This window comes from Leisingera sp. MMG026 (assembly GCF_021654205.1).
Taxonomy (GTDB): Bacteria; Pseudomonadota; Alphaproteobacteria; order Rhodobacterales; family Rhodobacteraceae; genus Leisingera.
This window is the reverse complement of the sequence record NZ_JAKFZM010000014.1, coordinates 1-57,671: the sequence shown is the minus strand read 5'-3', so window position 1 is coordinate 57,671 and position 57,671 is coordinate 1. Positions and strand designations below refer to the sequence as shown.

General features: G+C 63.3%; 48 protein-coding genes and 2 pseudogenes (1 of these 50 running past the window's edge). 29 read left to right on the top strand and 21 right to left on the bottom strand.

Annotated features, from left to right (window positions below):
• On the bottom strand, positions 1-4,805 hold the beginning of the coding sequence (locus tag L1069_RS09735; protein WP_237455537.1) for an NPCBM/NEW2 domain-containing protein. Its footprint begins 6,178 nt before the window's first position; 4,805 of the gene's 10,983 nt are visible here — the first part of the coding sequence; it begins with the start codon at positions 4,803-4,805; its stop codon lies beyond the left edge, outside the window.
• A 578-nt stretch (positions 4,806-5,383) separates the two neighbouring features.
• Positions 5,384-5,539: pseudogene (locus L1069_RS09730) on the bottom strand (integrase core domain-containing protein); the annotation flags it as partial.
• Positions 5,540-5,554: 15 nt separating this feature from the next.
• Here L1069_RS09730 and L1069_RS09725 point away from each other — a divergent pair.
• Genes L1069_RS09725 through L1069_RS09715 form a run of 3 tightly spaced genes read left to right on the top strand, consistent with a single transcriptional unit; the run spans position 5,555 to position 7,842 of the window.
• A complete protein-coding gene (locus tag L1069_RS09725; protein WP_343328054.1) occupies positions 5,555-5,881 on the top strand; it encodes a cation transporting ATPase C-terminal domain-containing protein in 327 nt (108 codons plus the stop codon).
• Positions 5,882-5,925: 44 nt separating this feature from the next.
• Positions 5,926-6,639: a VIT1/CCC1 transporter family protein gene (locus L1069_RS09720; protein WP_237455576.1), complete on the top strand. Its 714-nt coding sequence runs from the start codon at positions 5,926-5,928 to the stop codon at positions 6,637-6,639.
• 57 nt (positions 6,640-6,696) lie between these two features.
• The gene (locus L1069_RS09715) at positions 6,697-7,842 is read left to right on the top strand and encodes a site-2 protease family protein (RefSeq protein WP_237455536.1); all 1,146 of its coding nucleotides are present in this window, start codon (positions 6,697-6,699) and stop codon (positions 7,840-7,842) included.
• Positions 7,843-7,852: 10 nt separating this feature from the next.
• Here L1069_RS09715 and L1069_RS09710 read toward each other — a convergent pair whose 3' ends face one another.
• The 3 genes from L1069_RS09710 to L1069_RS09700 form a co-directional block, all read right to left on the bottom strand.
• Entirely contained in the window at positions 7,853-8,671 is an 819-nt protein-coding gene (locus L1069_RS09710; protein ID WP_237455535.1) for a formate/nitrite transporter family protein, read from the bottom strand.
• Between the two features lie 40 nt (positions 8,672-8,711).
• A complete protein-coding gene (locus tag L1069_RS09705) occupies positions 8,712-9,557 on the bottom strand; it encodes a universal stress protein (RefSeq protein ID WP_237455534.1) in 846 nt (281 codons plus the stop codon).
• A 247-nt stretch (positions 9,558-9,804) separates the two neighbouring features.
• The gene (locus L1069_RS09700; RefSeq protein WP_237455533.1) at positions 9,805-10,203 is read right to left on the bottom strand and encodes a DUF4405 domain-containing protein; all 399 of its coding nucleotides are present in this window, start codon (positions 10,201-10,203) and stop codon (positions 9,805-9,807) included.
• Between the two features lie 159 nt (positions 10,204-10,362).
• On the opposite strand from L1069_RS09700, the gene L1069_RS09695 reads away from it, so the two are divergent.
• Positions 10,363-10,635: a hypothetical protein gene (locus L1069_RS09695; RefSeq protein ID WP_237455532.1), complete on the top strand. Its 273-nt coding sequence runs from the start codon at positions 10,363-10,365 to the stop codon at positions 10,633-10,635.
• 133 nt (positions 10,636-10,768) lie between these two features.
• Positions 10,769-11,176 (top strand): universal stress protein, encoded by a 408-nt coding sequence (locus tag L1069_RS09690; protein WP_237455531.1) that lies wholly within the window; start codon positions 10,769-10,771, stop codon positions 11,174-11,176.
• Here L1069_RS09690 and L1069_RS09685 read toward each other — a convergent pair.
• The 3 genes from L1069_RS09685 to L1069_RS09675 are packed head-to-tail and all read right to left on the bottom strand — an operon-like array spanning position 11,173 to position 15,983.
• Positions 11,173-12,297, bottom strand: a complete 1,125-nt coding sequence (locus L1069_RS09685; protein ID WP_237455530.1) for an ABC transporter permease — start codon at positions 12,295-12,297, stop codon at positions 11,173-11,175. The two genes, L1069_RS09690 and L1069_RS09685, sit on opposite strands and share 4 nt — an antisense overlap.
• The gene (gene rbbA / locus L1069_RS09680; RefSeq protein WP_237455529.1) at positions 12,298-14,991 is read right to left on the bottom strand and encodes a ribosome-associated ATPase/putative transporter RbbA; all 2,694 of its coding nucleotides are present in this window, start codon (positions 14,989-14,991) and stop codon (positions 12,298-12,300) included. It abuts the gene before it with no gap.
• Entirely contained in the window at positions 14,988-15,983 is a 996-nt protein-coding gene (locus L1069_RS09675) for an HlyD family efflux transporter periplasmic adaptor subunit (protein WP_237455528.1), read from the bottom strand. Before L1069_RS09675 ends, rbbA begins: the two co-directional genes overlap by 4 nt.
• A 174-nt stretch (positions 15,984-16,157) precedes the next feature.
• Between L1069_RS09675 and L1069_RS09670 the strand changes: the two genes are divergently transcribed.
• The gene (locus L1069_RS09670; RefSeq protein ID WP_205879980.1) at positions 16,158-16,313 is read left to right on the top strand and encodes a hypothetical protein; all 156 of its coding nucleotides are present in this window, start codon (positions 16,158-16,160) and stop codon (positions 16,311-16,313) included.
• Positions 16,314-16,764: 451 nt separating this feature from the next.
• Here the strand turns inward: L1069_RS09670 and L1069_RS09665 are convergent.
• A pseudogene (locus L1069_RS09665) lies at positions 16,765-16,953 on the bottom strand (IS3 family transposase); the annotation flags it as partial.
• A 649-nt stretch (positions 16,954-17,602) separates the two neighbouring features.
• On the opposite strand from L1069_RS09665, the gene L1069_RS09660 reads away from it, so the two are divergent.
• The 7 genes from L1069_RS09660 (at position 17,603) to L1069_RS09630 (ending at position 25,797) form a co-directional block, all read left to right on the top strand.
• Positions 17,603-18,727 (top strand): hypothetical protein, encoded by a 1,125-nt coding sequence (locus L1069_RS09660; protein ID WP_237455527.1) that lies wholly within the window; start codon positions 17,603-17,605, stop codon positions 18,725-18,727.
• Positions 18,728-18,775: 48 nt separating this feature from the next.
• Entirely contained in the window at positions 18,776-20,197 is a 1,422-nt protein-coding gene (locus tag L1069_RS09655; RefSeq protein ID WP_237455526.1) for an FAD/NAD(P)-binding protein, read from the top strand.
• Positions 20,197-21,279 (top strand): AbrB family transcriptional regulator, encoded by a 1,083-nt coding sequence (locus L1069_RS09650; RefSeq protein WP_237455525.1) that lies wholly within the window; start codon positions 20,197-20,199, stop codon positions 21,277-21,279. Before L1069_RS09655 ends, L1069_RS09650 begins: the two co-directional genes overlap by 1 nt.
• Positions 21,272-22,459, top strand: a complete 1,188-nt coding sequence (locus L1069_RS09645; protein ID WP_237455524.1) for an ATP-grasp domain-containing protein — start codon at positions 21,272-21,274, stop codon at positions 22,457-22,459. Before L1069_RS09650 ends, L1069_RS09645 begins: the two co-directional genes overlap by 8 nt.
• 72 nt (positions 22,460-22,531) lie before the next feature.
• Complete coding sequence (dmpG, locus tag L1069_RS09640) at positions 22,532-23,572, top strand: 4-hydroxy-2-oxovalerate aldolase (protein ID WP_237455523.1); 1,041 nt, start codon at positions 22,532-22,534, stop codon at positions 23,570-23,572.
• Positions 23,569-24,480 (top strand): acetaldehyde dehydrogenase (acetylating), encoded by a 912-nt coding sequence (locus L1069_RS09635; protein WP_237455522.1) that lies wholly within the window; start codon positions 23,569-23,571, stop codon positions 24,478-24,480. Before dmpG ends, L1069_RS09635 begins: the two co-directional genes overlap by 4 nt.
• 57 nt (positions 24,481-24,537) lie before the next feature.
• Entirely contained in the window at positions 24,538-25,797 is a 1,260-nt protein-coding gene (locus L1069_RS09630) for an aminotransferase class I/II-fold pyridoxal phosphate-dependent enzyme (RefSeq protein WP_237455521.1), read from the top strand.
• Between the two features lie 204 nt (positions 25,798-26,001).
• Here L1069_RS09630 and L1069_RS09625 read toward each other — a convergent pair whose 3' ends face one another.
• Entirely contained in the window at positions 26,002-26,871 is an 870-nt protein-coding gene (locus tag L1069_RS09625; RefSeq protein WP_237455520.1) for a LysR substrate-binding domain-containing protein, read from the bottom strand.
• Between the two features lie 117 nt (positions 26,872-26,988).
• Between L1069_RS09625 and L1069_RS09620 the strand changes: the two genes are divergently transcribed.
• Complete coding sequence (locus tag L1069_RS09620; protein WP_237455519.1) at positions 26,989-28,530, top strand: trimethylamine methyltransferase family protein; 1,542 nt, start codon at positions 26,989-26,991, stop codon at positions 28,528-28,530.
• A gap of 14 nt (positions 28,531-28,544) precedes the next feature.
• Positions 28,545-29,636, top strand: a complete 1,092-nt coding sequence (locus tag L1069_RS09615) for an aminomethyltransferase family protein (RefSeq protein ID WP_237455518.1) — start codon at positions 28,545-28,547, stop codon at positions 29,634-29,636.
• A gap of 54 nt (positions 29,637-29,690) precedes the next feature.
• On the opposite strand, the gene L1069_RS09610 is transcribed toward L1069_RS09615, so the two are convergent.
• On the bottom strand, positions 29,691-30,812 hold the full coding sequence (locus L1069_RS09610) for an aminotransferase (protein ID WP_237455517.1): 1,122 nt from the start codon (positions 30,810-30,812) through the stop codon (positions 29,691-29,693).
• Positions 30,813-30,943: 131 nt separating this feature from the next.
• Between L1069_RS09610 and L1069_RS09605 the strand changes: the two genes are divergently transcribed.
• Positions 30,944-31,762: a LuxR C-terminal-related transcriptional regulator gene (locus L1069_RS09605; protein WP_237455516.1), complete on the top strand. Its 819-nt coding sequence runs from the start codon at positions 30,944-30,946 to the stop codon at positions 31,760-31,762.
• Here the strand turns inward: L1069_RS09605 and L1069_RS09600 are convergent.
• From L1069_RS09600 to L1069_RS09580, 5 genes are all read right to left on the bottom strand, one after another.
• Entirely contained in the window at positions 31,759-32,100 is a 342-nt protein-coding gene (locus L1069_RS09600) for a zinc ribbon domain-containing protein YjdM (protein ID WP_129373404.1), read from the bottom strand. The genes L1069_RS09605 and L1069_RS09600 overlap by 4 nt on opposite strands.
• An 89-nt stretch (positions 32,101-32,189) precedes the next feature.
• Entirely contained in the window at positions 32,190-32,966 is a 777-nt protein-coding gene (locus tag L1069_RS09595) for a heme ABC transporter ATP-binding protein (protein WP_237455515.1), read from the bottom strand.
• 10 nt (positions 32,967-32,976) lie between these two features.
• Positions 32,977-34,053, bottom strand: coding sequence for an iron chelate uptake ABC transporter family permease subunit (locus tag L1069_RS09590; RefSeq protein ID WP_237455514.1), 1,077 nt, complete (start codon positions 34,051-34,053; stop codon positions 32,977-32,979).
• Positions 34,037-34,924, bottom strand: coding sequence for an ABC transporter substrate-binding protein (locus L1069_RS09585; RefSeq protein WP_237455513.1), 888 nt, complete (start codon positions 34,922-34,924; stop codon positions 34,037-34,039). Before L1069_RS09585 ends, L1069_RS09590 begins: the two co-directional genes overlap by 17 nt.
• Entirely contained in the window at positions 34,924-35,976 is a 1,053-nt protein-coding gene (locus tag L1069_RS09580) for a ChuX/HutX family heme-like substrate-binding protein (protein ID WP_237455512.1), read from the bottom strand. Before L1069_RS09580 ends, L1069_RS09585 begins: the two co-directional genes overlap by 1 nt.
• Before the next feature lie 299 nt (positions 35,977-36,275).
• Between L1069_RS09580 and L1069_RS09575 the strand changes: the two genes are divergently transcribed.
• Genes L1069_RS09575 through L1069_RS09550 form a run of 6 tightly spaced genes read left to right on the top strand, consistent with a single transcriptional unit; the run spans position 36,276 to position 41,006 of the window.
• On the top strand, positions 36,276-38,306 hold the full coding sequence (locus tag L1069_RS09575; RefSeq protein ID WP_237455511.1) for a TonB-dependent receptor: 2,031 nt from the start codon (positions 36,276-36,278) through the stop codon (positions 38,304-38,306).
• A gap of 26 nt (positions 38,307-38,332) precedes the next feature.
• Positions 38,333-38,761, top strand: a complete 429-nt coding sequence (locus L1069_RS09570; protein WP_237455510.1) for a hypothetical protein — start codon at positions 38,333-38,335, stop codon at positions 38,759-38,761.
• Positions 38,758-39,435, top strand: a complete 678-nt coding sequence (locus L1069_RS09565; RefSeq protein ID WP_237455509.1) for a MotA/TolQ/ExbB proton channel family protein — start codon at positions 38,758-38,760, stop codon at positions 39,433-39,435. Before L1069_RS09570 ends, L1069_RS09565 begins: the two co-directional genes overlap by 4 nt.
• Positions 39,425-39,805: a biopolymer transporter ExbD gene (locus L1069_RS09560; RefSeq protein WP_237455508.1), complete on the top strand. Its 381-nt coding sequence runs from the start codon at positions 39,425-39,427 to the stop codon at positions 39,803-39,805. Before L1069_RS09565 ends, L1069_RS09560 begins: the two co-directional genes overlap by 11 nt.
• A complete protein-coding gene (locus L1069_RS09555) occupies positions 39,805-40,194 on the top strand; it encodes a biopolymer transporter ExbD (protein WP_237455507.1) in 390 nt (129 codons plus the stop codon). Before L1069_RS09560 ends, L1069_RS09555 begins: the two co-directional genes overlap by 1 nt.
• Positions 40,191-41,006 (top strand): TonB family protein, encoded by an 816-nt coding sequence (locus L1069_RS09550; RefSeq protein ID WP_237455506.1) that lies wholly within the window; start codon positions 40,191-40,193, stop codon positions 41,004-41,006. The genes L1069_RS09555 and L1069_RS09550 overlap by 4 nt, the downstream gene beginning before the upstream one ends.
• On the opposite strand, the gene L1069_RS09545 is transcribed toward L1069_RS09550, so the two are convergent.
• Positions 40,993-41,898: a LysR family transcriptional regulator gene (locus L1069_RS09545; RefSeq protein WP_237455505.1), complete on the bottom strand. Its 906-nt coding sequence runs from the start codon at positions 41,896-41,898 to the stop codon at positions 40,993-40,995. The genes L1069_RS09550 and L1069_RS09545 overlap by 14 nt on opposite strands.
• Positions 41,899-42,212: 314 nt before the next feature.
• On the opposite strand from L1069_RS09545, the gene L1069_RS09540 reads away from it, so the two are divergent.
• Complete coding sequence (locus L1069_RS09540; RefSeq protein ID WP_237455504.1) at positions 42,213-45,338, top strand: spondin domain-containing protein; 3,126 nt, start codon at positions 42,213-42,215, stop codon at positions 45,336-45,338.
• Positions 45,339-45,399: 61 nt separating this feature from the next.
• Here L1069_RS09540 and L1069_RS09535 read toward each other — a convergent pair whose 3' ends face one another.
• A complete protein-coding gene (locus L1069_RS09535; RefSeq protein WP_237455503.1) occupies positions 45,400-46,995 on the bottom strand; it encodes an FAD-dependent oxidoreductase in 1,596 nt (531 codons plus the stop codon).
• Positions 46,996-47,103: 108 nt separating this feature from the next.
• Here L1069_RS09535 and L1069_RS09530 point away from each other — a divergent pair, with 108 nt between their 5' ends.
• The 6 genes from L1069_RS09530 to L1069_RS24270 all read left to right on the top strand — a co-directional run bounded on the left by L1069_RS09530 (position 47,104) and on the right by L1069_RS24270 (position 53,967).
• Positions 47,104-48,336, top strand: a complete 1,233-nt coding sequence (locus tag L1069_RS09530) for a TRAP transporter substrate-binding protein (protein ID WP_129373416.1) — start codon at positions 47,104-47,106, stop codon at positions 48,334-48,336.
• A gap of 98 nt (positions 48,337-48,434) precedes the next feature.
• Positions 48,435-49,103 carry a TRAP transporter small permease subunit gene (locus L1069_RS09525; RefSeq protein ID WP_237455502.1) on the top strand — a complete coding sequence of 223 codons (669 nt, stop codon included), beginning with the start codon at positions 48,435-48,437 and terminating at the stop codon, positions 49,101-49,103.
• A complete protein-coding gene (locus L1069_RS09520) occupies positions 49,103-50,461 on the top strand; it encodes a TRAP transporter large permease (protein ID WP_134831655.1) in 1,359 nt (452 codons plus the stop codon). Before L1069_RS09525 ends, L1069_RS09520 begins: the two co-directional genes overlap by 1 nt.
• A 13-nt stretch (positions 50,462-50,474) precedes the next feature.
• Positions 50,475-51,248 (top strand): IclR family transcriptional regulator, encoded by a 774-nt coding sequence (locus L1069_RS09515; protein WP_134831654.1) that lies wholly within the window; start codon positions 50,475-50,477, stop codon positions 51,246-51,248.
• Between the two features lie 312 nt (positions 51,249-51,560).
• The gene (locus L1069_RS09510; protein ID WP_237455501.1) at positions 51,561-52,457 is read left to right on the top strand and encodes a phosphate/phosphite/phosphonate ABC transporter substrate-binding protein; all 897 of its coding nucleotides are present in this window, start codon (positions 51,561-51,563) and stop codon (positions 52,455-52,457) included.
• Positions 52,458-52,464: 7 nt separating this feature from the next.
• Entirely contained in the window at positions 52,465-53,967 is a 1,503-nt protein-coding gene (locus L1069_RS24270) for an ATP-binding protein (protein ID WP_237455500.1), read from the top strand.
• Between the two features lie 56 nt (positions 53,968-54,023).
• Here L1069_RS24270 and repC read toward each other — a convergent pair whose 3' ends face one another.
• The 3 genes from repC to repA all read right to left on the bottom strand — a co-directional run bounded on the left by repC (position 54,024) and on the right by repA (position 57,671).
• Positions 54,024-55,265: a plasmid replication protein RepC gene (gene repC / locus L1069_RS09500; protein ID WP_239032502.1), complete on the bottom strand. Its 1,242-nt coding sequence runs from the start codon at positions 55,263-55,265 to the stop codon at positions 54,024-54,026.
• A gap of 181 nt (positions 55,266-55,446) precedes the next feature.
• Positions 55,447-56,463, bottom strand: coding sequence for a plasmid partitioning protein RepB (gene repB / locus L1069_RS09495; RefSeq protein ID WP_237455498.1), 1,017 nt, complete (start codon positions 56,461-56,463; stop codon positions 55,447-55,449).
• Positions 56,460-57,671: a plasmid partitioning protein RepA gene (gene repA, locus L1069_RS09490; RefSeq protein WP_129373338.1), complete on the bottom strand. Its 1,212-nt coding sequence runs from the start codon at positions 57,669-57,671 to the stop codon at positions 56,460-56,462. The genes repB and repA overlap by 4 nt, the downstream gene beginning before the upstream one ends.

Below are 57,671 nucleotides of genomic sequence, written 5' to 3'. Positions count from 1 at the left end.
AAGGCCGCAGCACCGATGGCCAGGCCGATGGGGCCGGCAGACGAGGCGACTGTCGCCAACAGCGATCCGGCCGCGGCGGCGGCCGCAACTGTCGTGCCCGCAGCGGATGCCGAAACTGCGGCGGCAATGGAGACGCCAGTCAGCGCTACACTGGCTGCCAGGGACACCGTGGTGATCACGGTGCTGGAGACCAGAGATTTGTACTCAATGCTGCCTGTGTCGCCGTTGTTGTTCCAGAAATCCTTCCATTCCAGCCCGATGGAGGTCAGGCTGATCGGCGCCAGCAACAGATCCAGCCCCCCCGCCTTGACCGCTTTGCCAACGGTTCCCAGCGCCTTGCCTGCCAGCTTGAAGCCGGTGCTGATGCCCTTGCTGACCACTGTCGGCAGTGCCACGCCGCCAGCCAGTTCCGTCACGGTCAGGGCTTTCTGGGTGGTGTTCAGGTTGTTCCAGTCAGTAATGACCGAGCGGACCGAATTCAGTGTCGTCAGTGTGGTAAAGCTGATGTTAGCCCCGTTCAGCGCCTTCTGCGCCCGCGACGGGCTGAAGTTGCGGCGCAGGGACTGCCCCAGTTTCTGGGTCTCCAGATCAGTGTCCTGACGCAGCTTTGTTTCGATGCCCCGGTACAGTTCCGGGTCAATCTTGGTGAGAGCGCTGACCAGCTCCAGCCGGTCCCTGTAGGTGCCGCTGTTGACGATCTTGCGGACGGCATTGACATCCAGCGGATCCGCATAAGGCCCGGCCCGGAACACGCCTTTCTCATTAAGATAGCCCATCGCATCGGAACGGGTCCAATCGGCCATGTCCACAATCGCGGTGCCGTCGTCCAGCCCGCGCACGCTGCGCCGCAGCTGATCCGTCGAGGCGATTTCGAGCAGCTGCAGATCGGACGCTCCGCGGTGCTTGTTCCTCAGCTTCTGGAAGTCCTGCTCGCTGTAGCCGTTCAGCTGTTTGGACAGCTCGGCAACCCGCAGCACCGAAGCGGTATCTTCAATCGAAAGACCATACTTCACCTGCAGCTCCTGCGACTTGCGCAGGTTCCGGCTCTGGCCGGTTGCAGTCTCGACCGCCTGATGGAAGTCGGGTGCCGCCTCATAAGCGCCCGTGATCTTGGACGTGACCACATCGGCCAGCGATTGGGCCAGATCTGTTGTTCCGACCTTGCTGTCCTGCAGGGAGTCGGAACTGAAGACTTTGGTCAGATCGCCGCTTTCCGCCTCCAGCCGCTGCTTCAGGATGACAGCGATCTTTACCTTCTCCGCGTCCGCCAGGTCGCTGGACAGAACGCTTTCCAGGCCGCGCACATCAAACCGGAGATCAGACAGCATTGCGCCGCCGCCCGCCAGCTCAGCAAACACATTGCCGGATACCTTGAGCCCGTGAACGGAGGTGGCCGCATCATACAGCGCCAGCGCCGAGACGGATTTGCCGTTCAGGCTGATATCCCCAAGCTTGGACAGGCGCTGCCGCTCGGTCACGAAACCATCGCCCTCCAGCAGGCCGTCAAGCGCCGTGAAGGCCTCCTTGCCGGAAACTTTGGATGGATCGAACTGGTAGGTGTCAAACACCAGGCTGCCCGAGGAGTTCTTCTTTGTGTCATAATAGGAGGCAAGGCTGCCCTCCCAGTGCCCGCCGCTGCTTTTCTGCGCCAAGTGGCTTTCGATGACCGACTTCAGGGCCCCTGCTGTTCCGGCCTCGGAGGATGACGACAGCTTCACTTCAGCTGCATTGGTTTCGTAGAAGTGATAGCTGGCGGTGCCGCCGGAAACTTTCTTGGCCACGGCAAAGGCGTGGTTGCCGGTATGCAGTTCGTAAAATGCATCGCCGGACGCCGCTTGCAGCCGCGACATCACCTGATCCAGCGTGAGGTTCCCCTGCCCGTTCAGCACCGATTGCGCCGCGTCGCCGGAATTGCCAAAGGCGCTCAGGCGGCGGATCAGGCTTTGGAAGCCGACACTTTCCACATCTTCGCGCACTGAACTGCTGCTGTTGTCCACGATTCTGGAGTGGGTAAACACGCCGTCCAGAAACTTTTGCTTGGTGCTGTCGGACTGCGACAGGCTGTAGAGATAGCCCAGCGACAGGCCAACACACTGGCCGCAAGGCTTGCCGTCCTTACCGACCCCGACATAGAGCGATTGCGGTGCGTGACGGACTTCGGTTGTGAACTGGCCCGCCGGCGCCTTGCTGTCCACCATCCGGGTGAACCCGGCTGAAACTTCGCCCGACAGCGCATCCCAGCTCAGCAGGCGCTCGATATCGCTGCCGTCGTCGCCCAGGAGATACAGCTGGTCATCCCCTGCCCCGGCCCGCACGCGGCTGGTCCCCGCCTGGTTCGGCGGCGCCTTGTAAAAGGTCAGGTTCTTCTGGATTTCCAGCGTCTGGCCCACGGTATAGCCAGCCGAACCGCCTGCTTTGACGACAAAACCGCCAGAAGTCACAGCCTTATCGGTGAACCCGGACTTGACTGACACACTAAAGGTCAGCTGATTTGCGTTCTTAGTCTTGGTTGGATTTTTCAGGATTTTCTGAATATCCTTCTGAAACCCAGTGTCGTCGAACCCTGCCTGGTGTCCGGAGCTGTCACGAACGATATGCTTCTTATAGAGCGCTTCGGCAGCGTCATCGCGGATTTTGAAGTCCACCACAAAGCTTTTTGATTTGTCATTCCCAAAGGCTTCGCCCGCCGTGCTGGACAGCCTTCGTGCTTCCTGCCGCCAATTGTCAAAAACGTCCTTTCCGAACAGTTTTTGCAGCCCGTTTTTGAAACCCAGCAATTCCTTGCCGATCCCGGCAATTGTATTCTTGTGCAAGGAGAACGGGATCGTGAATTGGCCTTTCTCTGCGATTTTGGCCTGGCCCAGCCGAGCCTCGGCTGTGGCGTAGCTTTGCGCGGCAGACCCGGAGACATTGTCCGGACGGGCGTCTTCAGCCCGCAATCCGGCGCCGCCGGAAATTGGTGTCCAACCCAATGTGATGCCACCGTCTGTCTTCGCTTTCCGTTTTGCCACTGCTGCCGGATCGTTCTGAAGCAGCTTGTCAATATCAATCTTGGTGATTTCCTTGTTGCCCGGCGTGGATATTGTGATTGAACCGGATGAGGTTCCATCTGCTGCTGCTGCATCTCCGGAACTTCCCGCAACACCGCTTGACAGTCCTGCCGCCACCTCGCCCTTCTTTTTGATTTCACGGGTATAGTTCTGGAAATCAATCGCTTCCAGTTCCCCTGTGTACAGCTGCTCAATCAGGTACTGGACTGCAACCAGGTCCAGGTTGGAGGATGACCAAGTGGCGGTCTTTTGGTAGTTTATCAGCTTCACATCCAGGGTAGGCTGGGTATATGCGGCATCGACACCTGCTGCATAGTCGCCCCGGACTTTGAAAGAGCGGCCGCTGGCAATGACCAAATCAACAGAATAGACACCATCCTTGGCGTTGATGGTAAAAGCAGAAGTCGTGTCCGAATCAAAGCCGACACCTGCCTTGAACCCCTCACCAGTAACAGCTTTGACACCAATTCCATGGTTGCGCTCCGACTGGAAAGCAAACGTGGTCGTCCCGATGTCACCCGTCATTGTGGTCGGAATATCCTTCAGAATATCCAGTTTCTGCGCATCCGTCAGTTCGCCAAGCGCCGGATTCCTGTTGGGTTTAACGACCTGATCAAAGAAATAGTCGAAGGGTTTGGTGCGCGTTTCGCTGCTGTTGAATTGAGCAATCCGGCTCTTCAGTCCTGCCAGATCTTCGATGTCGCCATCGGTGTCTTCCAGCAACGGTGTTTCGCCGCTTGTTCCTGCACGTGCCTCAACAATCCGGGTTTTGACCGCATTGACACGCTTTTTAACCAGCGAGCCGGTGCTGGAGGCGCCTTGCTTTAACCGCTTCGCTGCCCCAAGGAAACTGGATTTCAAGCTGGGGCGGGCATCGGGATCAACGGATGTGCCAGTGGTACCGGATTGAACCAGCGGGGTTGCAGATTTGAGAAATGCTGCCCTGGAGGATTCAGGCTTGCGCAGACGGATCAGATTCAAAAAGTCGAACCCATCCGCACTGATTTCTGTGGCATCGCCCTGGTTTGCATCCAGAAGTCCCGCTGCGTCCTGGCTGGCCGTCCGCCGCAGCCGTGAAACGAATTCACCGGGTGTGAACAGATCGTTCCGGATTTCGTTCAAGCCGTCCGCAAGGCTTTTGCTTTTATTTTTTTTCAAAGCCCCGCTGCTGGTGCCTTCTGCACCTGCAAACTCGATGTCAAACCCTTCGCCGCCCATCTCAATGACGGCGGCATCTTCGTCCGCTGCTTCCGCCGCTGTATCGATCTCAAAAGCTTCGGCAATATCCGGATAGAGTGCAGCCGCGAATTTCGCCCCTTCATCGCCACTGCTGTCGCCCTCGCCCAGCAGAGCGTCAAAGTGATGTCCCAGCTCCTCAGCCAGAAGGTATTTCAGATAGGCGCGCCCCTGTGTGATCGCATCGTAGGTCAGCACGATAGTGCCGCCCGCATTTGCCGAATACGCCGCATGCGCCCCGTCCAGGCTGTGTTCCGGCAGGATTGCCAGGCCTTCCGGCATCAAGTCGTCGTCGATATTGGCAAACTTGTTGAACAGGGTATTTTCAGCTGTCTGGTCGCCGGTCAGCTTACTGAAGCTTGCACGCAGGATCTCCCGTAATCCGGCTGCATCTTCCGACACCGCCAGATTGAGATCCGCCAGCACCTCGGCCATGACATCGGCGATATGATCGTATTCCGCCGCCAGTAGGTTTTCATCACCGCTTTCAGCGTAGAGAAGGTCTTCTGTCGTTGTCATGCCGTTCAGCCCTTAATCCTGGTTGCCGCTTCTGTACACGCCTGTGCACTTGACGGGCTTGGTAGGAAAGCTGGGAGAAACGCTCAAATTCCTATCGCAAATACATCATTCACGGCACGAATAAGGTCGCCATGCCTGACCTAAATAACGTCACAGTTGTTGAGGCCTGAAATTTGTGCAACCTAACGGACACAGGCTAGCAACGCCTTATGCCGCAACACTTTAGTTCAACACACCTGTTCAGTACCCGGCAGAGGTACTTATAAAAATGAATTTGAGAATGAATTGATTTCCGACAACCGGGCCAGCGAGGATGACGTTACGTAAGCCTTGAGTTTTGCCGCAATTCTTGAAGCGAATGTCAATGGATTTGAGGGCAATTGCCGCAGCCTGGGCCCGTCAGGACCAGATTTCAGCTGCACGGCAGCCTGCGTGGCCTCCAAGCTTTGCCGGATTCGCTGCATCTTTGTACGCCTGAATCGCTCAACTGAAGACCTGGCAAGTGGTCATGCGCCCTAAGACTCGTCCGGTCCATGCCGGTGCCGGGATTGGAGCTCACCCCATTTTTGGCCCGCGCTTCATGCGACCTTTCGGGTTTCGTTCAGTCGGGCCGCAAATTCGCCCGGCGTCAAGTTCCCCAGCGAGGAATGCGGCCTGGCTTCATTGTAATCGGCTTTCCATTCGTTGATCCGCTTTCGGGCGTCGTCCATCGACAGGAACCATGAGGCGTTCAATCTGTTCGTCGCTGAATCGTTTCTTCGGCATCGGTACACTCCCTCTCTTGCCAGAAATGCACCCAAAAGCCCGCTCTCACTCCGGACCAGTTTCAGGGATCAGGACCAGTAGCGCAGGGGCTTTACACTGGGCTGGCCAGCCTGTGGCTGTTCCTGCATCTGCTGGACGGCAACGAGGATTTGACCCGCACCGCAGCCTTTACCGCCATGGTGGTCTTTGAAAAGGCCAGCGTCTTTGCCTTCCGCTCCTTGCATCCGTCGAGCTGGCGGATCGGATTCTTCAGCAATCCGCTGCTGCTGGCGGCGCTGACGTTGACCATCGGGGCGCAGGTGGCGGCTTGACCTCCCTCAATGCGGGTTTTGCCGTTCCGGGCCATCCTGCGGGCATGAAGGGCGATCACGGGCACAGCAAGGAAGACATCGCACGGCGGCTTGCGGGCAGCAACGGCACCGGGCGGCTGCGCGACGCGGTATACGGCGGCATCGACGGCGCGGTCACCACTTTTGCGATTGCCGCGGGCGTCGAGGGCGCCGGGTTTTCGCAAGGCGTGATCATCGCTCTGGGCATTGCCAATGTGCTGGCGGACGGGTTTTCCATGGCGGCGGCCAACTACCTGGGCACCAAGGCGGATCTGGACGACCGGCGGCGGCTCTACAAGGTGGAGAAGCGCCATATCCGCCAGTATCCCGAGGGTGAGCGCGAGGAGCTGCGCCAAATATTTCAGGAGCTGGGGCTGAGCGGCGCCGTGCTGGAAGGCGCGGTACAGTCCGTTGCCGCCAAGCCGGAGAAATGGGTGTCACTGATGCTGACCAGCGAATACGGGTTGGCCCCTGCGGAACCCAATCCGGTTGCGGCGGCGCTGACAACCTTTGCCGCCTTCATGGTGGCGGGCATCGTGCCGCTCTTGCCGTTCATGCTGGGGCTGCCGGATCCGTTTCTGACGGCGGCGCTGGCCACCGCGGCAGTGTTTTTCGGCATCGGCGCCAGCAAAAGCGTCTGGTCGCTGGCGCCCTGGTGGAAATCCGGGCTGGAGACACTGCTGATCGGCTCCTGTGCTGCTGCCGTGGCCTATCTGGCGGGCAGTCTGTTCCGGGTTTGAGCCGGATCAAGGGAGGCGGGCCGGTTTGCCCCTAAGCTGAGGACCGGAGGGGAGCCCATGTTTTCCAATGCCATCAAGATCGCCACCCTGCAGGGGTTTGACATCCGTATCGACCCAAGCTGGGCGCTGATTGCTGCGCTGATTACCTGGAGCCTGTCAACGCAGTTTTTCCCTACGGTTTATCCCGGTGCCGGCGGCAGCGTCTATTTCACCCTGGCGCTGCTGGCGATGCTGGGTTTTTTCGGCTCGCTGGTCCTGCATGAGATGTCCCATTCGGTGGTGGCCCGCCGGTACGGGGTCGAGATCAAGGGGATCACCCTGTTTATCTTCGGCGGGGTTGCAGAGCTGGGATCGGAGCCGAAGACTGCCGCCAGCGAATTCTGGATTGCCATTGCAGGCCCCTTGATGAGCTTTGCTCTGGCTTTTGCCTTCTGGCTGCTGGCCCAGGCGGGCGGGCTGCTGGCGCCGGGGACGGCGCTGATCCCTGTGCTGGACTATCTGGCGCTGATCAACCTGGTGCTGGCGGTGTTCAACCTGCTGCCGGCTTTTCCATTGGATGGCGGGCGGATCTTCCGGGCGTATCTGTGGAGCCGCAGCCGCGATCTTCTGCAGGCGACAGCCACCGCCACAAGGATCAGCAGCTTTTTTGCGTATGCGCTGATTGTCTTTGGCGTCATCGGGCTGTTTTCCGGCAATCCGGTTGCGTCGCTCTGGCAGGTGCTGATCGGGGTGTTTGTGCTGGCTGCGGCCAAGGGCACCTATGCCCGCCAGCTGCAGGAGGCGGCATTCAAGGGCAAGACGGTGGCTGCTCTGATGACGCGCGATGCGGTCACCGTGCTGCCGGAGGTGAGCCTGCAATACCTCGCGGATCAGGTGATGCTGGCGGAACGCAAGAGCTTTGTGCCGGTGGTGCTGGGCGATGTGCTGCTGGGTTTTGCCGATACCGGCCTGCTGACGCAGACCCCGCGCGCGGAATGGGCGGCAACCCGCGTGGGCGACGTCTATGCGGCGGCGGATGCAGATAATATGGTCGGCCCGGAGATGCCGGCCGCGGAGCTGATGGCGAAGATCTCGTCTACCGGGCGGCGCAAGTTTCTGGTGGCAGAGGGGCGCCAGCTGCTGGGGGTGGTCACCCTGTCCGACTTGATGGGCTATCTGGCGGTGCTGCAGGAAATCCGCCTGCCGGACCGAAAAACAGAGTAAGGCGGCGGCGTCAGCGGCTTTGCTCAGGCGCGTGTTCAGTCTGCCGCTGCGCGGAGCCGCCGAGAAAAGCGAACCAATAGGCCAAGGCAACGCCGCCCGCACCGCCGGCGATGTTGCCGAGGGTGACCCAGAACAGGTTGGCGGCAGCCGCGGTAAAGGGGGTCCCCGCTCCGGCTGCCCAAGCCTGCGGGAAGAAATACATGTTGGCAATCGAGTGCTCGAGCCCCAGGAGCACAAAGGCAGTGACCGGCCAGAGGATGGCCAGAACCTTGCCGGCCGCGGTGCGGGCGGCGAAAGACAGCCAGACGGCGAGGCAGACCAGGGCGTTGCACAGCGCGCCGCGCATGAAAGCCTCAAGCGGGGCGAGGCCGGCCTTGGCCTCTGCGATCCCGGCGGCGGTTGCGCCCATCGGGCCGTCCAGCAAACCAGTCAGCGCAAAGGCGGCGGCCAGGCCGGCGGCGCCTGCCAGATTGCCGGCATAGACAATGCCCCAGCTGCGCAGCAGCAGGCGCAGCGGGATCTTGCGGTCCACCGCGGCGATCACCATCAGCACATTGCCGGTGAACAGCTCTGCCCCGGCAATCACCACCAGGATCAGGCCGAGCGAGAACACCGCGCCGCCCAGCACCCGGACCGGTCCTGCGACGGGGGATGCGCCGGTCAGGGTCATGGTATAGGCCGCTGCGCCGAAACCGATGAAGGCGCCCGCCAGCATTGCCAGCACGAACATCTGCGGCAGCGGCAGATGGGCCTTGGCGGTTCCGGCATTTTCTACACGTGCCGCGATTTCGGCGGGTTTGTAGGCATCAAAGGGGGCCTGGCTGGTCATGTTCCGGCTCCTGGTGTCATGGGCGCAAGGGCAGCGGGCGTCAGTGGGCAAAAAGCACCGGCAGCTCCGTCTGATCGATCATCGTGCGGGTGGTGCCGCCGAAGACAGCCTCGCGCAGGCGGGAATGGCCATAGGCCCCCATCACCACCAGACCGGCCCCGGCCTCGCGGGCGCGCCGCTGAATTCCGTGGCCGACGTCCTGGCCGCCGCCGGGGAACTGCGACACGGTCACCTTGCAGCCCTGGTGGCTGAGCCAGGCTGCGGCATCGGTGCCCGGATCCTCGCCGTCGCGCTGATCGGAGGCGCCGGATTCAAAGCAGCCGATCACGACCTCCTCGGCGCGGCACAGCCAGGGCAGCGCCAGATGGGCGGCGCGGGAGGCGGCAAGGCTGCTGTCCCAGGCCAGGAACACGCGGTTGCAGCTGGCAAAGGGCGCGCCGTTCACAATGACCGGAACCGGCGACTGGAAGAGCAGGCCGTGCAGCGCCTCGCGGAAGACAGCCCCGTGGTCCCTGAGGCCCTCGGCAAACTGCGCGATGTCGCAGGTCTTGGCCCGCTGGGCGCACAGCAGCCGGATATCCGCACCGGCGCAGACCGCATATTGCACATCGCCGGTGCAGCTGTTGCGGGTGAGGAGATCGTTGACCTCTGCGGCGCGGATCTCTGCTGCCTGCCGGGCGTCGCGCAGGCCGTCCACCCAGTCAGCGGGCATCGCAGCCGAGCCGAAGGCCGTTGTGCCGGAGACAAAGTAGGGGCTGCCGGGCAGGTTATCGAGCAGCAGGCAAGCCAGGTAGGCGTCCTGGCCCTGCGCCGCCTCGGCGGCGGCAGTGATGGTTGCGTCGCTGGTGTCAGTGGCAAGAACGAAGAGAGAGGTTTTGCGTTGCATGGCGGGCCTCCGAGCTGGATCGCGGCAGGCGGAGTGCGCACCGCGTTGATCAGTAGATCAGGGTTGCCGCGGGATGCCATGATCCTGATCAATCCGGTGTGAAAGGCAGCCTCCCCTTGGCCGCCAGCATGGAATTTACCGGGCTGCCCCTGCAAACCATACCTATAGCAAAGGCCGGCCTTTCGGCGGCATCCGGTCGCCGGGATCACGTTTCAGCGGGTCCAGTAGTCATGTGTGAACAGCTCGCTCAGCTCAAGTAGCCAGCTGCCCGGCGGAAGCTGAAGAAGGCCAGAACGGTAAGGCCGGCAACCGCCGCAAACGCAATCAGCGCCTCGGCCCGGTGGCCGCGTGAAGACATCTTGCTGCCGAAGAAAAGAGTTTTGAACACATGCAAATGATGCGCTGCATGCCACAGGGAAAAGGCAATAAACAGCGCCGCCAGGACAATATGGAGATCGCTCCAGTCCTGCCTGCCCAGTCCCAGCGCATCCCAACCCATCTCTTTGGAAATCTTACCTTTGGGTGCAAAGAAAAGGATACCGCCGCTGAGAAGAATGGCTGCAAATGAGAAGGTTACGCCAAAAACGGCCAAGGCCCTGCTTGTCAGCCCGGCTTTTGATCTGGTTCGGGCATCGGTGTTGGTCATTTTGCTGCCTCCAGTCAGGATTGGTTGAGTCTATCCGGCTGCAAGCCCACCTGCATTGATCCAGACATGGGTTTGGCGCGCAAGCGCAGCGCTGGCTGGTTTGACTTCACTCAAGGCGGATGCAAAGCGCCTCTGGTACGCTGCGCCAGGGGAAAAACAATGCATCCGGATGAAAACCAGCAGGTTGAAGTGGTGGCCTTTCTGAGCGCCCCGTCAGCCTATGGCATTGGCGCACCGGTCGAGGTGATCACGACCCATTCCGCGCATGTGTTCCTGACCGGCGGTCTGGCGTTCAGGATCAAGCGGGCGGTGCGCTACAGTTACCTGGACCTCTCCACGCTGCAGGCCCGCAAAGACGTGCTGGCGCGAATGCTGCGGATTGGACCCGGATCAACTGCGCCGGCACCGAGGATGAGGTTGCCGGGCGGGTGAAAGCCGCTCTGCGGAAGGCGTGACCAGCCCCGGCCTGGCGCGGCGGCAGGCACACCGCAGAGCTGGACAACCTCAATAAATGCAGGCCGGCGGCCACGGGCGTAACGTTGAACAACACCAAAGGAGGATCACGATGTACAAACATATTCTGGTTCCGATTGCCCCGGATCACGGTGCCGATACGGCCCGGTCGCTGGAGGCTGCCCGCCTGCTGGCCGACGGCGATGCCAGGATCACCGCGCTGACTGTGGCTGACGAGATCCCCGGCTATGTGGTTCAGCAGCTGCCCAAGGGTCTGCTGGAAAACACCCGCGCCGAGATGCTGGCGTCGCTGAAGGCGGATCTGGGCGGGGTGGCAGGCATCAAGGCGGATGTGGTCACCGGCCATGCCGGGCGCACGATCACCGATTACGCCGACGCGCATGGCACCGACTGCATCGTCATCGCCTCGCACCGGCCGGGCCTGCAGGATTATTTCCTCGGCTCGACAGCGGCGCGGGTTGTGCGCCATGCCAAATGCACCGTGGTTGTGATCCGCTAGCGATCCTGCGCCACTGAGCGGCGGAACAGCACCAGGCTGGTTGCCAACAGGGCCGCGCCCAGCAGTGCCATCCACAGGAATTCCGGCCAGACGGTCTCAACCCCTGCGCCCTTGAAGACGATGGCCTGGCTGGCGGCCATGTAGTGACGCGAGGGCAGGAAAGTGGTGATGGCCTGCAGCCAGGCGGGCTGGCTCTCCACCGGGGTTTCGCCGCCTGACAGCATCAGCATCGGCAGGATGGTCAGCATCACCAGCAGCGCAAATTGCGCCATCGAGCGCGCCACAGTTGCCAGAAACACCCCAAGCGCGGTTGCGGTGAACAGAAACAGCGCGGTGCCGCAGAGGAACAGCAGCGTGGAGCCTGCAATGGTGATGTCCAGCACCCCCTGCATCACAAAAGCCAGCGACAGCGCCGCCGCAACCAGCACCACCGCGGCATTTGCCCAGATCTTGGCCACGGCAATGTCAAAGGGCGAGAGCGGCATCGCCAGCAGGTGCTCAATGGTGCCGTGCTCGCGCTCGCGGATCATCGCGGCGCCGGTGAGGATCGTGGTCAGCCACATGATCTGGCCGATCAGCGCGTTGATGCCGGCAAAGCGCACGGTGTCGCGGTTCGGGTTGAAGGCGCTGCGGATGATGATGCCCAGGGTCTGCGGCGCTGAGAGGTCGGCGCCGATGGCAAAACGGCGGATCTCGGTGCTGAGGATGCTGGTGATGTAACTGGCGCCAATACCTGCCTGTTCCATTGCGGTGGCGTCGATCAGCACCTGAATCTCCGGCACGCGGGCGGCGCGCAGATCCTTTTCAAACCCCGGCGGCACCGCGACGACAAACAGGAAATCGCCCGCATCCATCCGGGCGGCGCCGGTGCCGGGCTCGACCTGCACCACCGGCTGAAATTCGGGTGGAAAGAAGGCCCCGGCCAGGGTGCGCGACAGGGGGGAGTTGTCCTCGTCCGCAAAGGCGATCGAGGCGTTGTTGACCGAGGTGGCGACCCCTGTCGCCTCCATCACCGGTGCCAGGGTGAAGGACCAGACCAGCAGCGCCATCATCACCCAGTCGCGGCGCAGGCTCATCATCTCCTTGAGACCGAGCCAGAATATGCGGGACAGACGCTGCATCTACTTCTCCTGCGCGCGCAGCGTCAGCGCGGCCAGCAGTGTGAACACCGGCCCGAAGCAGGCGAGCGCCAGAATGTCAGGGCCAAGCGCCTCCCAGCCCAGGCCCTTGGTGAAGGCGCCGACGTTCAGATGCAGAAAGTAGGAGGACGGCCACAGCGAACCGACGGTCCGGGCGCCGCCTTCCAGTGTCGAGACCGGCTGGAGCAAACCGGAGAATTGGATCGTCGGCACCACCGAAGCGATGGCGGTTGCAAAGGTTGCCGCCACCTGGCTGGAGGTCATGGTGGCAATCAGCAGCCCGTAGGAGGTCGCGGCCCAGACATACAGGAGCGCGCCAAGGGCCAGCGGCAGCAGGTCCCCCTTGAGCGGCACCCCGAAGACCGCGATGGTCATCGCCGTGAGCAGCAGGAAGTTCAAAAAGGCGATCACGATATAGGGGATCTGCTTGCCGATCAGAAACTCCAGCCGGGTGGTTGGCGTCACGTAGAAATTGGTGACCGATCCCAGCTCCTTTTCCCGCGCGACGCTGACCGCCATCAGCACCGCGGGCAGCATGATCAGCAGGATTGCGGGCATCGCAGGCGCCATTGCGGCGATGCTCTCGAAACTCTGGTTGTAGCGGAAACGCGGCTCTATCCGGGCGGTTTCACCCTGGCTGGCGCCGCTGGCGGCTGCCTGGGCGTTCAGGAAGGTCTGATGCAGACCGGCGGCGTAGCCTTCTACCGTTTCGCCCTTGAAGGGGATGGCGCCATCGACGATCGCCAGCACCTCTGCGGGTTCATCCGCGCGCAGCTTGCGGCCGAAATCCGGGGGCAGCTCGATCACCAGCGAAACCTCGCCGGAGACCAGGCGGCTGCGGCCCTCAGCGGCGCTGGCCAAGGGCGGCGTTGGCCGGAAGTAGCGGGAGCCGGAAATCTCCGCGAGGTAGGCGCGGCTTTCGGGGCTTTGCGACAGGTCGAGTGCGGCATAGTCCAGCTCATCGATATCCAGCGAAACGCCGAAGCAGAACACCAGCATCAGGATCACCGAGCCAAGGAAGGCAAAGGCGAGCCGCACCGGGTCGCGCAGGACCTCAACCGTTTCTCGCCGGGCATAAGCCAGGGCGCGGATAAGGGAGCCGCCTGCCGGCGCGGTGCCAGTATGCACGGCGGCTTCTGGAGCGGAAACCGGGACAGGGGGATCGGCGGCCTTAAGGATGGAGACAAAGGCCTGTTCCAAGGTGTCCGCGGACTGCGATGTCATCAGCGCCTTGGGTGTGCCTTCGGCCAGCACCTTGCCCGCGTGCATGAAGGAGACCCGGTCGCAGCGTTCGGCCTCGCCCATAAAATGGGTGGAGACAAAGATCGTCACGCCCTCGTTGCGCGACAGTTCGAGGAGCAGCGCCCAGAACATGTCCCGCGCCTCCGGGTCGACGCCGGAGGTCGGCTCATCCAGGATCAGCACCCGCGGGCGGTGGATCAGCGCAACCGCCAGCGACAGGCGCTGCTTGATGCCCAGCGGCAGGGCGGCGGCCAAAGAGGTGCTGTGCGACGCCAGGCCGAAGCGCTGCGTCAGTTCGGCGACCCTGGCCTCCCTGTCCTTGATCCCGAATATGCGGGCGTGGAGCTGCAGGTTCTGCTCAACGGTCAGTTCGCCATAAAGCGAAAAAGCCTGGCTCATGTAGCCGGTTTCGCGGCGCATGGCGCGGTTGCGGGCATCCACCGGCTTGCCGAACAGCTGCGCCTCGCCGGAGCTGATGGGCAAGAGGCCGGTCAGCATCTTCATGGTAGTCGACTTGCCGCAGCCGTTGGAGCCGAGAAAGCCGAAGATTTCACCGCGGGCAATGCTGAAGTCGACATGGTCAACCGCAGTGAAATCACCGAAGCGGCGGGTGAGGCCCCGCGCGGTGATGACCGGCTCGCCGCTGTGCGCCGCTGATGCAGAGTGCTGAAGCGGCGTCGGGCTGCCGTTTCCCTGCAGCTGGCGGTAAGCGGTTTCCAGATCGCCGGTCTGGCGCCTCAGGTCGTCCGGCGGCCCCTGGTACAGCACACGGCCTGCATCCATGGCGACGATCCAGTCGAAACTTTGCGCCTCCTCCATATAGGCGGTGGAGACCAGCACGGTGAGGCCGGGGCTTTGCTGCCGGATGGCGCCGATCAGCGCCCAGAACTGGCGGCGCGACAAGGGGTCGACGCCGGTTGTCGGCTCATCCAGCACCAGCAGTTTGGGGTCGTGGATCAGGGCGCAGCAGAGGCCCAGCTTCTGCTTCATGCCGCCGGACAGCCTGCCCATCAGCCGGTCCGCAAAGGGCGCCAGCCCGGTCGCGGTGAGGAGCGATGCGATGCGGGCCTCGCGCTCTGCCGCGCCTTGGCCGAACAGACGCGAGAAGAACCCGAGATTTTCTCGTACGGAGAGTTCGGGGTAGAGATTGCGGCCCAGCCCCTGCGGCATAAAGGCAATGGCGGGGCAGATGCGGTGCCGGTGCGCGGCGTCGCCGATGGGGCCGCCAAGGACATCTATGGTGCCGGACTGCAGCTTTTTGGCGCCGGTGATCAGGCCCAGAAGGGTCGACTTGCCGACCCCGTCCGGGCCGATGAAGCCCACAAGCCGGCCCGGCGGCAGATCCAAGCAGACCGCGTCCAGCGCGGTATGCTTGCGGTAGCGGTGGCTGACCTCCGCGATGCGTATCCCAGGACTGTCAGCCCGGGAAGTCATTCGAACAGCTCAGGCGGGATGCGCCGCTCCAGCGCTTCGGGCCATTCCTTGGCGGTGTCGAGCCGGATCACGGCGATGCCGCGCAGGCCCGTCTTCACATGTTCGATCCGCGCCGCCACCAGATCCTGCGGGATGCGGACGCGGACGCGGAACACCAGCTGCTCGCGCTCGCTGAGGGTCTCGACCTGTTTGGGGGTGAACTGGGCCTCTGGCGAGACAAATGTGACGGTTGCGGGAATGGCGTAATCGGGCAGGGCATCCAGCACGATGCGGGCCTCGGCCCCGATCGGCAGAAGCCCGGCCTCGCGGGCGGGCAGGAACACCTCCATATAGATGTTTTCCAGGCTCAGGAGCGTTAGGATCGGTGCCCCGGCGCCGACCACCTCACCCGGCTCCGCCAGCCGGTACAGGACCCGGCCCGGCACCGGCGCGGTGAGGGTGCTGTCCTCGATCTGCGCGGCAATCCGGCGGACCTCTGCCTCTGCCGCTGCGATGCCGGCGTCCGCGGTGGCGACCCGCGCCTTTGCGGCGCCCAGCACTGCCTCGGCGACCTGATGGGCGGTGTCGCGCTCCTCAAACACGGTTTCGGAGATGTTATGCCCGGCCAAGAGGGCAGTGGCACGGTCCAGCTCATGTTTTGCCCGGCGGTGCTCGCTCTGGCGCTGGACAACCAGCGCTTCCGCCTCGGCCTTGGTCTGGCGCGCCAGGGCAGCCTCGGCCTTGGCCCGGTCATGCGCCGCCGACAGCTCATCGGTGTCCATTTCGACCAGAATGCCGCCGGCCGCCACCAGGCTGCCCTCGCCGGCCATCACCTTGGCCACCCGGCCCGCCCGTGCGGGGGCGATCTCGACCTGTTCGGCCTCGATCCGGCCGTTGCCCTGAACGAAGCCATCCGGCAAGTCCGCGCCGTTTTCTGCAACGAGCAGATAGACGGCAGCGGCCGTGAGCAGAACAGCCGCAGCGGCAAAAAGTGCACCGGCAGTTTTTGTCATGGCAAAGCACCCCGTCCCGTTGCTGCACATGCGGAGCCTATCCGGGTTCCGCGCATGCTGCCTTGCTCTGTGTCAATCCTGCGCTGCCGGATTGCCGCTATCATTGGATCATGTGCGGCGGGTACCTGGTTCGGGCCGGGCGGCGCAGAGGTTCCGGAGCAAAGGGGAACGGCGATGATGATGCGGCTGGCAGTAACACTTGCAATTGCGGCAGGCCCGGTCTGGGCGCAGGGCAATGGCCTGGAGGAAGGGCGTGACCTGTTCCTGTACTTCTGCGCTGAATGCCACGGCAAGGATGCGGCCTGCCATGACATTCATCGACTAGCATAGCTCTGTGCCCCGCAAGGCTTTTCAGCCCTGCGATATCTGAGGTCTCCGGGCTGCTAAGCCTTGCTAACGTCAGCGCCCGAGTGTGACATTTCTACTTTGCAGAACCGGTGACATTTCTACTTGGTTGCAACAGAGTTCACGTTGAACCTCTTCAAAATATGGCGGACGCGGGCCCAAAAGGGCCAACTTGTCAAAGATCCGATTTTGCCAATTAAATCTGCTCCTTGAGGAGATCTGCAGCTTTCTGCGTTATGTGTGGTGCAAATCTGAGGCCCCCGGGCCGATACCGGCGTTCCAAGGCACTCGGTAAGCCATTCAACAGACTGGCTTTCCCGCTTGCGGAACGCGCCGCGTCAGCGGTTTTCCTTCCTGAACTATGCTGCTTCCCCGCTTTTCCTGGCCGCTTCCCGGGAAACTGCGTGGAAATTTTCCTAAAGCAGAGAAGGAAGACAGCCACGCGTAAACCCTCCCGCTGCAATTGCCGCCGGATCTTCCGCACGCCATAGACCCGCCAGTTCTCTTCGAAAACACGCAGGACCTCGGGCCGCAATGCCGCGTCACGCCGGGCACGGTCCGGCAACCGCGCCGGATCGGCCCGCTTCGCCAGATGCTCGTAATACGTAGAAGGGGCAATCGGCAAGAATGAGCCATGTCGCGCCATTGGTCCGAGGACAATGGCGCCTTCAATGGCTCACTTGTCCAGCACCAGACGCACCGCACGCTCGCGAACCTCGAGAGAATACTTGTTTGGTGTCTTGCTCATTGTGGCTTCAACCTGCTCAGGAGTTGAAGTCTCCGGCAAACCCGGCGCGGTTCAGCTGCCATGATCCTGATAAAGCGGCGGGTTGCCGCTGATACCAACCGTGATTGCGCCGCCAGAGGCAGGCGCGCGCTGCGTCAGCTGCGATTGTGCAGTTGCGGCATCAGGTCGCGTTGCCGTTGTATACGATGGGATGCCGCTGTGGTTTCCGACCGGGGACCTGCCTGGAAGGCGATGAATCCGGCAGGCTAAGCAGCAAAAAATCGCTCACCTTAACGTTGTGTAAACTTCACAAAACTGCCGCTTGACGGATATCAACCATCCTGTAGGTTGCGCAAAACACGTAATGGGCGTGTTAAACTTTACGCCAACATTTTTCTTGAATCTCTGCCGAAGGCTCCGTCGCGTCATGGATATTATCCTATTTGCACCGCCAAAAATCCTTTTTCAGCATAGTGTTACAGAGTGGATAGATGCGATCGGCCCGAATAGTGTTGTCCTGACCTGCGCCAGTGCCAAAGAGGCGCTGATGCGCAGTTTCCCTGAAGGGCTGGATATCCGCTTCTTTCAAAATTTCAATGACAGCCCGGCAGTCGAACTGGCGGCGATTGATATCGCGCAATCGCTGGCCGAGCCCCTGTGCGTGGCTCTGGCCGAGATCGACGTGCTGCGGGCAGCGCGGGTGAATGACTACCTTGGACTGTCTGAAAATGCTGCAGTGCAGCTGGAGATGTTTCGCGACAAATACGCGATGAAGACACGGGCGCAAGAGGCGGGCCTGCCGGGCAGCGAGATGGCGGTGGTCCGCAGCGCGATGGATATCCGCCGTTTTGTTGACAGGCTGGGCTACCCGGTTGTTCTGAAGCCACGGGACGGGCGCGGCTCTAACGGTGTCTGTGTGATCCGGGGTGACGCGGATCTGGCGGCATGGCTGGCGACGCAATCCGCCTCGACCTTCTACAACACCATGATCGAGCGCTTTGTTGCCGGAGATCATTACATCGTCAACGGGCTCTACGTGGCGGGGCGGCCGATCATGATTTCGCCGGTGCGGGTGCTGACCTCTGCGCTGGATTTCCTGGGCGGGCAGTCACATGATCTGCATATGCTGGAGCCGGCAACGCCCTTGCGTGACCGGCTGGTGGCCTACTCCCGCCGCCTGGTCGAAGAGGTGATGCCATCGCCGCCGACACTGCTGTTTCACCTTGAGGTGTTTGTCAGCCCGGACGGGACCATCATTCTGGGGGAGATCGCCTCGCGGCTGGGGGGTGTGTTCTTCAATCAGGAAATGGCCGAGGCCTGGAGCGTCGATCCGCGCATGACCTACCTGCGGGCGATGCAGGATCCGGCGTTTGAAAGGTCGCCGATGCCACCGATGATGGCAGAGCCGCAACGGCTGGTTGGTCAGCTCTGCGTGCCGCCACGCGAGGGCGTTCTGCAGAGCGTGCCGCAGAATTGCCCGTTTGACTTTGTGCGGGCCTACCGGATGAGCGGCGTGGCCGGGCGGCACTATGGTCAGATGGCCTTTACCAATGCGGAAATCCTGAACGCGATTGTCGAAGGAGAGAGTGAAGCCGAGTTGCGCGCCCGTCTGCGGCAGCTGGAGGACTGGTTTCACAGCGCCTGCCAGTGGGAAACCAGCGCCGCCGCCTGATCCGTTGCAACCGTTCAATACCCTGGGGCTCAAATAAGGATGTACCACATGAAGATCGCCGTTCTTGGCGCGGGCTATGCCGGTGTCTCGGTCCTGGAAAATCTGGTTTCCACTCTGCCCGATCTGTCGGCGCTTTCGGTGGATGTCTTTGACAAGAGCCGCAGTTTTGGACCCGGTGTTGCCTATCAGGAGGATTCGGAGACCAACCTTCTCAACCGGCCTCTTAAGCTGATGTATCTGTCTCGCCGCAATGATTTCCGCGACTGGCTGGTTCAGTTCGGCGCAAGGGACGCGGCAGCGGATGAGGACGGGTTTTTGCAGCGCGCGCAGTTCGGGCGGTTCCTGCAAAGCCGGTTTGATGATCTGTGCGGCGCTGTGCGCGCTGCCGGCGGGCGGATCCGTATCATCGGGGCCGAGGTGGAGGCGATTGCCCCCAGTCGCCGCCCCGACGCACTTTATCAGCTGTCCTGGGCGGGCAGCGGGTCCGACTATGACATGGTCTATCTGTGCCTGGGCACCAATTTGGAAGCGGACCCCTACGGTTTGAACGGCACGCCGGGCTATTTCCGTTCGCCCTATCCGGCGGCGCGTCTTCAGGCGTTGCAGCACCTGCGGGTGGGCATACTGGGCTGCCGTTTGACCGCCTATGATGTCGCGCTTGGCGTGAATGGGCGTCAGATGCTGATGACCTCGCGCCGGGCAGGGCTGCCCAAGGCGGTCACCGCCTATCGCCCGGTGGCGCTGCGCCATCTGACGGCAGAGGGGCTGGCGGCATTGCGTGACGGCTGTGACAGCGGACGGATCTCGCTCTCTGCAGTGATGGACCTGTTTGAAGCCGAGATGCAGCACCAGGGTGTCGATGTCAGTTTTGCCGAACTGCTGCGCGGAGCCGACAGCGCCGACAATGATCTGGTGTCGAGCATTCTGGCCGAGACAAACATGCTGATCCCGCAGCTTTGGGCCAGCCTGAGTGATCGTGCCAAGGCGGCGTTCCTGCGCCATTTCCATCGGCTCTGGTCGAATATGCGGGTGCCGATCTCGCGCACCAATGCGGACCGGATTGCGGGCTTGCAGGCCAGCGGCGCGCTGAACCATCGCAGCGGCCTGCGCGATGTCACCTTCCGCAAGGGCTGTTATCGCATGGCGTTTGCCGATGGCACTGTTGAGGTCGATGCCGTGATCAATGCAACAGGTCTGCAACGGGGGCTGGATGAGGCCAATCCGCTGATCCGCAGCCTGCTGGAGCAAGGGTTTGCCGAGCGGGATGCAACCGGCGGCATCAAGGTACAGCTGGAGGACTGCCGGGTCACCACTCGCGACGGGCGCCCGTCGCAGGGATTGTTTGCACTGGGTCAGCTGACCTGTGGAACCTTCTACATGGTCAACAATATTGACGTGATCCACCATCAGGCCCGGATTGCCACCCTCTCTGCGCTGGCGCCGGTTGAGACCCTGCGGAGCGTGGGCTGATGCTGCGGAATTTTGCGATCACCCTGCTGCTGGCCTGTGCCGGATCGGCCCTCGGCTATCTGAGCGGGCTGCCATTGGGGCAGCTTCTGGGGGCGGCGGGGCTGGTTCTGATTGCCTGCCGCTTTGGCCTCGTGCTGGCCACGCCGCCTGCGGCCATCGTGGTGATCCAGCTTATTCTGGGGGCCAGCGTCGGGGCGCTGCTCAATGCCGAGATGCTAAAGGGGATGGCGGATCTGACCATCCTTGCAGGGCTGCTGATCTGCATGTCGGCGCAGCTGGCGGCCGGATTTACATGGCTCTACCGGGTCGAGAAATGGTCCCCAGCCGAGAGCCTCTTGGGGGCGGTGCCCGGCGCCATGGCAGCGGTGATGACCCTGACCGGAGAAGAGGGCAGGACATCGGCCAAGATGGTCTTTGCCCATATGGTGCGGATGATCGCGCTGCTGGTTGCGGTGTTCCTGATTGCCGGCCCGCAAGAAGCACCGCAGGAGATTGCCGCGCTGCCCGATGGGCCTGATGGCACCGGCGTATGGGCCGGATATGCCTCCTTTTTGCTGCTGGCGGCCGGGGCCTATGCCGCGGGGCGTGTGCTGGAGCGCTTTGCCATGCCGGCACCTTACATGGTCACCGGGCTGATCCTGGCGGCGGGGGCCAACCTTTGGCTTGGCAGTGAGCCGATTGTGGTGCCGGAACCGCTGGTGCTGTTTGCCATGGCGCTGCTTGGGGGGCTGATCGGGATCCGGCTGAAGGACATCACCCGCACCGATATTGCCAGCTATCTGCGGGCCGGGCTGATTGTCACCTCGATTACCTTTGGCATCACCGTGGCCATGGCGTTTGGCTTCAGCCTGCTGACCAGCCAGCCGTTTCTGGTGCTGTTCATGTCCTGGGTGCCGGGCGGTGTTGAAGTCATGGTGGCGACCGCGCTGGCGCTGGGGTTGGAGCCTGCCTTTGTGATGCTGAATCACGTGCTGCGGATGTCGGTGCTGCATATTGCACCGATGTTTATGAGCCGCGACTTCTTCCGGCCCGAACCGCAGGACACCGAAACGACCACACTTAAGGGGGGACGCCATGTCTGAGCCCAAGCACAATATCCTGATGATCGGCGGGCGCGACCACACCTTTGTCCGCATTGATGAAATGGGGCTGCGCTATAGCGCGCTTCAGATCCGCGCCCATCTGACTGATCACCTGCTTGATCATGCCGAAACCGTTGTGGTGACGGACTATGAGGATATCGAAAACAGCGTGGCGCTGGCCCGGGCGCTGCATCGCAACACGCCGTTTGATGCGGTGTTCTCGTTTGCTGAGTATGGCTTCCTCACTGCCGCGCATATCGCCGAGGCGCTGGATCTGCCCAGCAATTGCCAAATACCGGCAGTGCGGCTGACCCGCAACAAGCGGCGGATGCGGGAGGCGCTGCGCGGATGCGGGATTGAGGATGTGCCCTTTGCCCGGGTGCGCTCTGCGGATGAGATTGCCGGTTTTGCGGCGCGCCACGGCGACTCCATTATCAAACCGGCAGAGGGCGGCGGAAGCGAGGGGGTCCATTTCATTGATGCCACGACGGATATCAGCACCGCGCTGTCACGCGCTCTGCAGGCGGGCCGCGAGGAGCTGATCGCGGAGGCTTTCATTCCCGGCCCGGAGTACAGCGTCGAAACCATGTCGGTGGAGGGCGCGCACAGGGTGCTGGCCATCACCGAAAAAACCACCAGCGGGGCGCCGTATTTCATTGAAAGCGGCCATGTCCAGCCGGCCGCATTAGGCGCTGATGACGCGGTTCGCATTGGTGAGCGGGTCCGCGTGCTGCTGAATGCGGTCGGCTACCGGACCGGACCGGCCCATACCGAAGTAAAACTGCACAACGGGGCGGTCTATGTGATCGAGACCCAGACCCGCAATGGCGGCGATCAAATCTGGGAACTGACCTTGGAAACCACCGGCGTGGATGTTTTCAAGGAGACTTTTGCCGCGATCTTGGGGCTGGAGTATAGCGCGCCGCCCCCCGCCGCGCGGGCAATGGCGATCCGCTATATGCTGGCGCAGGACCGGGTGCTGGACGCAATCACCGGCCTGGACTGCGCCGCCAGTGCCGAGGGCGTGACGCGGGTGCATTCCTCGGCCAAGCCCGGCACCCGCTATGATACCGTATTGTCGGCTGCGTCGCGGGTGGCCTATGTGCTGGCGCGCGGCGACAACCGGGAACAGGCGCTGGCCCATGCCAAGGCAGCCGTTGCCCGGATTGAGCTGAGGTGATCCGGCAGGATCACGCGGCGCTCCTCCTCCATTTCCATCTTCAATCCCTGATCCATGACAAGGAGCCAGACCATGGCCATTGCCATTCACGACCCGACTCTGCGCGACGGTAACCACGCCATTGCCCACACACTCAGCCTTGATGATATCGCCGCCTATTGCCGGACCGTTGATGGCTGCGGGCTGGATGTGGTCGAGGTTGGACATGGCAACGGGCTGGGGGCGTCCTCCCTGCAGCTGGGCATGGCGCGCCATGCGGACCGCGAGATGCTGGAAACGGCCCGCGCCAATCTGACCTGCACCAAGCTGGGCATTCATGCGATCCCCGGTTTTGCGAAGATTTCCGACATCAGATCGGCCATTGATGCCGGTGTTGATGTGTTCCGCATTGCCTCGCATTGTACCGAGGGCGATCTGACCCAAAGCTATATCGAATTTGCCCGCAGCCAGGACAAATATGTGCAGGGCGTGCTGATGATGACCCATATGGCGCCTGCGGAGGTGCTGCTGGCGCAGGCGCAGCGTCAGGTCTCCTATGGCGCAAACGCCATTGTCCTGATGGATTCCGCGGGCAACTACGACCCGCGCGACACAAGCGAGAAGATTGGCCTGCTGGCCGCTGAACTGGATGTGCCGGTCGGCTTTCACGCCCATAACAATCTGGGTCTCGCAATTGCCAACTCCGTTGCTGCAGCCGAAGCGGGGGCGACCATATTGGATGGCACTATGCGCGGGTTTGGGGCCGGTGCCGGCAATACCCAGCTGGAGGTGCTCTGCGCGGTGCTGGAACGCTACGGCTTTGAGACCGGCACCGATGTTTTTGCGCTCTGCGAGGCGGTCGAGGCGCTGCCGGAGCTGCCGCCGGTGCAGCGGCGCACGATCGTGGGGACCTCCAACCTGATCAGCGGCATCTATGGCGTCTGCGCGGGGTTCGAAAAACATGTGACCCGTGCGGCGCAGGATTTCGGTGTCGCGCCCCGCTACATCTACGAGGAACTGTCGCGCTGCAACGCCGTTGCCGGGCAGGAGGATCTGATCATCTCAGCTGCGGCGCACCTGTCCAAAACGGCACCCGAAACATCGGCGCAACCGCGTAAAGGAGTGACAGCATGACCCTGAGAACCGCCATCATCGGCAGCGGAAACATCGGCTGTGACGTGCTGTGCAAGGTACAGCGTTCGGCGCTGCTGGATTGCACATTGTTTGCCGGGCGCAACGCATCCTCGCCCGGGCTGGCACTGGCGCGTGCGCGGGGCGTTCCGGTAACGGACCGCGGCGCCGAGGGGTTGTTTGCTGCGCTCGACAGTTTTGACGTGGTGTTTGACGCGACATCCTCGGCCGCGCATCAGGCCCATGCGCCGGCGCTGGAGGCGGCAGGCAAAGTGGTGGTCAATCTGACCCCGGCTCCGAACGGGGCGCTTTGCGTGCCGTCACTGAATGGCGATGCGCTGTTGAAGGCCGGCAATATCAATATGATCACCTGCGGCGGTCAGGCCTCGATCCCGATTGCGCAGGCCATGACCCGGGCCAACCCGGATATCAATTATCTTGAGGTGGTCTCGTCAATCAGCGCCGAAAGCGCGGGTCCGGCGACGCGGCTGAACCTCAATCACTACATCGAAACGACCGAAAGCGCGCTGAGGCAGTTCACCGGGTGTTCCAACGTCAAAGCGATCCTGAATATCAACCCGGCCAAGCCCAATGTCTATATGCAGACCGCGATTTCGGCGCTGGCGGCGCATCATGACCTTGCAGCGGCCAAGGCGGACATCGCCAAGGCGGTGGCGCGGTTGCGGGCGGCGGTGCCGGGTTACGACGTGATTGTCGAGCCGCATGTCACCGGGGACCGGTTGTTCACCATGGTACGGGTGACCGGTGCCGGTGACTATCTGGATCCATCGGCCGGCAATCTGGACATCATCACGGCGGCGGCCACAAAGATGGCCGAAGCCATTGCCCGTGCTGGAGGCAGGCGGGGCGCAGCCCCGGCGGTGCCGCAACCGATGGAGAGCGTGGCGTGATGGACCGCTTAGACAACCGCCCGGATGCTGCTGCCCGCATGGCCGGGGGAGGGTGCCATGCCTGATCTGGCCAATGCACATCGCAACACACCGTTCTGTCCGATCCTTGAACTGGCAGGCCGCATTCAGGCGCGGGACAGGCCGGTGGTGGATTTCTCCATCGGGGTGCCAAATTTCACGCCGCCGCAGCGGGTCTATGACGCTGCCATTGCCGCCATCCATGCGGATCAGTGCCGCTATGGTCCCAGCCGCGGCGAGGCAGGGCTGATCGCTGCCTATCTGCATTATTTGACGCAGTTGGGGCTGGACCGCTTCGGGCCGGAGAACATCGCGGCGGGGCAAGGCGGCAAACATCTGCTTTATTCACTGTTTCAGGTGCTGTTTGAGCCCGGTGATACCGTGGTCATTCCTGCCCCCTGCTGGCCGACCTATTTTGACATTGCCCGGTTGAGCGGGGTTGCAGTGCGCACGCCCTATTGCGGGCTGCATCAGGGCTATAAACTGGATCCGGCAACACTGGAGGCGGTGCTGGGCGGGCAGGTTGTGGCACTGGTGCTGAACAACCCGTCCAACCCCACCGGTGCACTTTACAGCATGGCAGAGCTGGCAGCACTGGCCGAGGTGCTGCGCCGCCACGACGTCTGGATCATCAGCGATGATGTCTACCAGCGCTTTGTCTATACGGATGATCCCTGTCCGCACTTACTGGATATCGCGCCCGATCTGGCACCCCGGATAATCAAGGTGGACAGTATTTCAAAGCTTTACGGGATGCCGGGCTGGCGTGCGGGGCTGTTGGCCGCGCCGCCTGAGGTGGCGGATGCGGTGGCGACGCTAAACAGCAATTCGATTTCCAACATGCCGCCTGTCGTTGCCGCCGCCGCGGCCGAGGCGCTCTGCGGCGATCAGGGGTTTTCGCAACGGATGACGTCCGGCTACCGGGCGCGGCGGGACATCCTGCTGAACGCCTTTGACAGCGCGCCGCAGATCCGCTGCGCCCGCCCCGGGGGCGCGTTCTATCTATTCCCCGACATCTCGCGGGTGTTCGGGTCCATGCACGGCGGGAAGATGATCAGCACCGATCAGGATCTCTGCAATTTGCTGCTGGAGGAATATGGCGTTGCGGCTGTGCCCGGGCGCCATTTCGGGGCGCCGGACAATATTCGCCTGTCCTATGCGATTGACGCCGATCAGGTCCGGCAGGGGGCACGTCAGATCCTGCGATGTCTGGCAGAGCTGGAGGAGACGCCCGGAAAACGGCAATCTGCTCAGCCCCTCCCGACGGCACAGACGCCGGTGATGGAGGTGGTTTCCTGACACAGCTGGGGCGGGCAGGCAGCAGGTTGCGGATATCAGGAAGGGTGCGCCCAGTGGCATCGGCCCCCAGCCAAACATCGGTGGCAGGCGGATATGGCGAAGCAGATGGCCCCACAGGCCTTCCGGATCGCCCCCCATGACAAGCACATAGTCATCACGGGGAAGTCCAGAGGGGGCAGCACATTCCCCGGCAGCAAAAAACCGCTACTGGCTTTGCAGCCAACCGGCAAAGGCCTCGACGCTGGACTGCAACCTGCTTTGCCGCGGACGCACCAGGAAATAGCCATAGTCCGTCAATGCGTGGTCCGACAGGCGGAACAGCTTGGCCTCTTCCAGCTCGCGCGCAATCAGCGCGTCCATCAGCGCAATCCCCTGCCCGTCGATGACCGCCTGCACCCGCACGTTGGGGTCGGGGATGATCAGCGCATCACGGCGCGCCTGCTGCGGCAGCCCCGCCGCCTGCTGCCAATCGGTCCAGGCGTTGCTGTCATCGTGGTCGCGCAGCAGCGTCATGCTGGCAACCGCCTGCGCGATGCCGTGCCGCGCCACCTGCTCCAGCGCCGCCGAATTGCCAACGGGATAGGCCGGGCAAGGCAAAAACGGGGTGATCTCCCCATCCTCCCACTGGCCGCTGCCCCAGCGGATCGCGATATCCACGCCCTGCGCCTCCAGATCGAACAGCCGGATCATCGGCTGCAGCCGCAGCTGGATATCCGGATGCTCTTGCATGAACGACATCAGCCGCGGCGACAGCCAGCGGGCGGCAAAATAGGTCGAGACACCTACCGTCAGCGTACGGCTGGAAACGCCCTTCAGCGCCAGAATCCCGGCCTCGATATCCTCGTAATGGCTTTGACAGGCGGCCAGCAGCTTTTGCCCTGCTGCAGTGATCTCCACCCCGCGGGCATTGCGCCGGAACAGGGCAAGCCCCAGCTCCGCCTCCAGCGTTTTGACCTGATAGCTGACCGCGCCCTTGGTCATGTGCAGCGTCCCGGCGGCATCTGAAAAACTGCGGTGGCGGGCGATTTCAACAAACAGCCGCAGGCTGTCGTGGTGGCGGAATTCTACAGACATAAGGTAAGCGTATAAATTTCCTGAACGCTGCGCACAAATAAAATCGATTGCCGGACGCGCAGATTCCTAAAATATAGGCCACAGAATATTCACTCGGGAGGTTTCAAGTTGGGAAATATGAACGCTGATACACATATCACCCAGCGCGGCCGGTCGCGCCGGGGGCGGCTGACCCGGCACAATACCCCGCAGGCAATACCAGTGTATCAGCGCCGCAAGATCCCCGCCTATGATCTGCTGGACGAGACTGCACTGGCCCGGATCGAGACCCAGGCGGATTGGATCCTGGAACATATCGGGGTTGAATTCCGCGGTGACGGTATTGCCCTCGGGCTGCTGGCTGAGGCCGGCGCGCAGGTTGATGGCGCCCGCGTCCGCTTTGCGCCGGGCCTGGCCCGGCAGCTCTGCGCCACCGCACCTGCCGAATTCCAGCTGCATGGCCGCGACCCTGCCCGCACGGTCACGTTGGGCGGCAGCAATCTGGTGCTGATGCCGGGCTACGGCTCGCCCTTTGTCAGCGATCTGGCGCAGGGCCGCCGCTATGCCACGCTGGCGGATTTCGAAAACTTCGTGAAGCTGTCGCATCTGTCCCCCGCGCTGCACCATTCCGGCGGCACCGTGGTAGAGCCGACAGACGTGCCGGTGAACAAGCGCCATCTCGACATGATGCTGGCGCATCTCACCCTGTCGGACAAACCGTTCATGGGCGGCGTCACCTCCGCCCAGGGCGCGCAGGACAGCATTGATATGGCGCGGCTGGCCTTTGGCGCGGACTTCCTGGACCGCCACGCGGTGATGCAGGCCAATATCAACGTCAACTCGCCGATGATCTATGACGAAACCATGTCCGGCGCCCTGCGCGCCTATGCAGCGGCCAATCAATGCGTCTGCATCTCACCGGCAATCTTTGCCGGCGCCATGGGGCCGCTCTCTCCCGCCGCCGTGGCGGCGCAAACCCTGGCCGAGGCGATGGCGGGCATTGCCCTTACCCAGCTGGTGCGCCCCGGCTGCCCGGTGGTGTTCGGCAGCTTCCATTCCTCGATGAACCTGCGCAGCGGCGCGCTGACTTTCGGCTCGCCCGAGGCCAATCTGACCACCATGGCAATCACCCAGCTGGGCCGCCGGCTGGGGGTGCCGGTGCGGTCGGGCGGCGGCCATGTCACCGCTTCAAACGCACCCGACGGGCAGGCGATGCAGGACAGCGCCGGCGCGATGTGGGCCACGCTGCTGTCCGGCGGCCATCAGGTCTGGCACGCGGCGGGCTGGCTCGAGGGCGGGCTGGTGATGTCTTACGAGAAATTCATCATGGACCTCGACCACTGCGGCGCACTGCTGAAGATGCTGCAAGGCTTCACCGTGGAAGACGAAGACTTTGGCCGCGATGCCTACGGCGAGGCCGGGCCGGGCGGGAACTTCCTGTCCACCGGCCACACCCTGCGCCACTACACCACCGCCAATTACGAGCCGCAGATCCCCGATGCCGGCCCCTATGAGACATGGGATGAAAACGGCCGCCTGACTGCGGATCAGCGCGCAACAGCACGCTGGCAGCAGATGCTGGCAGAGTATCAGCCGCCGCCGATGCCGGACAGCACCCGCACCGCCCTGAATGATTTCGTGGCAAAGCGCAAAGCCGCCGTGCCCGACGAATGGTATTGAAAAAGGATCCCCGAATGACCGCAGAACTAAGCCGCACATCGGCGCTTGCCTCCCGCCACACCGCCCTTGGATCGGCACTGGAGGACTGGAACGGCATGGGCACCGCCTGGAGCTACAGCACCGACCCCAACGACGAACACGACGCGGTGCGCGAACGGGCCGGCATGTTCGACATGTCGCCGCTGAAAAAGGTGTTTGTGCGCGGGGCTGACGCGCAGGCGGTGCTTGACCACCTGACCACCCGCGACCTTGGCAAAGTCACCCCGGGCAAGGCCGCCTACCTGTGCGTGCTGACCGAGGATGGCGGCATCGCAGACGACGCCATCGTGTCGAACAACGGACGTGATGAGTGGATGATCGTGCATGGCTCCGGCGATACTATGGCCCTGCTTCAGGCCTCCGCCGAAGGCCGCGATGTGCAGATCGAATTCACCGACGATCTGCATGACATCTCGGTGCAAGGCCCGGCAGCGCTGGAAATCCTGAATGCCCATTGCGGTATTGATCTGGCCGCCCTGGGGTATTTCGAACACGCCCCTGCCACCCTGTTCGGCCATCCCTGCCGGATTTCGCGCACAGGTTACTCCGGCGAGCGCGGCTATGAGATTTTTGCCGGTGCGGCAGTGATCACCGGTATCTGGGACCAGCTGGCGGCGGGTGGCGTGATGCCCTGTTCCTTCACTGCGCTGGACAAGGTGCGGATCGAGGCCGGGCTGCTGTTCTATGGCTACGACATGACCGCGGACAACACCCCCTGGGAAGTTGGCCTGGGCTTCACCGTCAGCGCGTCCAAGGACGGTTTCCGCGGCAAAGACGCGGTGATGGCGGCAAAGGGAACAGAGAAGATCAGCAATGTCTGCCTCGACATTGATCACCCGGACATGGTTGAGGGCGGCGAGGCATTGTCCCTGAACGGTGAAGATACCGGGGTGATCAACAGTCCCTGCTATTCGCACCGGCTGGGCAAATCCCTGGCGCTGGCCCATATCCGCCCCGGCATTGCCATCGGCAGTGTTCTGAAGGTCGCAAGCGGCACTCTGGAAACCACGGCGACGGTAACCGCCAGCCCGGTCTACGACCCGCAAAAGACCCGCACCCACGGCTGACCCGCCCTGCAGAACGGCAGAGGGCCGGCACCTATACTGCCCGCCCTCTGCGCGCTAGCCCTGTGCAGCCAGAAATGCCGACACCCGCGCCAGCCCTTCCTGCAGGATCTCCGGCCCGTTGGCATAGCCGATGCGCACATACCCCTCCATGCCCAAGGCAGACCCCGGCGTGAACATCACCCCCGTCTGCTGCAGCAGCGCCACGCAGAAATCGCGCGATGCCATGGGCAGATCGTATTTCAGCAAGGCCGTGGTGCCCGATTGCGGCTTCACCCAGGAGATCCGCGGCTCCCGGTCCACCCAGGCCTCAAGGATCGCCAGATTACCGCGGGTGATGCGCTGGCTGCGCCCCAGCACCTGATCGCTGCTCTCCAGCGCCAGCGCGGCAAAGTGATCGTCGATCATGCCCACCGAAATCGTGTCGTAATCGCGGTGAATGGACACCGCCTCAATCACCTCCCGAGGCGCCGCAATCCAGCCCAGCCGCAGCCCCGCCAGGGAATAAGCCTTGGACATGCCCGCCGTCGAAATCCCCTTTTCATAGATATCCGCGATCGAGGCGGTCATACCGTCGCCCTCCTGATCGGTGCCGCGGTAAACCTCGTCGCACAGGATCCAGGCGCCGGCCGCTCGGGCGATACCGGCGATCTCTTCCAGCATCTCCCGGTCCATCAGCGCACCGGTGGGATTGTTGGGATTATTGATGGCAATCAGTTTGGTATCCGGCGTGACCAGGGCGCGCAGCGCGTCAAGATCCGGCAGAAACCCGTCTTCCGCGCGCAATTGCAGCGGATGCACATCGGCGCCGATGCTGGCCGGGATCGAATAATGCTGCTGATACGTCGGCACCACAGCCACCACCCGGTCGCCGCGCGACACCAGCGCCTTATGCACCAGCATGTTGGCGCCGATGGTGCCATGGGTGACAATGGTGTTTTCCACCTCCTGCCTCGCATACAAAGACGCAATGGCGCGCCGCAGCCGGTCCGAGCCTTCAATGACGCCATAAGTCATCTTCATGCCCAGCAGGTCAGACAGATCTGCATGGGTCTTGCCCGCCAGCTGCAGCAGCTCTGCGATGGTCAGGCTCTCGACACAGGTCTCGGCCAGGTTCCAGTCGCATTTGGTCTCCCATTCGTTCATCCAGATTTCGACGCCAAAGGGGTCTATGCGCATGGGGTCTCTCCTTATGCTCAGGCCTGCTGCCACCCCGGACCCTAGGCTGGCCTCCCCTTCCCTGCCATCATCCCCAAGGATGATGCGCGGCACGCCCGGCCGTGCTAAGCCGCCCGGGCCGGGAGGAGACTGTGGATATTCAAACCGCTGAAATCGAAGGGGCGGCCCAGACGCTGGCCAGGGTCATTGACGGCACTGGCGGCGCGCCGGATCTGATCGCCGCCGCCGGCCACCTGCTGCCCTTCACAGCCGCCTTCTGCGTCGTCAACCGCAAGGGCCAGTGCCCTGTTTACCTGTGCGACACCTATCCCGAAGGCGGCGCCAAAGAGGCGGTGCAGCTTTATGCCGGCAGCACCTATCTGCTCAATCCGGTCTATAACGCAATCCTCGACGGGTTGCCGCCGGGGCTATACCGGATGGCCGACCTGGCGCCCGACAATTGGAATCCCTCCCCCGGAACCCCCGGCGTTCTGGTCGAAGACGCCGAGGAAATCGGTTACCGCACCCCCGGCTGGCCCGCGGGGCTGCAGGAACTCACCCTGCTGGCCAAGCTGCCTGAGGGTGCCATGGGTGAAATCAGCTTTGCCCGCCCCGCCGCCGAGGGCGGTTTTCCGGATGATCTGCTGGCCCGGCTGCGCCCATTCCTGCCGCTGTTTGCGGCTGCCTTCCGCCAGCTTTGGCCCCGCCATAGGGACAGCCCGGCCCCGGCGGAACCGGAGCGGAAACTGCAGGACTTTGCCCGCAGCACCCTGTCCCCGCGCGAGGCAGAGACCGTGCAGCTGATCCTCAAAGGGCATTCCAGCCTGTCGATAAGCCTGACCCTGGGGATTGCGCTGCCAACAGTCAAAACCCACCGCAGGAACGCCTATGCCAAACTGGGCATCAGCACCCAGCAGCAGCTGTTCAACGCCTTCCTGCACTGGCAGGGCAAGGCCCGGCAGCGGCCTTAGCCGGACACTTTCTTTACAAACTGGGATTTCAGGCCAATCGGGCCGACCCCCGGCACCTTGCAATCAATATCGTGATCGCCGTCGACCAGCCGGATGCCCCGCACCTTGGTGCCAACCTTGATGACCGAGGACGTCCCCTTCAGTTTCAGGTCCTTGATGACTGTCACCGTGTCGCCATCGGCCAGCAGATTGCCGACGCTGTCGCGCACTTCGGCAGTCTCGCCGTCCGCCGCCTCCGCCGCCCATTCATGCGCGCATTCGGGACAGATCAGCAGGGCATCCACCTGATAGGTATAGGCAGAGGCGCATTCGGGGCACGGAGGCAAAGTATCAGTCATACCCGCTCCAATACCCTTAAGACAGGGGGCTGGCCAGACCGGGATTGTGCCCCCTGCCCTCAAGCCCTCGGCCAGGCGCGCGCCCTGCCTCAGACCGCGCGCGCCTGCGGCAGCAGGAACGGCATACCTGCGGGCGGCACGCTGTTCACCGGCACCGGGCAGCCATAGACCTGCGCCAATGTGTCATTGGTCAGCACCTCTGCCGGCGTGCCGTCTGCGGCCACCCGGCCCGCATGGATCAGGGTGATCCGGTCGGCGAACATCGCAGTAAGGTTCAGATCATGCATCACCGCCACCACGCCGCCGCCGCGCGCCGCGTAATGGCGCGCCAGATCCATCACAGTGAACTGATGGCCGATGTCCAGACTGGCCACCGGCTCGTCCAGGATCAGCCAGCGCGGCACGCCGTCCAGCACCGGTTCCCAGACCTGCACCATCACCCGCGCCAGCTGCACCCGCTGCTGCTCGCCGCCCGACAGATCCTGATAGAACCGGTGCGCAAAGCCGGCCAGATCCACCTGTTCCAGCGCGCGCAGTGGCAGCGCGCTGTCCGCCGCCGCCAGCCCCGCGCGCAATCCCAGCCGGACAATCTCCAGCACCGTAAAGGGAAAGGCGATGGCAGCGGACTGCGGCTGCACCGCCCGGATGGCAGCCAGCTGCCAGGGTTTCATGGCGGCGGTATCGCGCCCGTTCAGCAGCACCCGCCCGGAGAACGGCACCTCGCCGGTCATCGCCCGCAGCAGCGTGGTCTTGCCCGATCCATTGGGGCCTGCAATGGCGGTCACCTCGCCGGGGCGTGCCTCAAAATCCACCCCCTTCAGGATGGCGCGTCGGCCCAGCGTGACCCGGATATCATATGCCTGCATCACGGGCCTCCTAAATGCCGGTGCTGCCGAAACGGCGCAGCAGGATCCACAGAAAGAACGGCGCCCCCAGCACTGCCGTGATGATGCCGATGGGCAGCTCCGCCGGCGCCACAGCCACGCGTGAGATCATATCCGCCGCCAGCAGCAGCGAGGCCCCCAGCAGGGCCGCATTGGGCAGCAGGCTGTGGTGGTCCGGCCCGGTGGCCAGACGCAGCAGATGCGGCACCACAATGCCGACAAAGCCGATGCCGCCGGACACCGCCACCGCCGCGCCGGTGGCGGCAGCAACTGTTACAATCGCCGTGTTCTTGACCCGTTGCACAGCAATGCCGGTATGGCCTGCAGCAGCCTCGCCCAGGGCCAGCCCGTTCAGCCCGCGGGCCAGAAACGGTGCCGCCAGCAGCGCCAGGCAGATCACCGGCGCGGCGGCCATGACCTTGGCCCAGGTGGCGCCGGCCAAGGATCCCATGTTCCAGAACGTCAGGTCGCGCAGCTGGCTGTCATCGGCCATGAATGTGATCATGCCGGTGCCCGCATTGGCCAGCGCGCTGATGGCGATGCCCGCCAGCAGCATGGTCGCAACCGAGGTTTGCCCGCCGCGGGTGGAAATCCGGTAGAGCACCAGAATGGCGGTCCAGCTGCCGAAAAACGCGGCAATGGACACCAGATAACTGCCCGCCGCCTGCTGAACCGCCGCTGGCAGCGCCGTGCCCAGCACGATGGCCGCCACCGCCGCCAGACCGGCGCCGGCGCTGACACCCACAATGGCCGGGTCCGCCAGCGGATTGCGGAACAGCCCCTGCAGCAGCGCACCGGACACCGCCAGCGCCGCCCCCACCAATGCGCCCAGCACCAGACGCGGCAGCCGGATGTCAAACAGGATGATCCGGTCCAGACGGCTCAGCTCGCGGCCCGCCGCCAGATCGCCAAGCGCCCCCCACAGCGAGGTGCCCGAAGCGCCCCAGGCCAGCGAAAACACCGCCATCACCGCCAGCAGCGCGGCCAGCATCACGGTCAGCCGCCGCGCCTGCAGTTGGCGGTCCGCCCCCTGCCCCGCCGCGGCGGGTGCATCAATGGCCAAGGACATCCTGCGCCCCCCCGCCATACAGCGCCTGGTTCAATTCAGTGACCGCCGAGGCCGTGCGCGGACCGAAACCGATCAGATGCAGCCCGTTCATCCGCACGATGGCACCATTCTGCGCCGCCGGAGTGGGCTGGATGGCCGGGATCGCCAGCAGGTCTTCGGTGCGGACGCCATGATCGGCGCCGCGCTCCATCACCAGGATCACCTCCGGCGCGGCTTGGGCGATGGCCTCGTCGCCCATCGGCTTGTAGCCTGCAAACCCCGTCACCGCATTCACGCCGCCCGCCAGCCGGATAATGCTGTCCGCCGCCGTATCCGCGCCGCCGGCCATAATGCGCCCGCCCTGGATGGACAGCACAAACAGCACTTTCCGGGGCGTACCCGCCGCCGCCTTTGCCGCCGCAGCCTGGGCGGCGGCGATTTCCGCGCTCACCTGCCCGGCCAGCACCTCGGCTGCCGCCTGCTGGTCCAAAGCAGCGCCAACAGTGCGGATCTTGCGGGCGATGCCTTCGGCACTGAAGTCTTCGGGCACGCTGATAAAGGCCACCTCAGCCGCCTTCAGCACATCCAGCGTCTCCGGCGGCCCGGCGCCCTCAATCGCCAGGATCATATCCGGCGCCACCGACAGCACCCCCTCCGGCGCCAGCGCCCGCTGATAACCGATGTCGGGCAGCTGCCGCGCCTCGGCCGGAAAGATTGAGGTTGTGTCACGGGCAATCAGCCGGTGCTGCTGGTCCAGCGCATAGACGATTTCCGTAACCGAACCGCCGACCGAGACAATGCGGCCGGCCGGATCCGCCAGCGCTGCATGGCCCGCAAAGACCAATGCGATCAGCAGGTTCAAACCCAAATAAAGACGGGACAGCACAGACATCAGGCCATCTCCGCCGCAGTCAGGGAGGCCAGGCCATCAACGACGGCATTCCACGCGGGCCGGTGATCCCTGGCCTCGGCCCGGCGGCCAAAGACCTGCAGAATCAAAGCGCCGTCCGCGTCAAACGCCTCAACCGAGACCGCATCGCCGCACTGGGTGGGTTTGGTGACGGCCCAGACCTCGGCAATATGGTCCAGCCGCAGATGCAGGTCGAAACCGGGGTCAAGGATGTTCTGCCACGGCCCCATTTCGCGCAGGGTTTTCACCGGGCCGCTGTGGATTTCGATGCAGCCCATATTGCCCACGAATATCATCACTTCAACGCCCTGATCGCGCACCGTTTGCAGCATGGTGTTCATCGCAGCCGGCTCCAACGCGCGGGCCAGCGGCGCCCCGGCGATGCGATAGGCGCCCAGCCGGTTCATCTTCAGTTTCGAGGTCAGCCGCATGAACTGGTGGGTATCGGTCATCCCGGCCCATTCCGCGCGCAGCGCATCGGCCTTGTCCGGATTGCCCTTGGGCGCCTCCGCCGGTTTGCGCGGCTCCACCGCCAGCGCCTGGCTCTGGTCTTCCAGCTTCAGCTCTTCCACCAGCTGCGCCCAGGCGTCCAGATCCGAGGCATCGCGCAGATGCACCTTATGCACCGCATCCCCTGCCTCATCGAAGATCTGAATGGACCGCTTGATGCCCTTGTCTGTCTCCCGTTCCACCGCAAAGGCGGTGACCAAATGTTTAGGGAACAGCCGCAGGTCAATCGCATCGTTCAAGATCATCGATGCATGCTGGCCCGAGCGGTAATTGCCGTACACCCCGACCTTCTCGATCACGCAGGACCGGTTGCGGGTCAGCGCCATCACCTCGCCCAAGGCGGCCAGCCGCGGCATGATGCCGTCCGGATCGGCACTGATGCGGGTCACGCCTTGGCCCGCATAGGCCGCCACCAGCTGGCCCTCGGAAATGCCGAACTTATCCGCAAAATCACGGTCGCGCAGCGCGGAATGCTCAGCACGTGCGGCACGGATCGCCGCCGGCGTCATCGGGGTATCAGTCATGTCAGCCCTCTCAGCTGGGAGATTGGAAAGGGCTGGCAACGGCGGCAGATAAGGCGCGCAGCAGCTGGCCGCCGCATTTTACGGCGCTTTAATTTATGTTGACTGTTTCTATCACCTTTATTAACAGGCTCAAGCGGAATTTGTGAATCCGCAAAATCAGACCAACGACCCCGCCAGCCCCGACGCAAGCATCCGGTTCAACAGAACAGACAGATGCGAAGGGACGCGAGATGGGGAAACACCACAAGAAACGGCATGGCGGGTGGCTCCTGCCAGGCACCGTTTCAGTACTGGGACTGATGGGTGGCACAACCAGCCTGACCGCACAGGACATACTGGAAGACACGGATTTTCTGGGCACGGTGGACCTGGGCCAGGGCAAGCGCGAGGTCCAAACCGGCACCGCGGCGCCGCTGACCGTGATCAACCAGGAAGAGATTGACGACCGCCAGGCCGGCACAATCGGCGAGCTGATCGATTCCGTGCCTGGTGTGAACCTGGTGAACGGCAACACCCCGCGCGGCGCCGGCATCAACATCCGCGGCTTCGGCGCCACCAGCAGCTTTGGCACCGACCAGAAGGTCCAGGTGATCGTCGACGGCGCCACCACCGGCTCCGAGGAGCTGTACCGCATCGGCACCCAGCTGTTCACCGACCCCGAGCTGTACAAAGAGGTCTCGGTCCTGCGCGGCACCATCGGCAGTTTTGAATACGGCTCTGGCGTCATCGGCGGGCTGGTCAAGCTGGACACCAAGGACGCCTCGGATTTCACCGGCGGTGAAATCGGCCTGCGCTTGCGCCAGACCCTGCAGGCCACCAGCAACGGCGAAGGCTTCGCCACCTCCTCGATCGTCGCCTGGCAACCGTTGGAGAATTTCGAGCTGCTGCTGAACTACACCCTGCGTGACACCGCCGAATACGACAATGGCGACGGCAGTCAGGTGGCCAACACCCAATCGCGCACGCCGTCTTACCTGATCAAGGGCAAATACAGCTTTGGCGATGCGGGCGAGCATTCGATCACCGCCTCGCTGAACGACAGTGTGAACGACGAAAAAGACGTGCCCTACGATGGGTTCGGCACCACCAGCACCAGCTTCGGCAGGGTCGACCGCCGCATTGATAACCGCGTCGCCGGCATCCGTTATCAATGGAACCCGGCTGGCAATGATCTGGTCAATCTGGACGTGAACCTGACCTATTCGGATCAGGAAATCACCCAGTCCTACATCGCTGGCAGCGCCTTTTGCGACGACGGCGGCGTGGTCCGCGCTGACCCGAACTGTGCCCGCAGCGGCCCGGCCGGCAGCCCCTTCAGCAGCGCCACCCAGGACGCCGATCACCGCTATGAAACAACCAAGCTGACGGTGAAGAACAGCAGCTATTTCACCACCGGCGCCGTGACCCACGACCTGCGCGCCGGGGTTGAGCTGTCGCGCCGCGAGCGTCTGAATGCCTCCTCCGCCCCCGGCGGCACCGCCAAACGCTACGCGGTGTTTGCCGTCGATGACATCTCTATCGGCCGCTGGGCCGCCACCCCTGCCCTGCGCTACGAATCCCAGCAGATCGACGCCCATGACGGCTCGCAAAACCACGACGCCTCGGCACTGATGGGCGGGCTGTCGCTGCGCTATGAATTCGACGCTGGTTTCGCCCTGTTCGGCAGCGCCGCCTATACCGAAAACCTGCCGGTGATCGACGATCTGGACAATGCCGCCCGCATCGGTGTTTCCGAACGCTCGCACACCTATGAAATCGGCGCCTCATATGCGGCGGCGGATGTGCTGACCGCCAATGACAGCCTGGCGGTCAAGGTGACCTACTACCAAAGCCGGCTGCGCGACATCACATCTTATGTCAGCTCTGTCTCCCTGCCCGCGCCGCCCTTCTTCGCCTTTGTTCCGCTCGACAAGGTGGACACCAGCGGGTTCGAGATCGAAGCAGGTTATGCGCTCGACTCCGGCTTTTATGCCGACCTCAACGCCAACCTGCCCGACGGCGAAGAAGTCCTGAACGGCACCGCCGCGCGCTGGCGCAACCTGGCATCGGACGATCTGCGCCTGACCCTGGGCAAACGCTTCGGCGAGACATTGGATCTCAGCTGGGAACTGGTGGCAGCAAAATCCGGCTTTGATGCTGCGGGAGCGGCGGTGGCGGGCTACGGCGTCCACAATCTGCGCGCCACCTACAAACCGCAATCCGGCCTGCTGCAAGGCGCCGAGATCCGTTTCGGAGTTGAGAACGCCTTTGACCGCGCCTACCGGCCCAGCCTCTATTCCCGCGACGCGGCGGGGCGCAATTTCAAGCTGACGCTGGCCAAAACCTTCTGATCCCGGAAAACTCCAAGAGGTGCGACATGGCACATGGACGTAAAGCCCTGAAATCCCTGTTTCTGACTGCCGCGCTGGCAGCAACCGGCGCGGCGGCAGAAGATACCGCCGAACCGGGTATTTCCATCGAACTCAGCGCGGCAGAAGCGGCGGAGGGTGCCTGCAAACTGTCCTTTGTGGTGCAGAACACCCATGCCAAGGACGTCGAACAGGCGGTTTATGAAACAGTCCTGTTCGGCGCCCAGGGCCAGGTCGCGCGGCTCACTCTTCTCGATTTCCAGGATCTTCCTGCCGGGCGCCTGCGCGTGCGGCAGTTCCAGTTCCCGCACGCCTGCGCGGACATCAGCCGGGTCCTCATCAACGGCGCCGCCACCTGCACCGGCGGCGGCCTGCCCGACGGCGCCTGCAGCCGCGGACTGCGCCTCAGCTCCAAAGTGATGGAGCTGGCAGGATGAACACAGTGCAAAACACCCTGAACAAGGTGCTGGATCTGGGCGGCCCGGTTGTGCTGCTGCTGCTGGCGGTCTCGGTGCTGACCAGCGCGCTGGTGCTCTACAAGATCTGGCAGTACCGCGCCGCACGGGTCGGCCAGCACCGCGCCCTTGCCGCGGCGGTCGCAGCCTGGGACCGGGGCGATGCTGAGGCGGCCCGGCGCAGCCTCAGCCACAGCAAATCCTATCTGGTGCCGGTGATGCGGCTGGCGCTGGACGGCACCCCTGACCAGATGCAGGCCGACCGCGCCGACGCCGAGGCCGAGGAACGTTTCTCCCATCTGGAGCGCGGCCTTGGCACGCTGGACATGGTGGCCCAGCTGGCGCCGCTGCTGGGGCTGTTCGGCACCGTCATCGGCATGATCGAAGCGTTCCGGAAACTGCAATCCGCCGGCGCCTCGGTGGATCCCTCGCTGCTGGCCGGCGGTATCTGGGTGGCGCTGCTGACCACCGCTGCGGGGCTGGCGGTGGCGATGCCGGTGTCGCTGGTGCTCAGCTGGCTGACCGCCCGGATGCAGCGCGAGCGGGTCTTTGCCAACCGCGCCCTGCGCACCGTCTTCGCCCCGTCCTCCCCGCTACAGTCCTCCCCTGCCCCGGCCCCGGCCGCCTCGCCCCTGCAGGTGGCCCATGGCGGTTAAACTGCAGGGCATAAAACGCAGACGCCTGTCGATGACCTCGCTGATCGACGTGATCTTCCTGCTTTTGTTGTTCTTCATGCTCACCTCTACCTTCTCGAAATTCGGCGAGGTAGAGCTAATGGCCGCAGGCCAGGGCGCCACCGGCAGTGACAAGCAGATGCTGTTTGTGGTGCTCGGCGAACACAGCCTGACCCTGAACGGCCAGCCCGCCGACCTGGAACGGATCGCCGGCCTGATCCGGCTGCAGCCGCAGACCGGCGGCCATCTGGTGCTGATCAGCCCCGGCGCGGACGCCTCCTCCCAACGGCTGGTGGACCTGCTGTCCGAATTGCGCAGGGTTGAAGGCCTGCAAACCCTGGTGCTCGGCTGATGCGTCTCAAACCGCCCTCCGCCGCACAGAAGGAGCCAACAATCGCGCTGATCAACATCGTGTTCCTGATGCTTATCTTCTTCATGATTGCAGGCACCCTGGCGGTGCCGCTCGACACGGATCTGACCCTGATCAAGGCGAAGGACCTGGAGGGCCGCGAACCGCCCGATGCGCTGGTAGCCCATGCCGACGGCCGCCTGACCCTGCGCGGCCAGGAACTGCCGGACGCCGCCGCCTATGTCGCAGCGCTGAGCGGTGAAGACCGCGCCGCCCTGCGCATCGTGCCCGACCGCAATCTGCCCGCGCGCGACCTGGTGAAACTGGGCAATACCCTGCGCGGCGCCGGCGCCAAACGGGTGCTGATCGTCACCGAAAGGGCGCTGCAATGAAGGTGCCCCGCTCGCGGCTGGCAGGTGCGGCGGCCCTGTTTCTCGCCGCCGCCGCCCATGCCGGCACTGCCTTTCTGACGGACACCGGACAGATCGAACAGGCAGGCGGTCAAACCGGCCTGGCGGCTGCAGGCACTGCCTTTGCCGACCTGGCCCAGGGCACCGATGCGCCGGTTAAGGCCGAAGACATTCTTGAGGCGGAACATCCAATGCAGGACGCCCCGCGCAAACCCGCCCCCGAAACGCAACAGCCGGTTGCTCCTACAGCTGCAAAACCCGCGGCAGTGCCAAACACCGAACCGGCCCTGCCATCCCGTCAGGCGCAGCCCGTGAAGCAGACACCAGCCGGACAGCCTGCCAAACCCCCAGCACAGCAACCGCTGCCCGAGGCCAAGCCGGACCCCGCCCCGCAACCCCAGCCGAAACCCCGCAAGGCCGTCCCGCGCGGCAACAGCGATCAGAACGCCGCACAGGGCACCGCCGCAGGGCGTGCGGCCAAACCTGCAGGGCAGGCAACCCAAAGCCCCGGCACCGCCAAGCAGCAGGGCAACGCCGCGGCAGACAATTACCGCGGCCAGGTGCTGCGGCGGGTGATGCGGGCCAAGCGGCAGCGGGTCAGCATCCGCGGCGCCGCGCTGGTGCGGTTCTCGATTGCCGCCGATGGCAGCCTGCGCACCGCCAGCATCGCCAAAAGCTCAGGCTCCGCCAAGCTCGACAGCATCGCGCTGGCCCAGGTCCGCCGCGCCGCCCCCTTCCCGGCCCCGCCTGCAGGGGCCGGAACCACCTACACTGTGCGGATCAAGGGCAAGTGAAACCGCCAGCGCCCGCCAGCGCGGTCCTGCAGATCCGGGTAACAAAATCCTGCACCGTTTGGATCCGCGCCAGGCCGCTGGTATCGGGATGCATCAGCAGCCACAGATCCGCGGTGGTTTGCAATTGCCCCGGCAGCAGCTCCACCAGATCCGGATGCGACCGGCCCAGGTATTTGGGAAACGGCGCAATCCCCAGCCCGCTTTTCACCGCCTCCATCTGGGCAAAGATACTGTCCGTGGTCAGCGCCACATTGCACCCGGTTGAGACCGCCGCGAACTCCTGGTTTTGCACCGTCTGCGCCAGATCCCCCGAGGCAGCAATGACGTTGTGCCCCTCCAGATCCGCCGCCGTTTCAAAATCCCCAAGCGCGTCCAGATACAGATCCGAGGCATAGATCCCGAACCCCACCGCCCCCAGCTTGCGGCCCACCAGCCGCTCCTGGCTGGGGGTGCCGATGCGCACGGCGATATCAGCCTCGCGGTTCAACAGGTTCACCTTGCCGGTCGACAACAGCAGCTTGACCCGCAGCTCGGGATGCAAATTGTGCAGCTCGCGCAGCTGCGGCGCCAGCAGGGTCTGGCCCAGCCCGCTGGGAGCGGCCACGGTGACCGTGCCCGCCAGCCGGCCGTCGCTGCCGCAAACCGCCTCGCTGATCAATTGCGCCTGATGCTCTATCTGCTCGGCCCGGGCCAGGATCCGGCTGCCGCAGCTGGTCAGCTGCACGCCTGATATGCTGCGGTCGAACAAGGTGGCCGACAGCGCCGTCTCCAGCTCCCGCAGCTTGCGCCCGACGGTGGCCGGGCTTTCCGCCAGCTGCCCCGCCGCGCCCGCAATACTGCCCGCACGCGCAACCGCCAGAAAGAACCGGAACAGATCCCAGTTCTGGTTCATCACGGGGGCGGGCCTGGGGCCGGAAACGGTTCGCATCACGCCGGAAATCTCATGTGGCAATATCAATACAGCGGCAAAGCGCGCCTATCCTCAGCTACTGCCAGCCCCGTTGTAACACCACTCAAATTTACTTGTGCCGCTGTGAACCTGAAATAATTCAGTTTTATTTCAGCATCTTACGCGAAGTTTTCCCCTTTCTTCAAAATGACGCGCAGCGCTTCAAATCTGATGCGTTGCGTTTCTTCCGCCCCCTCACAGCTTCAGTTTCACCCGCGCGCAAACGGAGCTGCGCCGGAGTAACTGGAGGAACGACTATGACTGAACAAAACAACATGGGCCCGATCGCCGGGACAGAAGGCCCGGACCCTCTTACCGGGACAAATGCCAGCGAAACCCTGCTGGGGCTGGGCGGCGACGACACCCTGACCGGCGGCTTGGGGGATGACACGCTGGACGGCGGCGCAGGATCGGATACCGCGGATTTCCGCGACATCGACGTGCCGGCCGAGGCCGCTCTGCGGACCGGCACCGCCACCCGCGAGACCGGTTTTGCGGTGGTGGTTGAGGACCAGCCGCTGGCATCGCTGACCACAGACCAGTCCCCGGCGGATCTTGCGGATCAGGCTGCGGGCGGCAATCTTTACTACAACATTCACACCAATGACTTCCCCGGCGGTGAAATCCGCGGCCAGCTGCTGGTTGAAAGCGATATCACCGATGGCGGCATCCGCACGCTGACCCTGGTTGCCGATCTGGACGCCGCACAGGAGCCGGACGGTGCCAGCGACTCCCAGGCCACCGGCCAGGGCCGGGTGCTGATCGTGATTGATGGCAGCAGCATCACCTACAGCTCGGACCTGTCGGTGACCGGTCTGGCCACGTCAGACCTGCTGCCGGTGGCAGGCGTCAGCGCCATCCACCTGCACAACGCCCCGGCCGGGCAGAACGGCCCGGTGATCACCGATATCGTGCAGGACGCGGGCGGCGATGTGAACGGGCTGAACGCGGGCACCGATGACGGCAATGTCTTTGATGAAGCCGTCGAGACCGACACGCTGATCAGCATCGAAAACCTGGAAGGCTCAGATGACGGGGATGATCTGCGCGGCGATAACGGTGCCAATCTGCTGAACGGCAACGGCGGCGATGACATCCTCCGCGGACGCCGCGGCAATGATGAGCTGAACGGCGGCGACGGCAACGACGACCTGCGCGGCAACCGCGGCGCCGACACGCTGGATGGCGGATCAGGCGACGACATCTTGCGCGGCAACCGTGGCAGCGACCAGCTGAACGGCGGCGCAGGCAACGACGAGCTGCGCGGAGGCGGCGGCAATGACATCCTCAGCGGCGGCGGCGGCGTGGACACAATCGACGGCGGCGCGGGCATCGACACCAACTCCTTTGCCAACATCAACCAGGGCGCCGCAGATGCCTCAATCGCCGGCGTCACTGTGGTGCTGAACGCGGACGGTTCGGGAACCGCATCCTACACCGGCGGCGGCGGCAACGGCCCGCTGATCGAGGAAGAATTCACCGGCATCGAAAACATCACCGGTTCCGCCAACAACGATGATATCCGTGCCTTGGGCGCCGCCCCCAACGCCATTGACGGCGGCGATGGCGACGACTTTATCGCAGGCGGCGGCGGCGTGGACGTCCTGACCGGCGGCGATGGCACCGACACCAACAGCTTCGTCAATATCGGGGCTGAGGTGGTCGCGGATCTTGGCTCTGGCAGCGCGTCGTATCAGCCGAATGAAACCACCACCGTGTTCGAAAACTTCAGCGGCTTTGAAAACCTCGACGGGTCGGACAATGACGACCAGCTGTTCGGCGACGGCGGTGCCAACACGCTGACCGGCAATGATGGCAACGACCTGCTGGTGGGCCGCGGCGGCAATGACGTGCTGGAAGGCGGCGATGGCAACGACATCCTGCGCGGCGGCGGCGGTGCAGATGTGACCGACGGCGGCGCGGGCATCGACACCGCAGATTTCCAGGACATCGGCGCGGCTGTGATTGCCGACCTGAATTCCGGCGCCGCAGTCTATCAGGGTCCGAACGGTGCGGTTGTGGATACGCTGCTGAACATTGAAAACCTGACCGGCTCGGCAAACAACGACGTGCTGAACGGCGATGCCGGGGATAACCTGCTGGCCGGGGGTGGCGGCGGCGATACCATCAATGGCGGCGGCGGCAATGACGTGATCCGCGGCGATGCCATCGGCGACGGCGAGGCGATCACCGTCACCGTGACCAACACGCTGGGCGAAGGCGGCACTTTCCTGACCCCGGTCTGGTTCGGCTTTCACGACGGCGACAACTTTGACCTCTGGACCGATGGCGAGGCCGCCAGCGGCGGGCTGGAGCGCATTGCCGAAGACGGCAGCGTCGAAGGCATCGCAGCCGAGTTCAACCAGCAGGTCGCAGGTGGCGGCGTTGATGCCACCATCACCGGCGGCAGCGGCGCGCCGGGGCCGATCGACCCGGGCGAAAGCGCCAGCTTCACCCTCAATGTGAACGCCGATCAGGTCGGCCAGGGCTTCTTTACCTGGGCCACCATGGTGATCCCCTCCAACGATGCTTTCCTGGCCTCGCCCGACGATGCGCTGCAGGATTTCATCTTTGACGCCGACGGCAATTTTGCCGGGCCGCTGGTGATCGAACGTTTCGGCAGCGATGTGCTGGATGCCGGCACCGAGGTGAACACCGAAGAAGGGGCTGCCTTCCTGAACCAGACCGCCCGCGATCAGGGCACCGCCGAGAACGGCGTGGTCCGCCAGCACGAGGGCTTCAACGGCTCCGAAGGCATTCCGGACGGCACCCCGGTCAACATCCTGGGCGGCACCACCGCCGCAGGCACCAGTGTTGATCCGGCCGAGGGCGACTTTACCCGCAACAGCGGCGAGGAGCAGCTCTTGCGCATCGTGGTCGACCTGGCCGAAGGCGGCGCGGATGTGCTGTCCGGCGGTGCGGGCAGCGACTACATCGACGGCGGCCGGGGCAACGACCTGCTGCGCGGCCAGCGCGGCGCGGATACCCTGGATGGCGGCGATGGCGCGGATGTGCTGTTTGGCGGCCGCGGGCGCGACCTGGCCGACGGCGGTGCAGGCAGTGACCGTATCGCAGGCGGGCGCGGACGCGACACGCTGGACGGCGGCGCCGGCAATGACCAGCTGACAGGCGGGCGCGGCGCCGATGCCTTTGTCTTCAACGAGGGCTTCGGCAATGACGTGATCACCGACTTCAACACCTCTGCCGATGGCGAGCTGCTGGACTTCACTGGTGGCGGTTTCGGCTTCGGCAGCTTTGATGATCTGTCCGGCGCAATCTCGCAGGACGGCGGCAATGCGCTGATCGACCTTGGGGATGACGGATCGATCACCCTGCTGGATGTGCAGGCCTCAGCCCTGACCGAGGATCACTTCCTGATCTAAAAACCGGCAGGAAAACCCAACAGCGGCGGCACTCCCCGGAGTGCCGTCGTCTCTCTCTTTCTCAGTCCGCCGCCATCACCAGATCGCTGGCCTTTTCACCGATCATGATGGCCGGCGCATTGGTGTTGCCCGAGACGATCTCGGGCATGATCGAGCAATCCGCCACCCGCAGCCCCTGCACCCCATGCACCCGCAGGTCCGCGTCCACCACCGCATCCGCCCCCTGCCCCATCCTGCAGGTGCCGGTCGGATGATAGATCGACACCGAATTGCCGCGCGCCCAGTCCAGCGTGCCCGCGTAATCCTCTATCGCGAGATCCGCATCAGGCCGGAACTCCGCGGCGATCTTGGAGGCCAGCGGATTATGCCGGGCAATGCGGCGGGCAATGTTCACCCCGTCCACCAGGGTCCTGCAATCCGTCTCCGTCGCCAGATAGTTCGGGTGGATCTTGGGATAGGTCTTTGGATCCGGCCCGTTCAGCCGGATCTCACCCCGGCTTTCGGGGCGCAGCTGGCACACCGACATGGTAAAGGCCGAGAACGGATGCACCCCCTCGCCCGGGCTGTCCGCCGACCAGGGCTGCACATGGAACTGGATGTCCGGCGTTGCCAGGTCGGGCCGGGTTTTCATGAAACCGGTCGCCAGACTGGCCGCCATCGTCATCGGCCCGGCCCGGAACAGCGCGTATTTCAAGGCGATCCGCGCCTGATTGAACAGGCTGCGCACCTCGTCGTTCAGCGTCGGCTCGTTGCATTTGTACACCAGCCGCGCCTGCAGATGGTCCTGCAGCCCCTGCCCCACCCCCGGCAGGTCCGCCGCAACATCAATACCGTTGGCCTTCAGCTGCTCCGCCGGGCCAATCCCCGACAGCATCAGCGTCTGGGGTGAGTTGATCGCCCCCGCCGACAGGATCACCTCCTTGCGCGCGGTCAGGCCTTGCCGCTGGCCTGCACGGTCCAGATAGGTCACGCCAGTGACCCGGCGCCCGTCCAGATCAATCTTTTCCACCAGCGCATTGGTGATGATCTGCAGGTTCGCCCGCTCCCGCGCCGGTTTCAAAAACGCCACCGCAGCACTGCAGCGCCGCCCGTTGCGGGTGGTCAGCTGGAAATACCCCACCCCCTCCTGCGCGGCCCCGTTGTAATCGGGGTTGAACGGATATCCCGCCTCCTGCGCCGCCGCCACCCAGGCATCGCAGATCGGGCGCTGAATGCGCATGTTAGAGACTGTCAGCGGCCCGCCCGCGCCATGAAACTCATCCGCGCCGCGCTCCTGATCCTCGGATCGTTTGAACAAGGGCAGCACATCGTCCCAGCCCCAGCCCTCATTGCCCATCTGGCGCCAGCGGTCGTAATCCTCCTTTTGGCCGCGCACATACAAAAGCCCGTTCAGCGACGACGACCCGCCCAGAACCTTGCCCCGCGGCCAGTCGATCGACCGCCCGTTCAGCCCCGGATCGGGCTCGGTTTTGTAGCACCAGTCAACGGACGGGTTATGCATGGTTTTGAAATAACCGACCGGGATGTGGATCCAGGGGTTTGTGTCGCGCCCGCCGGCCTCCAGCAGCACCACCTTATTGCGCGGATCCGCACTCAGCCGGTTGGCAATCACGCAGCCCGACGACCCTGCTCCGATAACAATGAAATCTGCTTCCACGACCCTCTCCCGACTCTGTCAGGAAAAAACTTCTATACAGATTGCATGAAATAAGCTAGCTATTTTTGATACCAAACGTCTCAATAATTGATCTTAGGGAGGAAAATTATGGGGGTCACCGATAAACTGAACCGCATATCACGGCGGGATCTGTTCAAGGTTGCAGGCACTTACGGGATGAGCTCGACGCTGCTGGCGGCCGGCAGCTTTGGCGGCGCGATGAGCCTGGCGAATCTCGCATCAGCCGCAGAATCGACTTACGAGCGGCGCTTTTCCAAGCCCGCCAAGCACACGCTGAAATTCGGCGCCTCGGGTTTTAACGCCCGCAACCTGTTGATCGAACGGGCCGGCGCGCTGGAGTTTGCCCGCGACCTTGAATCCCGCACCGACGGCGAGATCCGGATTGAATTCATCGGCGACAATCAGATCTGCGGCCAGCTGAGCTGCGTTGAGAAAACCCAGCAGGGCATCGTTGATATCTACGCGGCCTCCACCCAGAACTCGGCCGGCGGCGCGCCCTATCTGAACGTGCTGGACTATGCCTTCATGTTCCCCGGCCGCGCCTCGCAGTATCATTTCCTCTATCACCCCAAGAGCCAGGAAATCCTGCGCGACCCGCTGGAAAAACGCCACGGGCTGAAATTCCTGTTCAGCCACTGTGAACTCCGCGGTATCCAGCTGGGCCTGAAATACAAGGACCAGCCGACCATCACCAAGCTGGAGCAGCTGTTCGGCACCAAGAACCGCGTCACCGGCACCCAGCTCGGCCGCATCGCCATGAAGGCGCTGAATCTGAACCCGGTCCCCGTCGCCTGGGAAGAAACCCTGGACGGCCTCAAACAGGGTCTGATCGACGGCGCCGAAACCTGGGCCTCTGCGGTGGCCTATGCCAACATGTCGCCGGTGGTTTCGCAGTCTGTGGACCTCAAATTCTTCTGCGGCACCGAACACACCTCAATGTCGGCCAAGGTCTTTGACAGTCTCGAAGGCTACCTGCAGGACGCGGTGCTGGAGAGCGCCTATTGGGCGCAGGCCCATGTGCAGGCCGCGAATGAGGCCGCGCTGGTCAAAACCGTCGGCTTCAGCGATCCGCAGCTGCCCGGCACCATGTTTGTGGAAAACGACGTGCGCCCCGCCTTCCTGCCGGACAGCGAAATCCGCATGGCCGAGGAAATGTGCTCGCCCGAGTTCCAGCCGCAGCTGTGGGAGCAGTGGCGCGACCGTCTGAACGGCTGGGCCGGCGGCATCGACACCTATCAGGAAATCTACAACATCGCGCGCGAAGTCGACAAAGACATGAAGCCCGAAAACGTGGAACCCCGCCGCTGGTGGAAAGCCTGACAGCCGCCTAGGCTGACAAAACCGGGGCCTGGCGCAGCATACCGCGCCGGGGCCTGCCCCTCCGGAACGGGAGACCGGAGGCTTGATGGGAGGAACGCATGACGCTCTGGTCTGATATCAGCGCGATTTTCAGCGCATTTGCATCGCAAGACAGCTGGGAAATCCGCAACGCCCTGCAAAGCAACGCCGCCTGGGTGCTTGGCACCATTGCGGCGGCTCTTGGCGGGCTATTGGTGATGCTGGTTTACCGGCTGGTGCCGCTTTTGGACCGGCACCTGGAGCGCACCATCATGGTGTGGAGCTATCTGGCCATTGCCTTCATCATCTTCTGGGGCGTCATTGACCGCTTTGTGTTCAAGAACCAGCAGCCCTGGTCCACCACCATCCCGCCGCTCTTGTTCATGGTGATGGCCTGGTTCGGCGCCGCCTTCAACGTGCGCCTGCGCACCCATCTCAGCTTCAATGAATTCCGCACCGTCATGCCCCGCTGGGCGCAGCTGGGCTGCCTCACCCTGGACGCCGTGCTGTGGTTCGGCTTTGCCGTCATCGTCTTTGTCACCACCAGCCGGATGACGGCGCTGTCGGCCTCGAATTTTCAGATCGTGCTGGGCACCGACAGCGTGCTGCAATGGTGGTTCCTGATCACCGCGCCGCTGGCCTTTATCCTGATGATCGGCCGGGTGTTTGAAAACCTTGCCGATGACATCCGAAATTTCCGCAGCGGCGCGCCGCTGATCAAACAGGCCGTGATCGGAGGAGACGTGTAATGGACACCGGAACCTGGGTCACGCTGATCTCGCTTGGGGTCACCTTCCTGTTCATGCTCGGCGTGCCGGTGCTGCTGGTGATCGGCTATTGGGTCATCGGCTGCTCCTTTGTGCTGGGGCTGACCCTCGACAATATGGGCGCCGAGCTCTTGAATGTGTTCAACAAGGGCTTTGCCCTTCTGGCGATGCCGCTGTTCATCCTCACCGGCGACCTGATCAACCAGTCCGGCATCGCCCGGCGCCTGTCCGACTTCGCCTATGCCTGCCTCGGCTGGATGCGCGGCGGGCTGGCGATGGCCTCGCTTGGCGCCTGCGGGTTGTTTGCCGCCATATCAGGCTCTAACTCGGCCACAACGGCCACAATCGGCTCGATGCTGCACCCGGAAATGGTCAAAGGCGGCTATGACGAGCGCTTCTCGGCCGCCACCGCCGCCGCAGGCGGCACGGTGGGCATCATCATCCCGCCGTCGATCATTTTCATCGTCTACGGCTTCCTGATGAACCTGCCGATCTCGGACCTGTTTGTGGCCGGCATCCTGCCCGGCGCGATGATGGTTGTCGGCATGCAATTCGCCTGCTGGATCATCTGCCGCCGCAATGGCTGGGGCTTCCTGATCCCGCTGCAGCTGACCCGCGTCCTGAAAACCGCCTTTGGCGCCTGGCTCGGCTTCTTTGCCATCGGGCTGGTGCTCTGGGGTATCTACACCGGCAAGTTCTCCCCCACCGAGGCCGCAGGCGTCACCGTCGGCTTCTGTGTCATCGCAGGCGTGCTGTCCTGGGTGGCGACCAAACTCACCGGCGCCGGCAGCGGCAAATCATGGGAGGAGAAATCCTACGCCGAGATGCTGGTGGTCGAAGGCTTCACCATCCCGCAGATCCCCTCAATCGTCGTGCGCTCGGCGCAGATCACCGGCATCCTGGCGCCGCTGATCGCAATCTCCGTGGTGATGCAGCAGATCCTGTCGCTCTTGGGCGCCCAGCAGACCATCGGCGATTTTGTCACCTCGATGGGCGGCTACCACGCGGTGCTGTTCACCTCGATGGTGATTGTGTTCTTCTCCGGCATGGTGCTGGAAAGCCTGCCGGTCACCATCATCCTGGCGCCGATCCTGGCCCCCATCGCGGCCTCGGTCGGGGTCGATCCGATCCACTTCTCGGTGATCTTCCTGGTCGGCGCCTCCATCGGCTTCATCACCCCGCCCTACGGCCTCAACCTCTATGTCGCATCCGGCGTCACCGGTGTTCCGTATTTCCGACTGCTTCGCTATACAGTCCCTTACCTTGCAGCCCTGATCGGGGTCTGGGTGCTGGTCTCGCTGGTTCCCGATTTCGCGCTGGTGCTGCTGCCGGGCAAATAGGGATTAGGCGGTGATGGCAGACGACGCGTCCGATAAGAAAGAGGGGCAGATCCCCACCAACCTGCGCCTTCTGGTGCTGCTGGAGGAGATCGCCCGCCGCGGCACCGCCGTCAAACCGGCCGAGATGATCGAGGCGATGGGCCTGCCCAAGCCCACCGTTCACCGGCTGATGCAAACCGCCGAGGCCGAAGGGTTTTTGCAGCGCGACCTTGACGGGCGCGCCTATGGTCCCGGTCCCCGCCTGCGCCGGATGGCGCTGGACACCATGTCATCCGAACATCTGCGCACCGCCCGGCTCAGCATCCTGAAAGGCGTGGCGGAAGAACTGGGCGAGACCTGCAATCTCGCCACCCCCGACCGCGAAGGCATGACCTACCTCGACCGGGTGGAAACCAAATGGCCGCTGCGCATCCAGCTGCCGATCGGCACCCAGGTGCCGTTCCATTGCACCGCCAGCGGCAAGATGTATCTGTCATCGCTGAAGCCCAGCACGCTGCAGGCGGTGCTGCACGCCCGCCCGCTGGAAGCGGTGACCGGGCAAAGCTGCACCGACCCGGATGCCCTCGGCACTGAATTGGCCGCCATCCGCAGCCGCGGCTATTCCACCGACGCCGAGGAGTTCATTTCCGGCATGGTTGCCGTCGCCGTGCCGGTGCGGGACGCGCACAGCCGGCTCCTGGCCACGCTGTCCGTGCACGCCCCGGTGCAGCGCCGCAGCCTGCAGGATCTGACGGATTTCCTGCCCGCTCTGCAAAAAGCCGCAGCCGGCCTGTCTGATCTGGCCTAGGCGCCCTGCCTGCCCCCTCGGCGCAGCCGTCTGCCCGTATCCTGCGGCTCCGGCTGATTTGAACGGCGGGCGGCGCAACACCCGTGCCGCCCGCCCTGCCCTCGTTTCTGCCCCCGTCCCGGTCCTTGCCCCGGCCTGTCCGCGCGCCGCCGCTGCCAGTGCCATCAGCGCTGCAGCCGCCTGGATTTGGAAAACCCCCTCCAGGCAGCGGCCGCAGACAAGTTAAAAATCGACCTTTTACCTTTTTGTACGCAATTTGTGCGGTAAAGAAGCACTCATCAGTCGCGCTGTTTTTCAAGAATGAGGCCAGCCATGCATTTCAAAAGACCGGTGTTTCTGCTTTGCCTGTGCCTTGGCCTGTTGACCGGCCAGACCGCCGCTGCCCGGATGCTGGTGATCGGCACCATCAGCGACGAACCGGTCAAGGAAACCCGCACCTTCCTTCCCTTTGCCCGCCACCTCGCAGCGCAGCTGCAGGATCAGGGCATCACCGGCGCCAGTGTGACAATCGCACGGGATATCAGCGAAATGTCCGACCTCCTGCGCACAGGTGCCGTCGACATTTACATAGACAGCCCGCTTGTATCACTGGCAGTCCGCGCCGAATGCGGCAGCCGCCTGCTGGCCCGCCGCTGGAAAAAGGGAATTGCCCAATATCAATCCGTGATCTTTGCCCGCCAGGACAGCGGCATTCAAGCGCTCGCAGACCTCAAGGGCAAGGTTGTCGCCTTTGAGGAACCGTTTTCCTCCAGCGGTTACATCCTGCCGCGACTGGCCATCGGGGAACAGATCGTGCCGTTGGCCGCCCTTCCGAACCTCCGGGCTGAACGTCCGGACAGCGGCACAGCCTATGTCTTTTCCGGCGACGACGGAAACACCCTCGAATGGGTGCTGCGCGGTCTGGTGGATGCCGGCGCCATGTCGCTGCGCGGCCTCAAGATGCACGCCGGCGGCGATTTTGAAGATCTGTCAATCCTACTGGAAACCAATGCCATTCCGCGCCATGTCGTCAGCGTCTCGCCTGATGCCTCCGCCGCCTTTTCCCAGACGCTGCTGGCCGTGTTGACCGGCATGGATCAATCCGGCCCCGGCCGCAGCGTATTGCAGGACTTTGAAGGCACCACCAAGTTTGATTCCATCCCGGTCTCAACCCAGGAGCTGCTGGACCAATTCCAAGCCCCGGTTGCAATTCTCATCAGCGGAGACTGATTTGTTTGTGTCCAGCCTCAGAACCAAACTGGTTGTCTACACTGTATTGATTGTTCTGGCGGTGGCCGCAGCCATTTCGGGCATTTCTCTGACCCTTGCCTACAAAAACTCCGTTGATGCCTACGAACGGCATGTGACCGATCTCGCCAAAACCTTGGGCGAAGCCATACTTGAACCGCTTTATGAATTTGATATCAAACAGTTAAGGCAACAGGCGGGGTCTGCGCTGGCCAGCGAGGGCGCAATACGCGCGCTGATCCTGGACGCCGGCACCCGGGTGCTGACTGATGGCACCGAGACCAATCCTCTGCGCGGCCGGCGGTTCGCCGATCCGCTCCTGCGCCCTGCCATTGACCACAAGCAGTGGTCGGTCTCAACCGGCGACGGCCGGATCACAGCCGCAGGCCCGGTTCTGGCAACGGCGGACACCCGGCTTGGCTATGTGGTGCTGGAGTTTTCAACGGCCCGTCTGGACCAGGAATGGATGGCCCATGTCAGCCGGATCCTGCTGCTGTCGGGTCTCTGCGCTCTGTTTGCATCACTTGCTGCCATCATCATGGCCAACAGGATTACCAGACCGGTCAAGCGGCTGACGGACTTCGCGGACAGCATCCGCCAGGGCAGCCGCCCTCAGAGCGTCCCCGATTGCGGCCGGGACGAAATCGGCCGTTTGGCACTGGCTTTCGCCGAGGTGCTGACCCATCTCGACCGCAGCAATGCAGATTTGACGGAACTTACGGCCTCGCTTGAGGAAAAGGTAAAAGAACGAACCCGCGCCGCTGAGGCCGGGAACAAGGCTAAATCCGAGTTTCTCGCCACCATGAGTCACGAGATCAGAACCCCGATGAACGGTGTAATGGGAATGGCGTCATTGCTGGAGGAAACGGACTTGGACGAGGACCAGGCGCTTTTTGCCCGGACCATTTCGGAGTCAGGTGAAGCCTTGCTGGAAATCATCAACGAGATACTCGATTTCTCTAAGATCGAGTCCGGCAAGCTGGAGCTTAGAAGCCAGCCGCTTGATATTCGCGACCTGCTTTCGGGTGTTGTCCGTATGCTGGAAGCCAATGCGGCAGAAAGCCGGGTGGCCTTGCGGCTGGATTATGAATCGGGTTTGCCTTCTGCCATTCTGGGCGACGAGGGCCGGATCCGGCAGATCATTGTCAACCTGGTCGGCAACGCGGTGAAATTCACTGAGAACGGGGCCGTGACAGTCAAAGTCACCGGAACCGGAATGGCCTCTCAGACCCGGTTTAGTATCGCTGTCGAAGACACCGGCATCGGTATACCCGAAGACAAGCTGGCCAGCGTCTTCAATGCGTTTTCCCAGGTCAACAGTTCCGCAACCCGGGATTTCGGCGGAACCGGCCTGGGGCTGGGAATTGCCTCCCGTCTGGCGCATCTGATGGGCGGCGAAATTGATGTGCGTTCCAAACCTGGAAAAGGCTCTACGTTTACATTCAGCTGTACATTCTCCACCGCCAGGAATTTTGTTTCCGGGTCGAGTTGAAACCCGTTTCCGGAGTTCTTCAGAGCAAACAATTGAGGAGTTCACAGCTGTGAACTTTAAGCGGTTTCGCGGCGGGCCAGTGCCATGATCATCGGGCTGCTGGTAAAATGACCAGAAACTGCCTTGGCGCTGAGGTGCCGCAGATATCCGCCGGGAGAACGGATATCGCCGAAACGCTCCAGCATTGCTGCAATCACCACGGAGGCTTCGGCGGCTCCCATGGCGGTTTTGGCTTCTTCCCAGACGGCGCTGGAAACCCCCATCATCGGGCGCACGGTGTCAGCGGCGCGCAGCAGGTCGGCCCAGTGGCGGATGGCGCCATCGGCATAGCTTTGGATTTCGCCGCAGGCGGCGAGGATCAGACGAAGCGGCAGGCTTGGGCCGCTCGGGGCAGGGGCCTCAGTCGGTTGGGGAGGTGTTTCACGGTGGGCCGGCCTTTCTGCTGAAGCTTTCTCAGCATAGCCGGGTCCGTCTTTCGATTCCGTATTTGCTGCGTGCGCTGGCTTAACGGCCTGTTCAGATTCAAATGAGTCTTTCTTTGAATTCTGATAGTGGTGCTCAATTTGGGCGTCACTGGTGCTCAGTTTCTGTGAAAATACAGGCTCTAAATGAGTTTGCAGGTTACTGAGAGCTGTGACGAGCTGGTCCTGAATCTGCTCCAATTCGCCCAGATCAAGTTTACGCCGCAGGCTGCGGGCGGTGAGCTGGGCGAGGTCCTGATACTGGTCCCAGATGCTGAGATCTGACCTTTCCGCCGCACCGCAAAGGGCGAGGTTCAGAAGGTCGCGGCGCATAAGGCTGACGGTCTCGCGCAGTTGCTTGATACGGGCCTGTTGGGCGCGCTCTGCCTCGGCAGCCTGAGAGAATTCAGCATAGCGCAGAGCGAGGGGGGAGAGGTCGAAGCCATAGGCAACACGCTCGCCCTGGTAGCGGCGCACGTAGCGTTTGCCGTTGGGGCTGTCGCGGCGGATCAGGATGCCGGCCTGCACCAGCTTGGCCATGTGGCGGCGCATGGTGGAGTTGGGCATGCCGTTCAGACGCTCGCAGATCACCCGGTTGGACGGGTGCACCACCGGGGTGCCGGGCTGCGGTTCGATCATCTTGCCGGGCAAGAAGCTGAGAAGCGCCTGCAGTACCGACACATCACGGTCGCTGAGCCCGTAAAGTTTGCGGGCGGCGGCCAGTTCGCGCAGCGCGTCCCATTTGCTGACAGCGCTGGTCAAACCAGCCTGTTCGGCGGCAGCCTGCTGTTTCACCAGCACAGCATCCACCGTTCGCCCAAAAGGCGTGAGGGGCATATATCCCATGTGTTCATCACGAAAGACAAAAAAAGAGCGGCCCGCGAATCACAATGGACTTGCGGAAAACGGCTCCTGCCACTAACTTGAAGGTGCTAGAAACAAGTAGGTCTCGTGGAGCTTCGTCTTTGCGGGGCCTTCTTTTTAGTCTGCTCTGTGCCTCCTAAGTTATTGTTATTAATTAACCTTCCGACCGATTTTGCCAACGGTCGTGAAGTTCTTGGATCAGGGTTTGGGCCTCGGCCTCGAACCAGTCGGCAAAATCGCCGCCAGCCAGTTCCAGGTTTACACCCTTGGCGGAACGGCGCAGGGTTGCGCTGCGCTTGCCGCCGATTGTCAGTTTCTGCGCTGCCGGCGCGGCTTTGGCCGGTGGTTTGGCAGGCTGCGGGGCAGGGGCGGGGACCGCGGCCTTGAATACCGCCTCAAACGCCATCACCGAAGGGTCGGCGGCGGCGCTGTTTGTGCCATCGTCAGTCACCGCGGATATGGCAAAGTCGGTGTAGACCCGCTCGGCGGTTTGGGCCAGCGCGGTGTGGTCCGCACCGGTTTCGTCAATCGCCCTGGCCAGCGCGTCCCAGCGGGGGCGGCCGATGCCCTGGGCCGGGCCGATGGCGCGGGCAAGACCGGGGGTGATGGTCTCGGCAATGGCGATGGCCATAGAGACAGAGGATTTGGTGACGGTCAGAACCTCGGCCACCTGCGATTGGTTGCCAAAGCCGTTTTCGACCAGCTCCAGCGCAAACAGCGCCTTTTCAATGAATGTGAGGTCGCGGCGGGCCATGTTTTCGGAGATCTGCGCCCGGACGGCGGCGTCATCGTCCAGATTGGCCACCAGTGCGCGCACTTTGGCAACCTTGTCCGACGAGCGGATCGCCTCCAGCCTGCGGCGGCCATAGACCAGCAGATAGCGGTCCGGTTCCGTCGGGTGGCGGCGCACCAGGACGGGCACGGTCTGGCCGTTGGTCTCAATCGCGTCGCGCAGGTCGACAATGTCTTCGGGATCAAGCCGGTCGGCGATCCGCGTGTCTTCGATCTGATGCGGTTCCAGATCCCAGACCCGGTGCGAATCCACCGCGTCGCGGGCCGAGCGCAGGGCGCGGTTGCTGGTCATCATCGACGACGCCGGGGCAGGGGAGGGCGCTCCGGCTGCGGCGAGGCTGTCGAGCATCGACAGGCGGGATTTCTTGCTGCTGGTCATTTGCGCCCCCATGTTTCCTGAATGAGCTGGCTGATTTCGTCGTTGACGGCGTTGAGGCTTTCGACGGCGCGGTCATAGGTCGAGCGGGTGAAAGCACTGCGTTCGACTTCGTACAGGGTCTGTTTGGTGAGGCCCGCGTCGGAAACCGCGGTGGATTTCAGCATCTGCGCGTTCAGCACCTTTTCGCCGTACATGGTGCGCAGGAAGGCGACGATGCGGTTCTGCGGCGCGTCCGAGGGTTCATAGCGGGTGAGCAGGTAGCGCATCCAGTCGTGCGACATATCGGCGCCGGACTGAGCGATCACATCCATCAGGTCGGCGGTCATGCGCAGGAATTGCGACATCGACATCACGTCGAGCATTTCCGGGTGAATCGTCACCAGCACGCCGGTGGCGGCAGAGAGCGCCGACATGGTGAGGAACCCCAGCTGCGGCGGGCAGTCGATGACCACCACGTCATAGTCGGAATCGACCTGCGTCAGCGCCTCTTTGACCCGGAAAAAGAACAATCCGGCATTGCCCTGCGCCAGGGCGCGGGGGGTGTCATGCTCAAACTCCATCAGTTCGAGATTGCCGGGGATCAGGTCGAGGTTCGGGATATAGGTCTTGCGGATCACCGAGCTGATCGGCGCGGGGTCGTCATAGCGGATGGCATCAAACAGGGTGCCGCCGTCCTTGAGGTCGAATTCCGGCTGCACACCGTGCAGCGCCGTCAGCGAGGCCTGCGGATCGAGGTCGATCGCCAGCACCCGGTAGCCTTTGAGCGCCAGGCGCTGTGCCAGATGGGCGGAAGTGGTGGTTTTGCCGGAGCCGCCCTTGAAATTCATCACGCCGATGATCTGCATGTGGTCGGCGTAGCCTGCACCCTCTTCCGGCTGGAGGCGGCGGCCGGGCAGGTAATCGCCCGGCTTGCGGGCGGTTTTCTCCAGCAGCACCCGCAGTTCCTGGATGTCCTCGGCGGTGTATTGGCGGCGGTTGCCGGCGGTCAGTTCGGGCGAGGGGCCCTTGCCGTCGAGATGCAGCTTGCGCAGGTAGGAATCATTGACCCCCAGCAGGGCCGCGGCCTCACCGGAGGTGAATTTGCGCATCGATTTGGTGGCATTCGGGGGGAACAGGCTCTCGCGCTGCGCATGCAGCTGGGCGGCGATCCATTCGGAATGCTGGCGGATGACCGCGTTGAGATCCTCGGGGGTGTATGTATGATCCAT

What these genes read in the sequence shown, in the direction of transcription:
- L1069_RS09555 (WP_237455507.1), top strand. Translation starts at nt 39,805, where the DNA reads ATGCGTCTCAAACCGCCCTCCGCCGCACAGAAGGAGCCAACAATCGCG.
- L1069_RS09675 (WP_237455528.1), bottom strand. Translation starts at nt 15,983, where the DNA reads ATGACAAAAACTGCCGGTGCACTTTTTGCCGCTGCGGCTGTTCTGCTC.
- L1069_RS09600 (WP_129373404.1), bottom strand. Translation starts at nt 32,100, where the DNA reads ATGACTGATACTTTGCCTCCGTGCCCCGAATGCGCCTCTGCCTATACC.
- L1069_RS09685 (WP_237455530.1), bottom strand. Translation starts at nt 12,297, where the DNA reads ATGCAGCGTCTGTCCCGCATATTCTGGCTCGGTCTCAAGGAGATGATG.
- repA (WP_129373338.1), bottom strand. Translation starts at nt 57,671, where the DNA reads ATGGATCATACATACACCCCCGAGGATCTCAACGCGGTCATCCGCCAG.
- L1069_RS09615 (WP_237455518.1), top strand. Translation starts at nt 28,545, where the DNA reads ATGACCGCAGAACTAAGCCGCACATCGGCGCTTGCCTCCCGCCACACC.
- L1069_RS09580 (WP_237455512.1), bottom strand. Translation starts at nt 35,976, where the DNA reads ATGACTGATACCCCGATGACGCCGGCGGCGATCCGTGCCGCACGTGCT.
- L1069_RS09710 (WP_237455535.1), bottom strand. Translation starts at nt 8,671, where the DNA reads ATGACCAGCCAGGCCCCCTTTGATGCCTACAAACCCGCCGAAATCGCG.
- repC (WP_239032502.1), bottom strand. Translation starts at nt 55,265, where the DNA reads ATGCCCCTCACGCCTTTTGGGCGAACGGTGGATGCTGTGCTGGTGAAA.
- L1069_RS09695 (WP_237455532.1), top strand. Translation starts at nt 10,363, where the DNA reads ATGCATCCGGATGAAAACCAGCAGGTTGAAGTGGTGGCCTTTCTGAGC.
- repB (WP_237455498.1), bottom strand. Translation starts at nt 56,463, where the DNA reads ATGACCAGCAGCAAGAAATCCCGCCTGTCGATGCTCGACAGCCTCGCC.
- L1069_RS09720 (WP_237455576.1), top strand. Translation starts at nt 5,926, where the DNA reads ATGAAGGGCGATCACGGGCACAGCAAGGAAGACATCGCACGGCGGCTT.
- L1069_RS09565 (WP_237455509.1), top strand. Translation starts at nt 38,758, where the DNA reads ATGAACACAGTGCAAAACACCCTGAACAAGGTGCTGGATCTGGGCGGC.
- L1069_RS09630 (WP_237455521.1), top strand. Translation starts at nt 24,538, where the DNA reads ATGCCTGATCTGGCCAATGCACATCGCAACACACCGTTCTGTCCGATC.
- L1069_RS09510 (WP_237455501.1), top strand. Translation starts at nt 51,561, where the DNA reads ATGCATTTCAAAAGACCGGTGTTTCTGCTTTGCCTGTGCCTTGGCCTG.
- L1069_RS09670 (WP_205879980.1), top strand. Translation starts at nt 16,158, where the DNA reads ATGATGATGCGGCTGGCAGTAACACTTGCAATTGCGGCAGGCCCGGTC.
- L1069_RS09650 (WP_237455525.1), top strand. Translation starts at nt 20,197, where the DNA reads ATGCTGCGGAATTTTGCGATCACCCTGCTGCTGGCCTGTGCCGGATCG.
- L1069_RS09700 (WP_237455533.1), bottom strand. Translation starts at nt 10,203, where the DNA reads ATGACCAACACCGATGCCCGAACCAGATCAAAAGCCGGGCTGACAAGC.
- L1069_RS09530 (WP_129373416.1), top strand. Translation starts at nt 47,104, where the DNA reads ATGGGGGTCACCGATAAACTGAACCGCATATCACGGCGGGATCTGTTC.
- L1069_RS09645 (WP_237455524.1), top strand. Translation starts at nt 21,272, where the DNA reads ATGTCTGAGCCCAAGCACAATATCCTGATGATCGGCGGGCGCGACCAC.
- L1069_RS09620 (WP_237455519.1), top strand. Translation starts at nt 26,989, where the DNA reads ATGAACGCTGATACACATATCACCCAGCGCGGCCGGTCGCGCCGGGGG.
- L1069_RS09715 (WP_237455536.1), top strand. Translation starts at nt 6,697, where the DNA reads ATGTTTTCCAATGCCATCAAGATCGCCACCCTGCAGGGGTTTGACATC.
- L1069_RS09545 (WP_237455505.1), bottom strand. Translation starts at nt 41,898, where the DNA reads ATGAACCAGAACTGGGATCTGTTCCGGTTCTTTCTGGCGGTTGCGCGT.
- L1069_RS09610 (WP_237455517.1), bottom strand. Translation starts at nt 30,812, where the DNA reads ATGCGCATAGACCCCTTTGGCGTCGAAATCTGGATGAACGAATGGGAG.
- L1069_RS09585 (WP_237455513.1), bottom strand. Translation starts at nt 34,924, where the DNA reads ATGTCTGTGCTGTCCCGTCTTTATTTGGGTTTGAACCTGCTGATCGCA.
- L1069_RS09575 (WP_237455511.1), top strand. Translation starts at nt 36,276, where the DNA reads ATGGGTGGCACAACCAGCCTGACCGCACAGGACATACTGGAAGACACG.
- L1069_RS09625 (WP_237455520.1), bottom strand. Translation starts at nt 26,871, where the DNA reads ATGTCTGTAGAATTCCGCCACCACGACAGCCTGCGGCTGTTTGTTGAA.
- rbbA (WP_237455529.1), bottom strand. Translation starts at nt 14,991, where the DNA reads ATGACTTCCCGGGCTGACAGTCCTGGGATACGCATCGCGGAGGTCAGC.
- L1069_RS09690 (WP_237455531.1), top strand. Translation starts at nt 10,769, where the DNA reads ATGTACAAACATATTCTGGTTCCGATTGCCCCGGATCACGGTGCCGAT.
- L1069_RS09525 (WP_237455502.1), top strand. Translation starts at nt 48,435, where the DNA reads ATGACGCTCTGGTCTGATATCAGCGCGATTTTCAGCGCATTTGCATCG.
- L1069_RS09590 (WP_237455514.1), bottom strand. Translation starts at nt 34,053, where the DNA reads ATGTCCTTGGCCATTGATGCACCCGCCGCGGCGGGGCAGGGGGCGGAC.
- L1069_RS09520 (WP_134831655.1), top strand. Translation starts at nt 49,103, where the DNA reads ATGGACACCGGAACCTGGGTCACGCTGATCTCGCTTGGGGTCACCTTC.
- L1069_RS09705 (WP_237455534.1), bottom strand. Translation starts at nt 9,557, where the DNA reads ATGCAACGCAAAACCTCTCTCTTCGTTCTTGCCACTGACACCAGCGAC.
- L1069_RS09660 (WP_237455527.1), top strand. Translation starts at nt 17,603, where the DNA reads ATGCGCAGTTTCCCTGAAGGGCTGGATATCCGCTTCTTTCAAAATTTC.
- L1069_RS09515 (WP_134831654.1), top strand. Translation starts at nt 50,475, where the DNA reads ATGGCAGACGACGCGTCCGATAAGAAAGAGGGGCAGATCCCCACCAAC.
- L1069_RS09570 (WP_237455510.1), top strand. Translation starts at nt 38,333, where the DNA reads ATGGCACATGGACGTAAAGCCCTGAAATCCCTGTTTCTGACTGCCGCG.
- L1069_RS09550 (WP_237455506.1), top strand. Translation starts at nt 40,191, where the DNA reads ATGAAGGTGCCCCGCTCGCGGCTGGCAGGTGCGGCGGCCCTGTTTCTC.
- L1069_RS09655 (WP_237455526.1), top strand. Translation starts at nt 18,776, where the DNA reads ATGAAGATCGCCGTTCTTGGCGCGGGCTATGCCGGTGTCTCGGTCCTG.
- L1069_RS09635 (WP_237455522.1), top strand. Translation starts at nt 23,569, where the DNA reads ATGACCCTGAGAACCGCCATCATCGGCAGCGGAAACATCGGCTGTGAC.
- L1069_RS09560 (WP_237455508.1), top strand. Translation starts at nt 39,425, where the DNA reads ATGGCGGTTAAACTGCAGGGCATAAAACGCAGACGCCTGTCGATGACC.
- dmpG (WP_237455523.1), top strand. Translation starts at nt 22,532, where the DNA reads ATGGCCATTGCCATTCACGACCCGACTCTGCGCGACGGTAACCACGCC.
- L1069_RS09540 (WP_237455504.1), top strand. Translation starts at nt 42,213, where the DNA reads ATGACTGAACAAAACAACATGGGCCCGATCGCCGGGACAGAAGGCCCG.
- L1069_RS09595 (WP_237455515.1), bottom strand. Translation starts at nt 32,966, where the DNA reads ATGCAGGCATATGATATCCGGGTCACGCTGGGCCGACGCGCCATCCTG.